This window comes from Bacillus sp. FSL R9-9834 (genome assembly GCF_038006905.1).
GTDB lineage: Bacteria > Bacillota > Bacilli > Bacillales > Bacillaceae_G > Bacillus_A > Bacillus_A pacificus.
Map to the genome: position 1 here is coordinate 2,708,330 of NZ_JBBOWD010000001.1, position 56,741 is coordinate 2,765,070.

Genomic DNA, 56,741 nt, shown 5'->3' on the forward strand with positions numbered 1-56,741 from the left:
GCATATTCATCTATTAATTTCGCTTTTAGTTTTGAATCTTCAACAAAACATTCACCGCTTACGATTCTTCCTTCATGAACCCCAATATGTAAACTACTACTATTGCATGCAGTACGTGCTAACTCCATTAATTTCTTACTTGCGTGAAATTCCTCTTGGAACGGGAATAAGTTTTTCATTTGAGTCTTACTTACATCATGATGGGTTACGTTAGTTGAAATGACTACATCTCCAACTTTTACATCTGGATGTAGCCCGCCAGCAACACCCGTATTAATGATAGCATCTACATCAAATTTATGAATTAACGTTTGCGTACATGCGGCTGCATTTACTTTCCCTACACCACATCTTGTAACAATCACTTCCATTCCCATGAATTCTCCAACGTAAAAAGGCATCCCCGCAATTGTCTGTTTCTCTTGTATAGCTAGTTTTTCTAAAAGTAAGTCTATTTCAATTTGCATTGCTCCGATAATGCCGATTCTGTTCATGTATGTTGTCCCCTTTTTTTCTTATAAATCTGCCAATATATTATGTAATACACCGTAATTTTCAGCTATCCAATTCATTTCATTCGCAAAACGTGAAGGTGGTACACTATGCTGTTCCATATTGGCATGAATCCACCAAGTACTCTCCATGTACCAAAGCATTTGAATTGCCCGAACAATATTCCCTACTGGAAAGTCTAATTCATTGCGGTACCCCGCTAAGAATGATGCAACAAGACTCTTACTTAAAACCTCATCATGTAAGGTACAAGATATAACCGCACGCCCAATGTCCAACTCTACATAATCATAATCCATACGATCAAAATCTAGAATTGCTGAGACTTTATCGTTATGGAATAAGAAATTATCTACCCATAGATCGCGTATCGTTCTTTATTATATTGCTTTCATACAAAGTTCCTACATTCGTTTCGAGTTTCCACTTCAAGTTTAACCAACCACGATGAATTGGAATTACTTTTTGTATTTGAAATTCAAATAAAGATTCGCACTCTACTTGCAGCTCTTGTAATATCATATTAGCTTTTTCATTAGATAACGACTCTATCATCTTTTTTCCTTTCTTAACTTGCTGTTCCTTTCATCCTCTCTACCATAACTGAAATTAAAAATTTTGGAAGTACAAGTTGTCTCTTAAATCTTTTCGGCTGTGAAAGTAACCTATATAGCCATTCAGTTCCAGTATCCCTCATAATTTTTGGTGCTCTTTTTACAGTACCAGATAATATATCGATCATACCACCAATACCAATAGATAGTGGAACGTTTAATGTTTGTATGTTTTCATAGATGAATTCTTCTTGTTTTGGTGAACCTAGTCCTACTAGCAATAAGTGCGGCTTGAATTTCTTTATTTTCATTTTTACTTTTTCTATTTCCTCACCATTTACAAATCCATGCTGTCCTTTAAACTGTGCTCCTGGGAACTGCTCATTTAATTTTTCTAATGCCTTTTTATTACTTTCTGGAGCAGCTCCAAAAAGAAAGACACGGTATCGATTATCGTTACAATATTTTATTAAATCGTGAGTGATATCAGCCCCAGTGACGCGTTCTTTCAGCGTTCCTTTTAATATTTTCGAGCCAATTATGACACCAATTCCATCCGCTGTTATTAAATCCGCAGATAGTAACATCTTTTTAAACTGTTTAGATTTAGCCGTGTTTTCCTTTGCAGACATCACAATCTCAGGATTTGCAGTTACTACAAACCTTGGTTTCTCTCGTTGTTCATGCACCCAATCTTTTAATAAACTTATAGCCTTTTCATATTCTAAAGTTGAAAAAGGTATTCCCTTTATAAGTTGGTGATCCACTATACTCTCTCCCTACATAAGCCTCAAATATTCATCAATATCTTTAGAAATTTGTCTAAAAGCTTTATCCCAAAATACATAGCTCGTTATATCTGTTTCAAAATGTTTTTTCATAAGTTCTTCCACTGGAGCTTTTCCTGTTTCTCGTAAAAACTCTTTATATTTCAAGTGAAAAGTACTTTTACTTTCTTGAGCTATTTCTAATAAACTAAAACTAACTAAATAGCCAAATGTGTATGGATAATTATAAAAAGGAACATCTGCTATATAAAATTGAATATATTTCACCCAAACAAACGGCTGATATTCTAATAATGCATTCCCGTATGCTTTTTCTTGCGCTGCTATAGATAATTTCTCGATTTCATCAGCACTTAAAGGACTTTCTTTACATTTCTCATAAAAGTTCTTCTCAAATTCGAACGATGCTCGAATTGCCATTACATAATTAAAACAGTTTCTTATTTTCCAGCTAAGCAATGACTTTTTCATATCTATGCTATCTGTTGTTTGAATTAAATAATTTATAAGCACGGTTTCAAAGAAAATAGATGCTGATTCAGCTGTACTCATTGGCAAATAATCATCTAAAAAAGAAGAGGATTGTTCAAAACTCATATTATAAAAATGCCAAGCATGTCCTAGTTCGTGGGCAAGTACTCTTACACTATCGATACTTCCGTCGTAACGCATAGAGATTCGTGATTCTTTCTCACTGAAAAAAGGTGCACAAAATCCACCTGGTGGTTTACTATCTCTCGGTTCTGCATCTACCCAACCACTTTCTATCGCATGACGTGCAAATTCTGCTAATTCTTCATCTATATTTTTTAAAGCATCGTATATGTTTTGTACTGCTACTGAAAAAGGAATAATAACCTCATCATTCGCCTTTACTGTCATAAGTTCATGCCATGTAATTGAAGCTCTGCCTTTCTTATACACATTTAAAGCACTAACTAATTTATCTAGATTTTCTTCTGTCGCATTCCACATTTGCAATAATACAGTTTCTGAAATGCCATTTGCATGTAAAGATTGAGTTAAAATATCTATGTCTTCTAATTCATTACTCTTTGTATTACGCAATCTTCCTATTTGATTTAATACAGTAGCAAAAATTTCTTTCTCCTTATGTAAAGCACATGTTAATGACTCGAATACTTCTAGCCTTTCCTTTTCATTATCACTATTCATTGCAACATGATTTCCTTGTCCAAATGATAATTGCTTATTATTGTGCTTTATTTCTATCCTATTCCTTAATTGTATGTACATATTTTCCCACGCATTTAGTTCATCTTTTATTAGCCTAGTATTATCGGTAATTTCCATCTCACTTTGCTGTATGACTTGCTGCACTTCACTTTTTACTTCCTTTACTTTCACAGTCAATCTAGTGTTATCCGATGCAACACTTTCTTCAGCCAATCGACAGTACAAATAGTATTCTGCTTTTTCAATAGCTTGTATAAGTTTTGAAAGAATATCTATATCTTTTGTTACAAAATATTGTTCTTTCAACTCCAATATTGGTACTAGAATATCCCCATTTGAATACAATCTATCTAAATCCCACGTAGCAATTTCATTCATTTTTATAGCCGCCTCCTATTTTTACAAATAGTTACAGATATTCTCCCTACACAATTATATATGAAATGAATAATTTTTAATATCTTGAAATATTTAGATTTTTATAAACAAAACACTTCAACATATAAAAAAGATGACTCTGTTCACAACAGAATCATCTTTTTATATCTTATATTTAACATTTTCATACTAATTTCATAAAAAAATAATTTATATATTTAGTAACTGCTTTTTCTTCACATTAAATTCATCTTCTGTAATAACGCCCATATCTAATAATTCCTTAAATTTTTTCAGCTCATCTGCTACAGAAATAGTAGCATTTGTTGCTGGTCTTTCCTCAACTTTTTCTTTTTTTAATGAATCTAAAACTTGATGAACATTATTATTAATAGCAGTTGCTGACTCTTTATCTAAAGAAATATTAAATTTTTCTTGAGGAGTATCAATTGTTAAGACCCCAAATAATAATCCTTTTTCAAATGTTATATCATTTATTTTTTCGTAAGCTACAGATTTGAATTTCTCACCAGTTAAAGATTTTTGTCCAAACATAATTCGTTTATTCGTAATAGCATATGCAAAATTACGATCATGTTTTGTTGCAGATTCATAATTATGTAAACCGATAAATGTCATTAAAACTTCTTCGTCTTGCATTAAGTTTGTTTCAAGTACTCCGAAATGCTTTAAGCCCCACTTTTCATTATGTCCAGAACCGAATTTATTTTCAACACTGTATTGATACATTCCTTCAGCAGTAGACATCGGATTTTTAGCAATTTTTTCTGCCCTTGCATTCATTATAGCTTTCTTCTCTTCAATCATTTCTTTAATTTCTTCAATTGTAATTTTATTTACAGGTATAACAGTCATACCACCCGCTTCTTTCAAGCAATCTGGACAAATCCAAGCATTTGATTTTTTTACTTTGTATCGATTCAAGCCAACCTTATTCTCACAAACACCACATGCTACTTTTAAACTAAAAAAACTCATAATTAACCTCCAAGTTTCTATATCATCATTCTATTATTTTCAATAATATTTAGTCCCCTATTTTATAATTCATACTAAAAGGTTATTTAATATGTATAGATTCCATTTATCCATAGAGAAACAAACATTTTAACACTAATCATTTCAAGAATCAACAGCACTTTATTATTTGGAAATAATTACATCACAAAAAAAGGATTGATCAAAAGATCAATCCTTTACTCGACTTCATTTAAGAAAAATAACGTTATAACACCCGGTCCTGTATGTGCTCCGATTGCTGCACCAATTGTATTTACGATAAATACTTCACAGCCAAATCTATCAGTAATTAATGCTTTTAATGCTTCAGCTGTTTCTAAATCGTCACCGTGAGTTATACCGATTGTTTGACCTTTAAGTTCTTTTCCACGCTCTTCCATTATATCGACAATTCGGCCAAGTACTTTCTTTTTCCCTCGGACTTTTTCAAGTGGTACAAGCTTTCCTTCTTCCACGTTTAAGATTGGCTTAATGTTTAGTAAACCACCGATAAATCCTGCGACTTTACTTAAACGTCCACCTCTCACTAAGTACTGTAAGTCAGCTACAGTGAAGATATGTTCCATATGGTTCATTAGAAAATCAACACGTTTTAAAATATCTTCTTTTGATGCACCGTCTTTCGCCATTTTAGCAGCTTCTAATACGACAAGCCCTTGACCAAGCGAAGCACATTTCGTATCAATAATTTCTAAATCCAAGTTAGCATATGTTTCTTTTACTTCCTCTTTAATGAGAACTGATGATTGATATGTACCAGACAGTTCAGATGAAAAAGCTAAATATATACAAGGATTACCTTCTTTTGCATAAGAAACAAATTTTTCCTGGAAAGTTTCAAGTGAAGGCAATGACGTTCTATAAACAGCGCCTTCTCTCATATTTTGCAATAATGTAACTGACTCTAATGTAACTCCATCTAAATACTCTGTTTCTGCTTCATCATAAACACGGAGTGGAATTAAATCAATATCATATGCTTGCAGCAATTCTACCGGTAAATCCGCTGCACTATCCGTAATGATTTTAACACCCATTTTTAAACCTCTATTCTGTTATAAATATAAAAAATATAAAATAAAAATAGTACTTTTAAATTATATACGTAAAACTTAAATGAAGAAAGGAAAACACTTTATATTGTATGCACTATTCTTCAAAACTTGAACTGATAATAAAAATCATGCCATTATAATCACTTTTTTCCTGATATTATATTCTATATAATAAGAAAATTACATTTTTTATAAAGGGGAGATATAAATGAGTATTCAAATGGCTACATCTAATGATTTAGAATGGATTAATAATCAATACGACTCAATAGGATTTGTACGCAGTGATTTAAAAAGAGATACAGTTGCAATCATTACATATAACAATGAGTATGCAGGTGTTGGCCGGTTAGTCCAAATAGATGAAGATACTTTAGAAATGGGTGGGATACTTATTCTTCCTAAATTTAGAGGTCTACAATTAGCTGGGGAACTTGTTTCATTTTTAGTAGAAACTGCGAAGAAATTACAAGTACAACATGTATATTGCCTTCCTTTTGAGGAATTAGAAAACTTTTATAAGAAATATGGCTATACTGAGGTCGATACTACGAAAGAATTTGTTCATCCCATTATTCTAGAAAAATATAATTGGTGTTTGGATCATTATGAAAAGCATGTTTTATTATTTAAGTTGTAAAGGTACCTAAAGTGAGTATATATATTAATTATACTTGCCCATAGATAATAACCCTACTTTATTTGGTCTACATCAGCTTCTACAAGATATACTATTACTACTTACGCTATCTTTTTCCTTAACCTTACTTTTGTATAAAAGATTAGTTTGTTTAAAATTACCTTAAATCGTATTTAAATAAACTAATCGAAACGCGAATTCCTATATAATACAATTAAGTAATTAAAAGGAGCGTTATTTATGATAGATGTAGTAAGACTCGTTATCTTTACTGTAGTTGCAATTGGTGCCATTATTAACATATACATAGAATTAAAAAAACCTAAAAAAAATATATTCTCAATCGTTTTTTTATCAGTACTCTTAATTGGATCCTCAGGGTTAATTAAAAATATTTTATCTCAACTTTTATAGTAGATTGATTAAAAATCAACCTCCCGTCAATAATGTAAGTAACATGATTGTATCTCTCCATTCCCCCTTTGGAGAGGAGCAGTTAGCTTTTGCTAACTGCTCTTTTATTTGAAAATACGATTTCATCTATTATCCACAAAATAAGTATCATACGCCTTATCAAAAACATATCCTAGTTTTTCAGCTAGTTTTGCAGATGTAGTATTCGCTGCATCCCAGTTTGGGTATATCTCTTTTTCTAAACAGTCCAAGATTAGTGCTGCACTAACTATAGTCGCTAACCCTTTTCTTCTATGATTGTAATTAGTCGCTACTTCAATTTCAATCCCGCTATCATAAATGCTATATGATGATGCACCGCATACAACTTCTCCTTTATACAAAACACAATATCTTATACCTCGGTTTATATAATCTTCAACTGATTGAAATTGACTTGTAAAATCTTCAGAGACTTTATGTAATGTAGAGTTATTTACAATATGTTCATCTATTTTTCTTAACTCGTATCCTTTTGGAAATATCGATAATTTCTTTTCGGCTCACAACCCACTTACACCCCATCCCTTCTCTATATGTTTTATCTCATACACATAATATGAGGGGGATATGAGATAAGCTTGGACAATATAACTTTAACGTAGGAATATAGCTACCTACTCATCTCATTAATAATGAAATTACGCCAATAATGAGTAATAACGCATAAATTTCCCTATAAATACATATAACGATTTCATCTTTCATAAAAAAAACGTTATAATGAAGTGTAGCCTCTACGATTACGTTATAAAGGAGATTAAAACAATGGCTAAAATTAAAGTATACCAAGCAAAAGAAGAAAATATGGAAGCAGTAAAAAACATCATTGATGTTGAAGAACAAAATCCAACTGCTGAAAACTTACAAAATCTATACGCATGTGTATTAGATACTGAAGATATGGCATTGCCTGAATCATACATTGAAGAAGATATCTTAATTGATTCTATTGAAGTTATGGTTAACGCTTCTCAAAGCAAAATAAGAGACCTAGGTGCTTACGATGTAATCGAAGTTCAAAACAAAGGTAAGAAAACACAAATTTTATTATTAGCAGACGAAGAATACGAAATCATCGAAGGCTAATCTAAAACCGTACATACGAAAAAGCTCCTTTCCAATTGGAAGGGAGCTTTTTCATTACGCTTTAGATGTTTCGCTCTTTTTATTCTTTTGTTGTTTCTTCATTACCATACGCTCATTTCCCATAAAGAAAATAAATATGAATGCTAAACCAGCTGGTACCAATGCCCACATAAATGTTTGGACAATTGAGCTAGAAAGAGCATCAATAATTTTATCTAATATTTGCGGCGGGATTTGAGATCTTGCCGCTTCTGATAGAATAGCTCTTGAATCTCCTAAAGCGTTTGTATTCATTCCTCCGCTCATACCCTTAAATGCTTCTTCTAATTGATCTTGGAAACCTGTTCTTTGGATCATTCCGAAGATTGTAATACCAAGCGTCATGCCTAATGAACGAATAAAGTTACTCGTTGAAGTCGCAGACCCTCGCTGTTCCATACCAAAGTTGTGGATAGCCGCCATACTTAGTACAGAGAATGAGAAACCAACCCCAAATCCGATAATAATCATATACACTGTTAATAATGCACGACTTGTTTCTGGCGTTAATGTACTTAATAAGAATAGTCCTATTAGCATAATAACAGCAGAAATAATCATAATGTTTCTGTAGCTAAGCTTCGTCGTTAAAAATCCACCTAATTGCGCTGTTACAACTGATCCTAACATCATCGGTAATAGTAGTAATCCTGAGTTTGTTGCGGTACCACCGTATACACCTTGAATGAATAACGGTATGTACACAGTTGCTGACATAAACGCAGCACCGTAACATAATGCAATAATTGTACTCATTCCGAATAAGCGCTGCTTAAACATCTCAAATGATATGATTGGCTCTTCTACTTTTCGTTCAATAAAAATAAATGCAACAATTAAAATAGCGAATGCACCAAATAAACTTAAAATAAAGCTAGAATCCCAGTCATACTTTTGTCCGCCAAGCTCTAAAGCAAACATTAAACAAACTACTGCACCAACTAAAGTAATTGCACCAAACCAGTCAATTTTTTGCTTTCTATGAACTCGTGACTCTTTATAAAAGAATGTAATAAAAATAAGTGCTAAAATGCCAAGCGGTAAGTTAATGTAAAATACCCAGTGCCAGCTAATATAATCTGTAATATACGCGCCAAGCAACGGTCCAAAAATACTCGATAAACCAAATACTGCTCCGAATAAACCGCCCATTTTCCCGCGCTTTTCAGGAGGGAAAATATCAAAAACGATAGTAAACGCGATCGGCACTAATGCCCCGCCGCCAATACCTTGAATGGCACGATAAATACCTAACTGTGTAATATTTTCAGCAGTACCACAAAGTGCCGAACCAATCATAAAAACGATTAAACCAAAAATAAAGAATCTCTTTCTACCATACATATCTGATAGTTTACCGAATATCGGCATGCCTGCCATTTCTGCGACCATATAGGCAGAAACGACCCATACAAAGTTTTCAAGACCTCCTAAGTCACCAACAATCGTTCCCATCGCTGTTACGACAATGGTATTATCCATTGATGCCATTAAAATACCTAGCAATAAGCCCGCCACAACAAAGCCGAGCTTATTATTCTTCTCAACCATAACCTTACTCTCCCTCGTACTACTTATATTTGTTTATGTTCTTTAACGACTGCATTACCCTTTTGATTAAAACTAGTATGATATTCTACAACACTAATTTCACACCCAGGGCCAATTGTAACGTTGTTTCCTCTCACTACTTCAGCAATCGTATGTTCTAAATAAATATCATCTCCTTCCACAATTGAAGTTTGGAGGTTTCCAACATGACTAATAAAAGGAAGAAATCTCGCTTTTTTACGAATCGTAATGTTTTTACCACCAATTTCTCTTACCTTACTTCCTTCATAACGAAGTGAGATTTGAATATTTTCAGCATTAAGTAATCCATCACTTTCAAGACCACCAGTTAATGATAAATCTTCTACTTCAATATTTCCCCTAACATTTAAAGCACCTTTTACATCGACAAAATCACCTGAAAACTTCCCCGCAATATCTATCATACCTCTAACTTTTGTTTTTTCAATATGTGCATCACCATGAATTTGTGTATTACCGTATACTTTTACATATTCTGCATCTACATTTCCTTGTACTTCACTATCTCCATACACAACATAATTTTTCACTTTCATATTACCCCGTACATCACTCGTGCCGTACGTTTTAAATTCATTACAGCTCATATCATTAGAAATCGTTCCTTCACCGCGAATCTTCACTTTATTATAATCTCCGCCTGCTGAATTGCCGGAACCATTTACTGTGAGACTATGCGGATGTTCCATATTGCTTTCTCCCTCCCATTAAACCTGCTTAATTTCTTTTACATTTGCGCTTTTATCAACAGTTAGAACACCTGTATATTCAATGAGTTCAATCTCACAGTTCGGTCCTACTGTAATATTGTTTCCTCTTACCGTTCTTATGTGAGCATAATCAATATCAATATTGTCACCTTCTAATAGTTCAGCTTCTAATTGCAAGCCAAATACTGTTTTAAATAGCCTACTTAATGTACCTGATCTATGTCTTACTTTAATCGTTTGACCACCAATTTCTTTCGCGCGACATGTACCGTGAATATTAATATTTATTTCATCAGCGCTTAATAATCCGCCAATTGTAAATTGTCCTTCTGAAGAAAAAGTATCCACTTCACAATTACCGTCAATTGTTGCTTGACCATTAACTTTAAATTCTTCACCTGTGACATTTCCGCCTATCGTACCTTTTCCTGCAATTTTCAAACTGTTTGCCTTTACATTTTGCGTAATTGTAGCTTTTCCATCAATTCGCATCGTTTCAGCATGAACTGTGCCATCGACTTTACCAGATCCGCTAATTCGTGCACTGTTACTTTTCAAATCGCCAGTAACTGCTCCGTAACCGTTACATTCAAATTGCTCACATTCGACATTTCCATTCACAGTTCCTTTTCCGTTTAATTGCACTTTATGAAACTCACCGCCATTCGATGAACCGTAACCATTTATAATCAAATTATCTGTACGCATACTTACTCCTCCATTACAACAATTTAGTTTTTAATGCTTCGGTATATTTCATAATCGCTTCGCGTAAAACGATTTTGGTGCCTTTTTCAAAAATTAAGTCGTCCACGTTTGAAACTAATAAACATGTAGAAATCCCTAACTTTCGGATAATGATTAAGTCACACGTTTTATGTTTCATTGCTTCATAATTTTCACGTAAAACTTGCAAGACCATTTTTCCTTCTTCTAAACTAATTTCTCCCGATTGTAGTAATTCTTCTAACATGTACACATAAAGAATATCTACAAATTGAAACTCCGCTGTTTTATTCGTTTGTTCTATGAAAAATTGTAAAACTGGTTCTGATGCAATCCCCTTACGTAAAATGTCTTCCTTCGTTAAAAGAATTTCCCCCACACTCGGCGAAAACATATTTGCTAGTTCATCAAGTGATAGATCCTCTTTCATCGTTTGAATTTTATCAATACGCTCTAATATCTTTTCTTTCGGAAAAAATGTTTCCTGACCCGTGAATGTAGACTTTCGTACAAACCAATCTTCCGGTATTAAATTTTTTCTTTTCCACCTATATAATTGTCCGTATGAAATACCAGTAAGTTCTAATAAATCTTTTTTTGAAATTAAATCTGTACTCAACTGTATAACACTCCTTCCTGATAACAATGTAACATAACACTGTTACACTGTAAATAGACTTTTATCACAAGTAGCGTAACAATGTGTAAAACAACCCTGTTTCACAAAAAAAACAGGGTTCTCACGCATCTTATAAAATGCGTAAAAACCCTTATATATCAACATGTAAACCATATTTCATAAAAATCAATCCACCCTTGTGAATTAATCATTATATTTTGTACTTTTTCATGAGAAGTTACTTGTTGTTTGTTACGGTATAAAGGAATTATATGAATGTGACGTAACAAAGTGTCTTCAATTTCGCGTAACAGTGTAACTCTTTTCTCTACTTGTTCTTGTTTAAAATAAGGGGACAATGATTTATGAAAATCTACGCTGCTTTGCCCATGAATAAAACTGTTTTTTGTAAGAAACATATATAGTAAACTATCTTCTATTCGTTCGCTAATTGTTGCGCTATCATGCATCATATCCGCCTTTTGTATCGTATTTATTTCTAACAGCTCTTCTATTTTAAGAAAATTATTTTCTACACGAACCCCGTACTTCGCACACTCTTTTTGTATCCATTGTGCATCTTCAACGTGATCTCGTCCTGTAAATGTATAAAGTTGTAGCACTTCATTATGATACGTACTTCTCTTAATTAAACTTTCGATATCTTCCTCAATTTCTACTATGCTTTCATTTGCTAATATTAGTTTCTTTGCCACTTCTCCACGTTCTCCGCCGAGTTCTTGAACGATTTTATCGCCATGAATAATTTTATATAGCGCTTTCCGAAACAGTTCATCTTGCATTGGCCCTTCTTTTATAAGATTACATGTTACATATGTCACGTTCGATTCAAGCCGTGAAAGTTCTTTATTGAGATTTTCTTTATCTTTATACTGCGCCTTTACTAACACGTCATAAGTATTTACATTTTGCTCCACATTCAATAGTTCAATTCGGTCAAGAAAAGGTCTTTCACGATAATATAAATCATGTACTTCTAATGCAAATAAATGTGTATTCTTCTCTCGTAATATAAAAGGACCTGTACCTATGAAGTTTCCTGCTTCATCTTCAATTACGATAGAACACTGTTCTGCGCTTAGCATATGTAAAAACATCCTATTTACCGTATGTAATTGAATTTCAACAACAAATTCATCCACTGCACGGAAACTTTCAACATGTTGTAACATCCATGCGTGTGGGTTGTTTTCAGCTTTCATAAATCGATTCAATGAATGTATAACATGATGTGCAGTGAGTCGTTTTCCATTATGAAGACGAACGCCTTTTCGTAAATAAAAAGTCCATACCTTTTCAGCATCATTATATTCCCATTGAAAAGCAAGCCTTGGTTCTATAGAATTTGTTTCTTCATTTACATATACGAGTGTATCAAAAAGATGTTTAACCATATGACATTCTGAGCGCATCGTAGCGTAAACCGGATCTAAAGCGATGTCCAGGTTCATTTGTACTTGCAAACGAAGTACATCTTTTCTTCCTTCAGATGTCCGTTCTATTTGATGACCAAATATAGAATCTACCCAAGCTTCATACTCTTTCTTTATTGATGGAAATTGTGAGCTGTAGCGTTCTACAAATGAGATTCCACTTTTCACATCTCCTTTTTTCGTTAATTCTTTTCCTCTTTCTAAAATTAGTGGAATTGGTTGCTTTTGAAATATTAATTTAGAACGATTCCCTCTCCCGCGACCTGGAAACCAAGTGATCCAATGTAACTCTTCTAATTTTTTTATAATTAATTTACTATTACGCTCTGTACAAAATAATGTTTCTGCTATCATTTGTACGGTTACTTCTAATCGTTCTCCTTCTCGTCTCCCTTTACCGTAGACACACCATAGTTCAATATATTGATCTAAAATAAACATCATACTCCCCCTAAAAGGTGAAAAATAACCCCTTTTATTTCTACCCTTTTTCTCTTTCTCCTTTCATCTTATCATTTCAATATAGAAAGGAGGAATTAATATTGACCAATCTCTTACTACGTTATAACAAACCAATTATTATAAGAATGTGCGGCGAATTATTAACCCGAACAACAGAATCCATGTTAGCTCTCATTATGATTATTTACGTTAATAAGATGCTAAACGGCAATATTATGATGACTATGCTGATTTTCGGACTACAACCGCTTTCGGACATTGTATTTACACTTATCGCTGGAGGAGTTACTGATAAATATGGACGAAAAAAAATTATGTTACTCGGCTTATTACTACAAGGTATTGCAATTGGCAGCTTCGTCTTTGCTCAATCTGTTTTTATATTTGCATTATTATACGTCATAAATGGGGTTGGCCGCTCCTTATATATTCCCGCTCAACGGGCACAAATTGCTGATTTAACAAAACAGGGACAGCAAGCGGAAATTTTTGCCCTCCTGCAAACGATGGGAGCAATTGGTACCATGATTGGTCCTTTAATTGGCGCGATCTTTTATAACACTCATCCTGAATATTTATTTATGATGCAAAGCACTACACTTATGATATATGCAATAGTTGTTTGGACGCAGCTTCCGGAAACTGCACCGGTAATTACAATGCCAAAGCCAAAACTTGAAGTATCATCTCCAAAACAGTTTGGACGCAATCATTCCTCCGTAATTGGACTTATGGTTTCTACACTGCCTATTAGCTTTTTTTATGCACAAACTGAGACAAATTATCGTATTTTCGCAGAAGATGTATTTCCAAATTTCATTTTCATACTCGCTTTTATTTCAACATGCCGGGCTATTATGGAAATCATTCTACAAATTTTCCTCGTAAAGTGGTCTGAACGATTTTCCATGGCAAAAATTATTCTTATTTCTTACACGTGCTATACTATAGCTGCAATTGGCTACGGACTTTCAACAACAATCTCGTCACTATTTTTCACATTACTCTTTTTAGTTATTGGTGAAAGTATTGCTTTAAACCATTTACTTCGATTCGTTTCAGAAATCGCTCCTATAGATAAACGCGGATTATATTTTTCGATTTACGGCTTACACTGGGATATATCCCGAACGTGCGGTCCTGTAATTGGTGCGGTTTTATTAAGTAAACTAAACGGTAGCATGCTATTTTATATTTGTGCTTGTTTCTTAATAATTGGGGGCATTATTCAAGCTCTTTTTGTTCAAAATTTAGAGCGTAAGAAAAGAAGAAAAGATATTCAAAAAGATGTTTTAGAGCATCCCCATCATATTTTATAAAAGGAAGTTTCTTATTTACACCAAAAAAAGATGTCACATGGTCATCGATTTCGACTTTTGTGACATCCTTTTTTATTATCCTACCCTGCCATTTTATTAATACTATCCTCAGGTGAAAATACCGAAATATGATTTACCTTACCAGTCGATTTTGGAATAATGAATTTTAACTCAAACTGATTGTTTACTTTATATACATATATTTTATCTTCACCATTTCCTTTAACTGAAGTTGGTTTTCCTAATGCTTTTTCTATTTCTTGTAATGTAATTGATTTTAGTTCTGCATGATAGGAGCGTACATCAAAAACTTGTGATCCTTTATTAAAACCGAAGGAAACATTTTTATTTGTAAAGGTAGCGTACATTCCATTTCCTGCTTGTTCCGTTTTATCTGCTTTCCCCCACGCTTTTTCTATTTCTTCAATATCTCCTGTATGCGCTGCAAACGGAACGTTAGGTACTTTTCCTTCTTTCGCTAATTCAAACAATTCTTTAACGTGGTTAATTGATTTTTGATTGATTACTGTATCTTTCGTACTTGGATCTGGCTTTGGTATTGTTGATCCTTCATTATTTGATTTTTCATCAGGCTCTTTCTTTTCTTCAGAAGTATTATTCTGTTCATTTTTACTATTTTCCGTTGTTGGATCTGTTTCCTTTTTTTCGTCCGTTCCTTTACATGCTACTAATGCAAAAATGCATGTAAAAGCGAGAAATAACATACCTATCTTCACATACACTCTCATACATTTCAGCCCCCTATCATAATCTGATTCATTTCGATAACCAATCCATTACAGATCTTTTCAAATTGTGTTTGTTCCAAAAAGTAAATACTTCACTCTCGCCCAATGCTTGTGCAACATATTCTACAAAAGCTGTTCCTATAAAATAACCGAGTCGGTTGTACCCAAAATATTGTCCGCGAGATAACCGAAACCACTCTTTCTCTTTTTCAAACGTCCATCCTTCTATATAATCTTCCAAAAAACGTTTCTTTATTTGTTCTTCATTTTCTATACAATATTGTAACCAACGTTCACCATCATCGTCATATGAGTAATACACTGATTCATTTAAACCTTTCACAATTTGCTTTGATACATATGTTGCAACACCTTCACGATACAAATTAACTGCCGCATCGGTCCACTCAGCTTTCTCCCAATCCATTCCATTATTTTGTAACATAACATTATGATATATATGCCCTATTTCGTGAGCAACAATAACACGAAGATGATTCAAATCTGGAGATAATTTTTCTACCGCAAAAAATATATCTCCCATGATCTCCCTCTCTACGAATGCATTAGATCCAAAAGCTCCAACAAATATGTGGAATTTCATATTTACATCAAAGATATATTTATTACGATATTTATTCGTTATCTCTTGAATAATAGTCGGTAATGTTTCTGCAATGATACGAATATCTTCTATTTTTGCGGGATATAGGTTAATGGCATTAGAAAGACGTTCTTTCGTTTTAGGACAATGATACTTAAAGTATTCTTCAAATATCTCTGGATGCGAAGTGAAGTATTGATTGAGGACCGCTAATTCTACGTCGGTGCTTTCCCATAATTTTAAAAAACTTGGAATTGTATTGTTTATCATTTTTCCATCTCCTTATATATCCCTTCTCGCCATTTACACTGCAATCCTTCCTTAAATAGAAAAAAGCTGCCCCAAAAGGACAGCTTTACATATGTATTTTTACACTTCGATTGACTTTCCATCTTCAACAATATGATAAAGTAAGTGAGCTAAATGATGAATTGGACCATACTCTTCCTCTTCTTCATCTGTTTCACCTTGGAATTCAAGATCGTTTAAGTATAATGCTAAAAATTGATAGTATAGTTTTAAATCAAATCCGTAGCACGCAGTTGGTTCTTCATGATCTCCTTCATATTGTAGCATTAAGTATTGATCATTTCCTTCTGCATCTTCTGCGTCAAAGAATACGAAGAATCCAACGTTTGTATCTAAATCAAATAGATGACGAGTACCTTTTTCTGTTGCTTTGTTGAAGTCCTCTTCACTTAATTTATGTACTGTTGTCGCTTTTGCATTATCTTCTTGATGGAAATTTACTGTAAATGTTTTCAATGCTGACACCTCCTGATTGTATAATACTAGCATAACATATAAAAAGGACTGCTTACAAATGTAAACAGTCCTTACATTCATTTTCGCATTGCTCGCAATAAGAAGCTTACGATGAAGATTAAAATAATCGCACCGATTAAAGCTGGAATAATTGCATATCCGCCGATTACTGGGCCGAAACTACCAAGTAATTTCCCACCAATCCAAGAACCAATAATACCAGCAATAATATTACCAATTACACCACCAGGTACATCCCTGCCAGTAATTAAACTAGCTAACCATCCTAATATACCACCAACGATTAAAGACCAAATCATATGATAACCTCCTTTATATTTCACCAATCAAAATATAATTAGAAACAATTGCTTACCATTAGTTATGCTACATTTTTCATAAGTTATTCATACAGCTCAACTATTAGATTATTTCAAAATAATGAACAACTAGTTTTTGGATTAGTGGTGGAAACCCTTCATATTTCTCATATTATGGGCAATCAGGCTTCAATATTGTACGCATAAACTCTTCTTTAAATGCAGGATAGTTAAAACCAACCGCAATTCTTTGTATTGGCCGATCATCAAACCTTGTTGGCTCAGCTATTTTTCTAAAGTCAGCCACACTTTGTCCTCTTGTTACATCATTTGTCGTACTAATCCAAACTGCAGATTTTTTATATTCAAAAATATCATCATTTATAAATGAAATGAACGGAAGCAAATCGTGAATCGGACTTCCAGCAATACCAGGGTATTCTTTTTTATAAAAATTCTCATAATAAAAATCAATCATTGGTTTAATAAGCTTTGCCTGTCCTGTTCCTTCTTTATTAATAATATCCACCATTTCAGGCGTAATTAGGGCCTGTTGCGTTACATTTAATGGATAAATAGTCGCATTCTTTGCGTACTTCATTACAATATTTGCAGCAATTGGATCTCCATAAAAATTTGCTTCCGATACAGGAGTAACGTTACCAGGAAATAAAAACGCACCGCCCATAATATAATACGAACATATTTTATCCATTACATTTGGATATAATAAAAATAATGTTGCCAATGTTGTTAATCGTCCTGTCGCTACGATAATAATATCTTCTGGACAAGGCTCAATTAATTTAATTAATTCACAAAAATTTTCCCGTTTACAAATCCTCATTTCAGGTGGAATAATGGGGCCTAGGCCGTGCTCTCCATGAATTTCAGGAAAAAACAAAGGTTCTTCAGCTGTCATCGGTCTTGCTGCACCCTCAATGATCTTTACTTCTGTAGCATAGTATCTTTCTAAAAAATACACATTTTCCGTTACGATTTCTCGCGATACATTTCCATATTCAGCAACAATACCTACAATATCTAATTTACATGTTTTATTTGCATAAATTAACGCCACAGCATCGTCAATACCAAAGTCTCCAAAAAAGATGATTTTCTTATTAACTATCCTCACCCCTCTTCAGCATAATCTACTATTATTATTATGTAAAAAAGACAAGGCTGTGAAACAGTGCAAACTAAAAAAGCCGCCTATTTATTGGCGACTTCGATCTTTTTATAAGATAAATATGCTAATACATTCTTACTTGAATCGTATTTTGGATTATTTCCTTTTCTCGGTTCTCTCATATGTGTTTTTTCAAATCCAGGAATATCTGGCATTTTCTCCATAAATTCAAGCATTTCTTCTTCAGTTCCTTCAATACGTACGCGAATCATTATTACTTTTCCTCAATTCTCATTTTCTCAGTACTAAGTATATCGTACTTTGAAAAGACTTCAAGAAATTTATCTTTTTAATGTCGCATTTTTTTTACATATAAACAATGCCATTTCAGTATAAAACGATATAATTTTATTATTTTCATATTGAATGTTAAAGAATTCTTGCATTTCAAGTGATGTTTTCATCATACATTCTGTTAATTTCACGCGTTTCTGCAAAGGTACATTCATCATATCGCACCACCAGTCAAATTCAAATTTCTTATCAAAAGTAAGACATGACTGCATTTGCAAATTATTTTTTTCTAACAAGGTAATCCATTCTGTTTTTTTCAACGCTCGTTCATGACTCGGATCCCGCTTTTTTTCTATAAAATTATAAAATGTATCGTATTCATTATTTTCCGGTGAAACATTATCTATTAAAATAAACAATCCATTATCTTCTAACGTCCGATTTACTTCATAAACAAACTGATCTGGATTCGTAAAATGATGTGCTGCAATTCGGCATGTTATCACATCAAATGAACGATCCGAAAACGGCAAACTTTCAGCATTTCCAGCGACAAAAGATACATTTTCATGTCCATTACTTATAATAAAGTTTTTCGCATTCTCTAACATTTTTTCTGTTAAATCTAAGGCAACTACTTCTTGAAACAATGGAGCTAATACATTCGCAACATGTCCTCCGCCAGTAGCAATATCAAGAAGACGATTATTATGACGAGACTCAACTTGTTGAACTACATATTGTAAATCCGGTCCTTTAGCATGAATTTTACTTTTTACATACTTCTCTGCATTATTACTAAACTGTTGTTTCACAAGCTCTTCTTTACTCATTTTATCATCTTCTTTCTATTGTTATTGACATATAGAATTCATATAATAATTAAAGTTCTCTTTATGTATTTTCAAATCCTCTTTTCAGCTCACTTCTTATCATACTGTCCTACATCATATCTATTTTCCGTTTCAATATTAAACAAAAAAGGTTACGGAAACTAGTCCCCTAACCTCACTAAATATCAATTACATTTTTACTTTTTCATCTATATAATATAATCCTCATTCAACTTCATAATAATGTCTATTTCGTTATAAGTAGCCTCACGAGCATGTAAACCAAATTGATCCATGCCAATCCATATCCATCCAGGTGTATGATATAGAACATCTATGTTAAAATAATCTAATTTAGCAAGCTCCGATTTAATAAATTTATCTTTATTAGCGATTTGTTTATTTATTAAACCATATTCTTTTCCATTTTCCAATAGCGATATAATCTCCCCTACAATCGGATGTTCACGAACAATAAAGTGATATTCCTTTTCCTCCACATTCGCCACAATCAAACGAGAATCAGATAAATCAGTTCCTAAATTTGACATCTTTATTTATTCACCTCCTTTATGCGTTCCACAAACATAATAACAAATGAATATTCAAATAATGTTAATATAATGTAAAAACTAAAAAGGCTGACTTCTCTTTAGAAATCAACCTTTTTAGTTTGATCATCTGTATACTTTTACAAACTATTATAATGTTTCTTTTTCCTCATCATTTCCGGAAACTAAATGCCCAATAGCATCTACTGTTACTTCCACCACAAATTCACAAATACCTGCTACCACTTCTCCAATCACTTCATCCATCTTTTTACCCCCTTATTTTATGTAACTTATTTGTAGTATAGAAAAGATTGGTTATTTTTAACTATCGGAAAACGTGACAACAACATTACAATTTTGTAAGCTTTTTTATTTTGTTTCGCTTCAATCCTTTGAAACTTCAAGTATGATTCACATACTTATAGGTCATCATAATATTAAGTAAATACTAATTTCGCTAGAGGAGGCGTGTAAAATTTACTACGTAAAATTAATCAAAGGTCAATCCTTCTATGCTTTTGATCATCGTTTCTTAATGTCTGAAGAAGAAGAGGTATCCGAGAAAGTTTATAATTACTTACGTCGTAATGAATTTTTCGAAGTACGTAAAGAAGAATATTCGGCCTAATGACAAAAAAGCATCAGGATCTTATCACAATAAGGTGATAAGATCCTGATGCTTTTTTGTAAGTTACCCTTTTCATCAATTATTGTCGACTCTATTAAAATATTCCATTATTTGTCCAAGCCATTCGATTGCTACTTTCATATTTTAGTATATGAGGAGGTGACGAATATGACTCATATCATTGATTACCAAGCTACGCAACCTATAAGTAAAACGGGTGAAACCACTTTTGCAATCCCAGCTTCTCCAAATAAAGCAATTCTAGCAAATTTGAAAGTAAGAATTTCAAGTAGAGATTCACGTAATAATCGAGTAGAATTAATCGCTACAATTGGTGTAGAAGGTATATCTGGGACTTCACAAGTTTTATTCCGAATTTTCCGTGATAACTTCGAAATTTTCAATGCACAAGCAGGTATTGAATCTACAGATTCTGAGCAATTCTACACTCAAACATTTCAAGCTATAGATCAAAATGTTAGCAGTGGCACACACGAATATTCATTAACTGTAGAAAACCTTACTAGTGGTGCAAGCGCAGAAGTTGTTGGTCCTCTATCTTTTAGCGCTTTAGCTATTGGACAAGAGCGTAAATGCTGCTAAGTGAATCTAATGTTTAATTTTGCAATTGAGAAAAGCGAGACATAGTTATATGTTCTTGCTTTTTATTTTTTTGATAAATCAAAAAGATTGAAATCCGCTGATGAAACACGTAATATAGACTCTGACTCTAAAAAGTTCGTTACTAATAATACATAAAATAAGGAGGTTTTATATACGAGTTTTTCATTTTAAAAGACGGAGAGGTTTTATATTATGTGGCGTAATAAAAATGTTTGGATTGTTTTAATCGGGGAGTTTATTGCTGGTCTAGGGTTATGGCTTGGTATTCTTGGTAACCTTGAGTTTATGCAAAAATATGTCCCTTCTGATTTCATGAAATCAGTTATATTATTTATCGGACTATTAGCTGGTGTTCTAGTTGGTCCTATGGCAGGTCGCATAATTGATCAATATGAAAAGAAAAAAGTTCTTCTTTACGCCGGATTTGGTCGTGTTATAAGTGTTATTTTTATGTTTTTCGCTATCCAATTTGAAAGTATTGCCTTTATGATTGCATTTATGGTTGCTCTTCAAATTTCAGCAGCATTTTATTTCCCTGCATTACAATCTGTAATCCCGCTCATCGTACGTGAGCATGAATTATTACAAATGAACGGTGTACATATGAATGTAGGTACAATCGCTCGTATTGCAGGTACTTCACTAGGTGGAATTCTTTTAGTTGTAATGAGTTTACAGTATATGTATGCCTTCTCAATGGCAGCGTACGCTTTATTATTCCTCTCAACTTTCTTCCTACAATTCGAAGATAAGAAATCAACAACACCAAGTAAACAAGCGGCAAAAGATAATAGCTTTATGGAAGTATTTCGTATTTTAAAAGGAATTCCGATTGCTTTTACAGCACTTATATTAAGTATTATCCCTCTATTATTTATAGCAGGATTTAATTTAATGGTAATTAATATTAGCGAAATGCAACATGATCCAACGATTAAAGGATTTATATATACAATTGAAGGTATCGCATTTATGTTGGGTGCCTTCGTTATTAAACGTTTATCGGACCATTTCAAACCTGAAAAGTTACTATATTTCTTCGCAGTTTGTACCGCTTTTGCACATCTATCATTGTTCTTTAGCGATATAAAATGGATGTCTCTTACATCATTTGGTTTATTTGGTTTTAGTGTCGGTTGCTTCTTCCCTATTATGTCGACAATTTTCCAAACGAAAGTGGAAAAAAGCTATCACGGCCGTCTATTCTCATTCCGTAATATGTTTGAGAGAGTTATGTTCCAAATTGTCTTACTTGGCACAGGCTTCTTCTTAGATACGATTGGATTGCAATATATGGTTCTAATCTTCGGAGTTATTTCATTATTAATTATTTTCCTATCGCTATCTAAACAGAAACAGTATGAAAAACAACCTTCGCAATCTGCGAATTTATAACATAAACAAAAAGCATGGATTTATTAGTATTAGATTAATTCATGCTTTTTGTTATGTATAATTTTATTTAATATGCTTATTGAAATTATTTAAAGGCGTACCCATTTTACTTTCGAATATAATATATAAATAAGGTATATAGGAGGCGCAAAATGTCTGATGGCATCCAGTTATTTATTATCCTTTTTGTTGTATTCATTATATTTAGCATCATAAACTTTTTAGCAATTTCCCTATCTCAACATAGCTTTAAAAGAAGGGTTTTGGCAGGCTTCATATTTTTACTACTAATGCCTATTATTTTTTTGACAATTACGGCACTCACTTCTATATTGGATAACGCTGGTTTGGGAGCAATTAACCTAACCTCTTTTATTGTAAATGTATACATTTTAAACGGCATTGTCATTCTTCTTTCCGCTTCATTTATCCTCAAAAAACAAAATATAAGATAGCACATTAGGTATGAATCTGGATTACATTTGATTCATGCCTTTTTATTTTAAAAACTCTACCTTCCCCAATTTTTATCCCACTTTAATGGACAGTAAGACCCCCACCTCAAAATTCAGCGAAAGCAAAGAAGTTGTGTGGGGATCGGGCTGCCCATTAAATTCCGATTGGTTCAACTAATATCCAGTGGGAGATGAAGAAAACCCCTACTGATTAAAGTTTCACTTTATATGAAATTAACTAATTCTTTATAAAAATTTAAACTTTATTTATTACAATATTCGTATCGCATTCGCACGTTTATCGAAAATGAAAAGAAAGGAGTACAAAATGAAAAAGGTTCTATTCATTATTCCCTTATTCATTATACTACTCAGTGGATGTAGCAATAATGACATATACGGTACTTGGGAAGTCATTGATAACAAAAACGGTCTTTGTCCTGTATCGTATAAATTTGAAACAGTTGTAAAAGAAGAAAAGAAAGAAAAAATCATTCAATATTTAGTAGAGATGCAAACAACGAAGAAAAAAGATGATTTATACAAAGGTTCATTTGTTAAGGATTCTAATGTATATCACATTGATTATGGTAACTCATTTACATCAGATCAAACTTTAAAAGTTGTCGATGGCAAATTAAACGTATACTTTTATGCAGTGGAAAAATTATGTACATATAAAAAGAAATGATTACTCTTCATTTAAAACGCAGAAAATGTTTTCTGCGTTATTTTTATCCTCCCTCTAAATTTGTCAATCGTTTTAATTTTCATAAAAAAATGATAAAATGTACTCATGTGTTTTCAGAATAATTAAAAACGCAGAAAGAAAACACTGTTTTTAGGAGGGGTTTTGATGACTTACACGTTAGCAACTAGAATGAAAGCATTCCAATCTTCTATATTTAGTGAATTAGGGGCCTATAAAAAAGAAAAGATTGCAGCAGGCCACAAAATGATTGATTTAAGTATCGGGAATCCTGATATGCCACCTGCTGATTTCGTAAGAGAAGAAATGGTACATACAGCAAATCAAAAAGAAAGCTATGGATACACATTAAGTGGTATTCAAGAATTTCACGAAGCTGTAACTGAATATTACAACAACACTCATAATGTTATATTAAATGCCGATAAAGAAGTTTTATTATTAATGGGGTCACAGGACGGACTCGTTCATTTACCCATGGTTTATGCGAATCCGGGAGATATTATATTAGTTCCTGATCCAGGATATACAGCTTATGAAACAGGAATTCAAATGGCTGGAGCAACATCTTACTACATGCCTTTAAAGAAAAATAATGGTTTCTTACCTAACTTAGAGCTAATTCCTGAAGAAATTGCAGATAAAGCGAAGATGATGATTTTAAACTTCCCAGGGAATCCGGTTCCAGCAATGGCTCATGCAGATTTCTTTAAAGAGGTAATTGTATTCGCGAAAAAGCATAATATTATTGTTGTCCATGATTTTGCTTATGCTGAATTTTATTTTGATGGTAATAAACCAATTAGCTTCCTCTCTGTACCTGGCGCTAAAGAAGTTGGCGTAGAAATCAACTCTTTGTCAAAAAGTTATAGTTTAGCAGGTAGTCGTATTGGATATATGATTGGAAATGAAGAAATTGTTCGTGCGCTTACCCAGTTTAAATCCAATACAGATTACGGAGTGTTTTTACCAATTCAAAAAGCGGCATGTGCTGCACTAAAAAATGGCGCTGCTTTTTGTGAGAAAAACCGCGGTATTTATCAAGAACGTAGAGATACTTTAATCGATGGGTTCAAAACATTTGGCTGGAATGTCGATAAACCAGCTGGTAGTATGTTCGTTTGGGCTGAAATTCCGAACGGCTGGACTTCTATAGATTTCGCATACGCATTAATGGATCGTGCGAATGTCGTTGTTACGCCAGGTCATGCATTTGGACCTCACGGAGAAGGCTTTGTACGTATTGCACTCGTTCAAGATAAAGAAGTGTTACAACAAGTTGTTGAAAACATTAGGAATAGCGGTATTTTTGCTCTTGAAAAAATTAATGAATTAGTTAAAAATTAATGAATAACTCCCCTGCTTAACTGTAGCAGGGGTATTATTTATTGGAGGTACTTTCATATGCATATTAAGGACACTCTTCCTCATCGTTATCCATTTTTAATGATTGATAAAGTAACAAATGTAAAACAACGCGAATCCGTTACAGGATATAAACTCATTACAAATAATGAGTGGTTTATAAATGATAGTCAAAAACATATGCCTCATATGTTAATTGTAGAAGCACTTGCTCAGCTTAGTGCATTTGTACATACGAGTGACTCTGAAGGACTAGGCTTTCTCTCCTCTTTAGATGGAGTTGTATTCCACGGAAAAGCATATCCTGGTGATAAACTTGATTTACATTATGAGCTAACTCGCAATCGCCGAGGTTTTATTCTAGGTAAAGGCACCGCAACTGTTAATAATCAGCCAATTGTAACGATAGAAAAGCTATTAATATATCAAGCTGATTAGAGTGTTCCTTACATTAGTTGAGAGTATGATTTAACACGAAAGCATATTACGTAGTTAGGAGCAGGTAAATGGAAAGTACGATCGGTATCGATGCTGGAGGAACATTAACGAAAATTGCTTATTTGAACGAAAAAATGCAATTAGCTTTTGAAAAGTTTTATTCAAATGAACAAAATAAAATAATAGATTGGCTTAAGCAAAACACTGGTAAAAAACAAATATGTATTACAGGTGGTAAAGCAAAACAATTACAGCAACTACTTTCAAACTCATATAAAATAGTAGAACTAAATGAATTTGAAGCTACTCTTATAGGCGTCCGATACATTTTAAAAGAAGAGAAGTATGATATAAACAACTTTATTTTAACAAATATCGGTACAGGTACTTCTATTCATTACGTTTATAATGACCAATATATTCGAGCTGGCGGAACTGGTGTTGGCGGTGGTACTATTATGGGACTTTCAAAATTGTTAACAAATCTAGAGCATTTTGAAGATGTGATCCCTTTAACAAAAGTAGGTTCTAGAAAAGAATTAGATATTACAGTTGGTGATATTTATGGCGGTATTCTCTCCCCTATTGATAATAGTTTAACTGCAAGCAATTTTGGTAAAGCCGCTACTATAGAATCAAATTATAATAGCTCAGATATACTTGCTACTGTACAAGGACTCGTCGGTGAAGTCGTTACTGCATTAAGCCTTCAATTTGCCGAAACAAAAAACATTGACCATATTATTTATATTGGTTCGACTCTATGTAATAACATACATCTTCAAAATATTATTAGTAGCTACACAAAATATCAAAATAAAATACCTATTTTTTTACAAGATGGTGGTAATAGCGGTGCGATTGGTACTTTACTTCATGTTGCGAATAAAAAAAGCTGACTTTTGTCAGCTTTTTTGCAACGGTACTTCAAATTCAATAATTGATTCCCCGTTCTCTCCAATTCGCTCTACACTAATTCTATCAATTACACATTGTAACTTTTGAGGGAAACTATGAATTTCCTTAGCTACTTCAGCTGCTAACTCCGCACTTCCTTTTCTCCCGACTGTTACATGCGGTATGTATGGAATATCTTCTTTTAAAAATTGGATTAAAGGTCCTGTATACAGCAAGTCATGTAGTTCTTCTATTTGTTCTTTCCCTCCCTCAACTTCTAAAAACAAATAGTTTCCTACACTAGTGATACGATTTGCAAACTCAATTTCAATTTTGCCTACCCCTTTTGATAAATTCAAAATATGAGATTTTAATTCATCATTTGAAATATTACTCTTAAATGGAAATACGATTGTTATATGCGGTGGAATTAATCTAAATAAAGGATCATGTTTTTCTCTCGTACTTTCTATTTCATCAATAGACATATTATGTAAAAACAATAGAATTGTACGCATTTATTTCTCCTCCCTTAGGATAATTTTATTTCAGTTTATTTAAATCATAAAACAAGGGGATTTCCTCTTCAATAACCACAGGTTAAAGTTACCAAAATTTATTTCATAAAATTCCTTAAAACAACTCCATATGTTTGTTATACTGTACATCGGACAAAATCTTATTATTTTTTAGGAGGACCCCAATTGAGTAAAAAAGAAAAAAAACTAGTGAGGAAATGCTGGCAAAACAAGCTATAGCTAAACTATATACTACCTCCCCCATTATCGTAACTTGTAAAGAAGGTTATGCAGCTATTGATAAAGAGCATATTCAACTGTTCAAATTCATATCAAAAACGAAAGAAGTCTCAAGTATAGCCACATATGACTTGAAAGAATTCGATACAGTTACAATTGACCATTACTTAATTAAAGCTGTTATGATTTTTAAAGGGATACATAAAACATTTGATTTTATTCCAACCGAACAAACGAAAGACATCGAAAAACTTCTACAAGTAAATACTTCTCTTCACATAGAAAAAATCGAGCGTAAATGGTTTAATAAAGTACTTGGATACCGTAGTCAAACAAAATGGAAAATGATTTTTGCAAGCGCAATTTATTTATTTTTTATATTTACTGCAATTAGTGGATTTTTACAGAAGAAAAGACAAAAGAAACTGCTACTGTAACACAAACTAAAACAGCCTCTGAACAAAAAAAGACGAATACTACTACAGAGCAACAAAAAGAAAATGTAGTAAAAATGGACTATGGTAGAAATGCTAATATGCTTATTTATGAAAAGTATGGTGTGAAATATCAATCTTACGAACCTACTGATATAGCATCCTCAAAAGATAAAGCTGTTCTTGAACACTTTGAAAAAATGGCTCAAAAACATAATATGTCAGTCCCTGAATACATCGAAAAAGAGGATGAAATAGTAGCCGCGAATATTCAAAAAGAGAAAGAAAAAGAAGCAGAACATACTAACGAACAAGTTAAAGAAGACATTACTATCGATTCTTCTCAGTCTAAACAATATATACAAAAAATACTTAATCAATTAAATAATGACATTACTACATGGAAGGCAATGAGTGGTGGTAACTTAACTCAAACTGATGTAACAGTTATTAAAAACGATTTAAAGCTTGTACTTGAACATGTTCAAGACTTGCAAGATGAGATGGGATCGACTCCTCAGACAGAACAATTTAAACGTGCAGTAAATGCTCATATGAGAGCATTTGAAATTGGTTCTGTTACAGATGTTTCGAAACTTATATTACAAGCAAATAACCTATAAAAATAAAAACTTCTCAAATGAGAAGTTTTTATTTTTATGTCGCACGCCAAACTTTCCTAAACTTTATATAACAAGCAATTCTCCACGGAATAATATACGATACTGCAACGACGTAAAATAATAAACCTATCGTTTGTTGATCTAAATCAGCAATATATTGCCTTGAACCATACCTTAAAACGACAAGTGCAATAAAAGTGATTAAAAAAGCAGCACTTTTTTTCGTATAAATATTCCCATCATCTCTTCGTTCATAATTTGTTAATACTATAAGCGGCACAGCGAAAAGTCCCCCAATGAATACCGCTATAACTACTTGTAATATAGCTGGATGTACGGGACCAAAAAACCATACAACACCTGGTGTTAAAAATAATAATGGCCATAAAATACGTTTTCCTGATCCCTTTATTGGCTTATGCATGGAGCGATAACGACGCCAAAATATTAGTAGTGCAATGCATAAAAAAACGGTTATTAATGAAGAAGTATCCCCCATTTCCTCTTCCTTCTTCCCTAAAAATAATTGTATTTAAATTGTATCTTCAAACGAAACCTTACGAATAAATAGAGCGCTAATTACAATATATATAAAAATAAGAACAATCGAAACTGATATGAAATTAGGTATTTCTAGCAACATTTTACTATTAATAAACACCAATTCTTTTATTCCTATTCCTGCATACATTGTACTCGCCAATCCGAATAAAAATACTATACTAAAAGCAAACCCGAACCAATTAAACCTATTCTGAACAATGATAGTTGATTGGAATAAACAAGCTAATGTACTATAAAATATGAACTGTACAAAGAATTGTTCAATTGCATATGACCCCCAATTTACATATTCATTTTTATAAAATGTATCCTGTAAAAATAAAGCTTGAAGACATGAAAACAATGCTGATTGCAATAAATTATAACATATTGAACCAATCAAGAATTGAAACCTAGTGACCCCAAACAATACGACCGTAGGAAAAATATCAATTTGAATAAAAAACACGCTTATCACAATAAACATTACAATTGCAATTGATGAATTATTGAATATATCATGTAAAAATGCCACATTTATTCCCTTTAAATCGGTTGCAGTCATGGTCCCTTTTATAAGTAATGCTACAGTCCAAAAGATAAGAATGGCTTTATAATGATACTTTATATGTAACTTCAACTGCTTCATTAACATCGTCATTTCACTTCACCACCAGTTATATGAATAAATAGTTTTTGTAATGTAATTCTATCAATTGCTAAATCTTCTTTTTCAAGAGAGTAATAATCTTCATTAGAAAGTTCTTCCCATATAACAGTAATTCCCTTATTTCCATAGATTTCTCGATTTATTACTCTTTTATTAATTGTGAACTCATCCACTTTATCTTTTTTCCCTGAAATAATATAAGCTTGTTGTAATAACTCTTCCACTGATGATTGAACAACTATCCTTCCTTCTTTTATAATAATTACATCTTCAATCACATGAGTTACTTCTTCTACTAAATGTGTGGATAATATAATAGTTCGTGGATACTCACCGTAATCTTCTAGAAGTAGACTATAAAATAATTCACGATGTGCTGCGTCTAAACCTGTAGTTGGTTCATCAAAAATAGTAATTGGTGCCCTGCTTGCTAATCCTTGAATAATTCCAACAACTGTTTGCATACCGTGTGATAGCTTATGATATTTCACTTTCATATTAAGCTGAAATTTATTAGCGAGTTCTTCAGCATACTTTCCATCCCAGTTTTTATAAAACATGCTACACATCTTAAAAATATCTTTTACTTTATAACTGAAATGTGCTTCTTCTTTCACTCTAACAAAACAAATATTTTGCATCGCTTTACTATTCTCAAAAACATGTTCACCAAATATTGATACACTTCCACTACTTGAAGTAATTTGGCCTGCAAGTAAATTTAATAGTGTCGTTTTTCCCGCTCCGTTTCTACCGAGCAAACCATATATTTTATGCTCTTCCAATGAAATCGTTACTTCATTTACTGCTACTTTCTTTTTATATTTTTTCGTTATATCTTTCGTTTCAAGTGCAATCATCCCTCTTTCCCCTCCTTCGTAATTTTTTGAATCATATCCATCAATTCATCTTTTGATATTTCTAATACTTTTGCTTCTTCCCACACTTTCGGTAAATATTCGGTCATAAAAGTATTTTGTCTTTTTTTAAGTACGACTTCTTTTGCTCCTTTTGCAACAAACATCCCGATCCCTCTCTTTTTATATAGAATCCCTTCGTCAACTAATACATTTACCCCTTTAGCTGCAGTAGCTGGATTTATTTGTAACATCTTCGCAAATTGATTTGTTGATGGAACTTGTTCTTCTTCAAGCAATATATCTTTTAAAATATCAGATTCAATCGTTTCTGCAATTTGTAAGTATATTAATTTATTTTGCTCCAGAGTAGGTTTCACAATTTCACCACCTTAGTTCGGTTCATAGGTTCATTACTTATGTAATTAACCATATCACATAAACATATTCATTTCCATAAATTTCTTTTACAAAAAAGAGAGTCATTCGTTTAAGAATGGCTCTCTTTCTAAAATTTCGAAGTTTCAACTCTTGTTCTCAAATTCTTTTCATTTATACCATTTTGACAAAAGTTAAATTGTTGTCCTTTTATTGACTTTGTACGATCTACTATTTGCCCTAAATGATAACTTGTGTGCTCCACTAAATGTAATAAACTATGAAGTTCAATATGTCTTTTTTCTTCCCATGCTTGTATATATGCTTTTCCCCATTCATCAAATACCTTTTCAACGTACTGTAGCAAAACTTCAGTATGTTGTCGTTTTGTTGGAAAATACTCCTCGATTCCCTTTTCAAAAACTATATTTGGATTTTTATAACGACTAGTATTTCTCTGCATATGTTCACAAATATGCAGTACGATTCCACCAATTGAATTAACAGACTCCCCTTGTTTCCATAAATTCTCTTCACTAACGAACTGAATTGCCTGTACTAACTTAGGTAAATAATGAGCCTGCATTCTATGATAAGTAATTTTGTATACTAACTCCATCTTTGTCCCTCCAATTATTCCACTGGATATTTAATAAATAAAGATTTTCGGAAATCTTTATCATTCACAAGCTTATTCATTTTTTCTTTATTATCATTAAGGAACTTTACTACTTTCTTTTTATCCCATATATTATCTTCTTTTGGAAAATCATTAAAATTTTCATACAAGATTGGTAGTATTTCTTCTCTTTTTATCGTAAACTTTTTATTTTCTACTTGGAAATCAAAAGCTTTTGCATTTGGTACTAAAATCGCTAGATAAATAGCATTAAAGAGAAAATTCTTCTTTATTGTATCCTTACCATCAAACCAATACGTCTCAACCATGTCTTCTGTAAGGGGGCCATTCCCTTTTGCACCATAGTTCACCTTTATACTTTCATTCTCTAAACTTACACTTTGAAATGTTTCACCACCAGGTAAATGATTAACAATTGCAACTACATCTGAGTTATTCCCAACGTATGTCCCTGCATATTTATTAAAATCACCAGGTTCAACATCGGATATTTCTTTTATTCTTTCTCCTCTAGAACAAGAAGTAATACATAAAAAAATTGTTAGCATAACAACTACATTACGATGCATATATTTCATTTAGCATCCCCCATTTTTATCGATATTTCGTTAATTACAATACACCTTCTCAAAACCCTTTAAAATATACGCATTTTAATCAAAATTAAAAATTTTCATTTTTTATGTTTACAATTATCCATTAATTGTATATACTTACTAACGTAAGAAAAATATTCTAAAAGGAGGTCGAAGGAAATGATGAAATTACAATTACATGCTTTAACTTTAGCGTTAACTGCACCTGTGTTTTCTGGACAATTCAATATGAATTCGACCACCCTAATGGAGAATTGAAAATCGTACATTATTTCGATTAATTCATAAATTCGCCACAGGAGGTCGTATACTTTCCTGTGGCTTTTTCACGCCTAGCCATAGGAGAACTATATCTTCCTGTGGCTTTTTTGTGCGATTTTTTAGTCTCTTACATTATTTTTTAAAGAAAGGAGCAACATTCGATGACTATTAGCGTATTGTTTTTAAGTATTACGATTCAAAGAAATAAAATTTCTAAAGATAAAATGTTTCATAATGAGCAAATAGAAAAAGCTATGAATGATGTTAAGGAGCGCCAAGCACTTTATTGTGATCACATGTAATTCCTTTTCGAAAGGAGGAATTCATTTATGACTTTTCATATTTTCTTTTTTACGACTGTACTTCAGAAAAACACTTTAACTGAAGCTGAGATCCATCGTAAACAACAAATAAAACAACTGACTGATAAAATGACTGACATTAAAAGTTCATATTATACGCATATGTATTAAAAATATATTTTTAAGGAGAACTACCTTCATGAAATTTAAAGCATTCTTTTTAACTATCACCATTCAAAAACGTAAACTTTCTCACAACGAAATTTTACGCGAGCAACACATTCAATCCATTATGGACGAAGTAAAAGAGCGTCAAGCTTCTTATTACAGCCGTCTTTTCTAATAAACTTATAAAGGGGTTTTATCTAATGAAATTTAAAGCATTCTTTTTAACTATCACCATTCAAAAACGTAAACTTTCACAGAAAGAGATTTTGCGTGAGCAACACATTCAAACTATTATGGACGAAGTAAAAGAACGTCAAGCTTCTTATTACAGCCGTCTTTTCTAATAAACTTATAAAGGGGTTTTATCTAATGAAATTTAAAGTATTCTTTTTAACTATCACAATTCAAAAAACTAAGTTCTCGGACAGTGAGATATTGCATGACCATCAAATTAATAAAGCTATGGAAGATGTAAAAGAACGTCAAAGTCACTACTGTAGCCATCTATAATTCCTTTCGAAAGGAGGAATGTATCATGAAGTTTCATCTTTTCTTCTTAACAATTACAATCCAAAAAGAAATCTTTTCTGAAGATGAATTAAAACAAGAGCAACAATACAAAAAGATTATGGACGAAATTCGAGATCGTAGAAGCAAATACTATACTCACATATAATCCTTTAAAATATAAAACTTGAAAGGAGTCGATTATGATGTTGATAGCACGTTGTAAGGAAATGATTTGGATAGTTCAGAGGGATTCCACATAGTTATAGGCTGTTTTAATTTTATTTTTCATCGTATTTAATGTGTAAAAACATCACAACAAAAATGCCTATTATCCAATATTAGAATAGGCATTTTTGTATCTTATCTTTCCAATATCGCCAAGCTACTAAGTACTCTTCTAAATCTTGTGGGTGCACTTTTGCACAAACTCCAATACGAGTGTACAGTTGTACTATAACTTCCATTACTATTCTTGAATTCTCAATGTCTACATTATTTAAATGCGAAAAAGCTTCAAATAATGTCTCTGTTTCTAAATCATCAGGTGATGAACAAAAAGCATATGTAAAGTCATATAATACTGGGCCAACTATTGGCGATGGATCAATAACACCTCTTAATATCTCGTTTCGAAAGACAAAGTTATGTATACCTGTATCACCGTGCAGAAAATGTTTTTCTTCTTCCTTCTCCCCTTTTGATAGTTCATTTACAATTTGCATAACATTCATATAATCATCTTTTAATAAAATACCGTTTAAGTTTTTATAAGCTCCTTTAACACTGTATGTATTAAATTCATGCCAAGACTTTCTTGGTAAACCTAATCTTCCCCACTCTTCTTCCTCACTACATTTCTTATAATTATTAATGAAATCTCTTGCTAAACACGTCATCCATTGAATTTTACTCCCTCTTTTAAAATGCGTCTCACCTTCAATAAATGTATATAAAATAAATTTTTTGTTTGAATCTGTAAATATAATTTTAGGAAGTAAATAAATCTCTTCATACATATGAAGAAATCTTTCTGTATACGAAATATTTTCAGGTTTATCGATCTTTAATACATATTTCTTATTAGACTCTCCATATAAAATATACACTTGTCCTTCAGTCGTTCCCTTTTTTCTATCAATGTTTTCTTTTGTCAAATGAATAATACCTTTATGTTGTAATTCATTTATAATCATTTCCGTATCTATAATTTCTGCCATGTGGCTAAACTCCTTTTGATATAAATATTTATTTATTGAATATATACGATACAAAGACACATATTCCTGCCATATTATTAAATAAAAAGGTATAGAACTCAATAACAGTTCTATACCTCTTAATTCATTACTTTACTTTCGATTACTTCTCTTCGTCTTAAACAATCTCACTAAGTTCGATACAACTGTTTTCGTTACTGCATACACTGGCACCGCCAAGATCATTCCGATAATTCCCGCAAAGTTACCTACCCCTAAAATTAAAATAATAATTGTTAACGGATGGATATTTAATTTTGAACTCATAATACGCGGTGAAATGATGTTACTTTCAAATTGTTGTACAATTGTTACGATAATAATTACGTACAACGCTTGCATCGGAGATACGAACAAACCTACAATAACAGCTGGTGCTGCACCGATAAATGGACCTAAGTTAGGAATGATATTTGTAAATGCAGCTATAATTCCTAAAACAAAAGCGTACGGTAAATCGATAATTAAATAACCGATAAAAGTAAAAGCACCTACAAATATACAAACGAGCGCTTGCCCTTGAATATATGCAGATAATGTTTCGTTCGTTTCCTTAATGATACGAAGCCCTTCTTCACGGTATGACTCTGGTAATAAACTTACTGCTTTTCCTGGAAACGCATGTCCATCTTTAAACATATAAAATAAAATGAACGGTACTGTAAAAATAACTAATGCGACGTTCGTTATGATACCAAATAAAGCCGTTGCACTCGACGTAATTGTGTTTGGTATATCCTTTAAGTATTCAATTGCATTTTTTTCAATTGTTTCAATGGAAACATAGTTTTGCGTAGATAACCATTCAAACAATCTATGATGGGATAAATCTTGTATGTATAGTTTTCCCTCTTTTATATAGCCTGGCATATTTTTCACTAAATCCATTAGCTGTTGTGAGATCGTTGGAACAACTACCCCAACTCCAACCGCAGTTAATGTTATGATAAAAAGATATAACAGTAAAATCGCTAAATTTCTAGGTACTTTTTTCTCCTCTAAAAAGACTAACACCGGATTAAATATGAAGTATAAAAATAACGCGATTAAGATTGGGAAAAACAGCGTTGATATGAAGATACCAATCGGTTGAAATAGAAACGATATTTTTGTGCAAATAAATATGATCGCTACAACCATTAGCACTTCTAATGTCCAAAAGTGCACTTTCGATTTCAAAAAAACGTCCTCCTTTAAACTAGCACTTCACTTCATTGTACCAAAATAAGTAACAATTTCACATAATATTTTCCTTTACAATATTCCAAAATACCAATAAATACACTACAATGAGATTACATACAAATTTGCAGGTAAAGGTGATAAAAATGACACAATGCATCATTTGCAGAAAAGATACGAAAGAACTTAGTGAACAATATGTCATCCCAGAAATATTATGTGGATATTATTTCACAAACTCAATTTGTGATACTTGTTATGAACAAATGACAACAAATATTGATCGCCCCTTAATCCGGCATAAATTAAGTCAGTTTAAGATTGAACACATGAAAAAACAGATTGACTCCCCGCTCTATACGAATGAGCATGGTGAGGAACTTGCAGCGGCTGAGACGGATGTTGTTGAAGTAAGTGACGAAATACTTTATTCCAATGCATTAATTATGAAACTATGTAAAAAGCACGATATTTCACTACATAATGAAATTTGGAAAGAAGAACGTGTAACGAAAGTAGCTAGCTCTATTCAACGTGAATTACTTTTAGATAACCGTAAGTATAAAATGAGTGTATTAAAAATGGCTTATACTTTCGCTGTACAAGCAGTCGATGGCTATTTTGAAGATCCAGATGCGATTGATATTTCTAGCATCCTATCAAATGCCGACTTCATGGAATTAAAAGAAAAGAGCATTGTTCGTGATTTAAGCAAAAGTTCTTTATGGAATACATTAAATACAAATAGCGAAAACCACTACTTTATTTTATTAAGTGATAAAGATGGCCTGTTCTGTTTCATTCGTCTATTTGATATTTTTGATGTTGTCGTTCATTTATCAGAAAAGAGATATGAACTTCCTTCACCAATTGTCGGCGTTAATGATGTAAATAAGCAAGAATTTTACGTTCAAACTTTAAAACAGTATATGGACGGGCTCTTTAAAGAAAAATCACCTTCTATTTAATTAGAAACAGAACATACGGTCTCCTTTCTTGATGAAAAGACACTGTGTTATAATAAGTATGAAAAGAACAATACAATCACATAAACCAATTATAAATTGTATATAAATAAAAAAGACTAGTGTGCGGCTACACACTAGTCCACGTAACTTAGCAGATTGGATTGTTCATTTATCCTATTTGTTTCTTACAAACAAAACAACCCACATTCTATTGGCATAGGTGGGTTGTTATTTTTTGAGCTTGTCTATTAAAACGACGACGAATGTTAACAATGCAACGAGAAACAGTCCACCTTGCAGTAACAACGCTATTTCACTCACTTATTATCACCCCCCTCCTACTTAGAGAAGTGATAATTGAACAACCAACCGTACCTTAAGTTACTATTTAATTTTATCATATTTTCTAATAGTTTACGATGAAAACTCGCAAGTGATTTACTTGCGAGTTTTTTCCCCCGTATTAACAGACAGTAAACAAAATGAAGCAAAACATAGGTGAAACTGCCTCTAAATACCCAATTGGTGAAGGCTAATAATCCTTTGGGACAATTCAACCAAAGGATTAAAGCTTCACTTTATTTCTCACTATTTTTTTAATGCATATGCATCAGCTACCATTTCACCAACAATTTTATTTTCTTGTTTCTTTTCTTCTTTCAATAAAGGAAATAAAAGTTCTGCCACTTCATATGCCTCTTCTAAATGTGGATATCCTGATAAAACAAATGTATCAATTCCTAACGCTTCATATTCTTTTATTCTATTTGCTACTGTATGCGGATCTCCAACAAGCGCAGTACCTGCACCACCTCTTACAAGCCCGATGCCAGCCCATAAATTAGGACTTATCTCTAACGACTCTCGTGTACCTTTATTTAAATGGGTCATTCGTTTTTGACCAACTGAATCATATCTTGCAAATGTCTTTTGAGCAAGCTCAATTGTCTCATTATCTACATATTGAATTAAACGTTCTGCCTCTTCCCACGCTTCTTCTTCTGTTTCTCTTACAATTACGTGTAACCTGATGCCAAATCGTACTGAACGCCCCTTCTCTTCTGCCAGTTTTCTTACTTCCTCTATTTTCTCCTTCACTTGCTCTGGCGGCTCTCCCCACGTTAAATATACATCACTATGTTCTGCTGCAACTTCCTTTCCAGCAGCGGATGATCCTCCAAAATATATAGGAGGATATGGCGTTTGAACTGGTGGGAACACAACTTTACTATCCGTAACTTTAATATGTTTTCCTTCTAATGAAATGGTCTCACCTTGCAAAGTCGATTTCCAAACTTTTAAGAATTCATCAGCTGCTTCATACCTTTCATCATGTTCAAGATATAATCCATCTCCTTGTAATTCAACTGGATCTCCTCCAGCTACTACATTAATAAGTAACCTCCCGTCTGAAATTCTATCAAATGTAGAAGCCATCCTCGCTGCAACTGTCGGTGACATTAGTCCTGGTCGAACTGCTACTAAAAACTTTAATTTCTCTGTCTCAGCTGCAAGTGCCGATGCAAGTACCCATGGATCTTCACAACCTTGACCAGTTGGAAGTAACACACCTGTATATCCTAAATAATCGGCTGCCTGTGCAACTTGTTTATAATAACCATACTCAGCTGCTCTTCCTCGTTTTGTCGTGCCTAAATATCGACCATCTCCATACGCCGGAATAAACCATAATAATTCCATACCTTTACACACCCCTTATTTATGTTGAAACATACACTAAAATACTCTATATAAATTACCCCTAATAATTTATATGTTAATTTCCTACCTCTCCTTTAAAATTATCTCTCCATCTTAAAAACTTCACTTCTAGTAAACGAACAAGTGAATCAGAAAACTTCCCAACGAATGCAAAGATAATGATACCGACAAATACAATATCTGTATTTGAAAATTGCCTTGCATCCATTATCATATAGCCAATACCTTCTGTAGATCCCATAAGTTCTGCTACTACTAAACTCACCCATGCAACTCCTAATGATAATCTTGCTCCTAGTAAAAGGTTAGGTAATGCAGCAGGTAAAATTAATTTTGTAATTAATTTTCTTTTACTAAACTCTAACACTCTCGCAACATCGAATAACTTTGAATCTACACCTCGTATTCCTAGAAACGCGTTTACGTATAAAGGAAAAAATGCACCATCTGCAATTAATAACACTTTCGATGTTTCACCAAAACCGAACCATAATACGAAAAGCGGTGCAACAGCTAAGTGAGGCACAGTTCTTAACATTTGTACTGACGGATCTAAATATTGCTCGCTTCTCGTTGAAAACCCAACAATCGTTCCTAATATAATTCCTAGACTCCCACCAATAAAGAAACCAGCCGCAGCCCTGAATACACTGATACTTAGATGACCGTATAACTCTCCTGTTTTTATAAGTTCTTGAAAAGCTAGAAATATATGTAATGGCGTTGGTAATACTGTTTTAGAGACTAAATCGAATACGCCAGCTAACTGCCAAATAATTAATACGACAATTGGTATCGTAATCGCTCTTACTAACACTTTTACATTTGTCTTTCGCAATTTTTTTACATTGCTTTTGCCAATCGTTATACTCGCCCTTTTCACAGCAGCCTTCGTATTTTCCAATTTACAAAACCTCTTTTCATTTCGCCTTTATTGCTTTTTCTACGAAAGAATTATCTACAACTTTATCTGTTTTGATTTCTTTCTTTATAGAACCGAGCTTATATTGAAAATCTGCTGTCTGTTGCTGTTCTGCAACTATTTCTTTCGCTACCGGAACTAAGATGGGTTTGTCGTGATTAAACACTTCTTTTACAATATCTGCATCTATTTTCTTTGCAGAAGTGTATATTTTTATTGCTTCATCCAAGTTTTCATCTTGCCATACACGTGCTTTTTCATATACTTTAAGGAATTTCTCCACTAATTCTGGATGCTCTTTCGCAAATTTTGTTCTCGCAATTAAAAACTCTGGGGAAGATACGTTTAATTGTTCACCATCTGTAATCACCTTTGCTCCTTTATTTACCGTATGTAACGATATGAAAGGATCCCAAATTGCCCATGCATCTACTGATCCTGATTCAAATGCTGGCTGCGCTTCATCTGGTTGTAACTGAATGACATTTACATCTTTTGCATTGATACCTTCTTTATCAAGCGCTCGATACAATAAATTAAATGCGCTACTTCCTTTTGCTACTGCGATTTTTTTACCTTTTAAATCTTTTACACTCGTAATCTTGCTATCTTTTTGTACAAGAATGCCTGTTCCTTTTCTCGCATAACTCGTATTAGCAATTTCAGTAAATTCAATACCTGCTGCTTGCGCGGAAATAACTGGAGAGTTGCCAACTTCACCAAAGTCTAATCGATTTGATGCAATTGCTTCAAAATAAGGAGGACCGCTTTGAAACTCTGTCCACTTCACCTTAACTCCTTCTTTTTTAAACTCCTCTTCAAACCATCCTTTTTTCTGTGCGAGTAATAGTGGACTTAATCCTTGTTGAATACCAATTTGTACTGTTACATCTTCCTTCTTACTACTTGCTGTGCTTTTTTCACATCCGAATAAAAATAAAGAAATAGCTAATGCAAAAGAAAGAATTTTGATTTTTTTATACATATACTCACCCTTTCCCTATATACTTGTTTGAATTAGTCCCCCGCGTTCAAACTGCTGTAATACTTTCTTTCGAATTTCTTGGAATGACTCCGAAGTTTTACTACGCGGATAAGGTAAATTATTTTCAATCACTTTATGTATTTTTCCAGGCTTTGCACTCATGATGACAATTCTGTTTGAAAGATATATTGCTTCGTCTATATCATGTGTAACAAATATCATTGTCGTCTTTTTTTGTTCCCAAATGTTGAGCAGTACTTCTTGCAAATGACTTCGGGTAAATGCATCCAGTGCTCCAAATGGCTCATCAAGTAACAATACATTTGGATCTCTTAGCAACGCTCTTGCAATCGCAACACGTTGTGACATCCCGCCTGATATTTCTTTCGGATATGATTTTTCAAAACCATCTAGTCGAACAATTTCAACCCATTCCTTTACCTTATCCTTCACATACTTATCTTTTAATGACAAATCCGCCGCAATATTTTCTTCCACTGTAAGCCACGGAAACAATCGATGCTCTTGAAATATAAATCCTTGCTTCTTACTCGGTTTTGTTATACGCTCCCCGTCAATAATGATTTCTCCTTCAAACTCGCCGTCTAAGCCTGCAATAATTTTTAATAGTGTACTTTTTCCGCAACCACTCGGACCAATTACTGTAACAAAATCCCCTTTCTCTAATTGAAAATTAATATTCTCTAATACTTGAACAGTACGAGTTTGTTTCGAAAAATATTTTGATACTCCATCAATTGAAACAGTCACTTCTTCACCTCCTTGAAATGATTCATCTAAATGAACAGATTCAGTATTTATGCAATAAAAAAACCAAAGGCATTTTATCAATAGATAAAATGCCTTTGGTTTCTCCAATCAGCAATACGTAATAGAATTAAGTACATATTATACAAATATTTCCGATAAGTCAACTAGGTTTTGTTAAAAAATACATATGGTTCGTTTGAACATCATTATTGTTATTTATTTTTTACGGTTCTTAATCCACTGTAACCAATAAGAAAACTCACATGCCAAATGCATTTGGTGCGATTTAATAAGGCTATTAGGACAAAGTGCTGGAAACTCTACAACTAGACTTACTTCTATACCAGTATCTGTATCTTTGAATTGATGTCGAACTCCACCAATAGTAGTACCGTCTTTCATACGTGCAACACCTGTTGATTGGTATTGATAAGACTTATCCCTAGGTGTCTTCAATCCCGTTTCGTCACCAAAAACAATAAAAAATTGAACTGGAAATGGAGAATTACCAGTAGTTTCGATAACTTCTAATTCATTTTCCCCAAACGGTCTTAGTACATAGTGATCAGGACAACCTGACAAGTTCACCTGATTATTTTCACGTGATTGTTCAAGCATAAAACTGTCAATCCCATTTATCGCTTCTTCTGCTGTAATCCCATCTAAATAAATACTTGTTTTTGAAAATTTCCGTCTATTACCAGATAAAACTGTAGCGATACGCATACCCATTTCACTTAATTTAAGTTTAGACTTCAACTTATCATACATTTCATCGTATGAATAATTTAATTTTAGTTCCGTTAGTTTTTTTATCATAACGTCTGTATCATTTAATTCTTGCTCTTTATGTCCTAATGTATTTAAAACTTTTTTAATACGTTCTCTTTTCCATTTTGTAAGTTGTTCATTCGAAATATTGTTTCCATCGATCATAATCTTCATATACATTCTCCTTCTCTTTGATCATATCGTAGTGTATTTAATACTAAATTAACCATTTCTTGCTTCGTATCTAAATTCAAATTCACCTCTGAATGAGCAACACTGCTAAGACCGTATAAAATAAAACCTGAAGCTAGTAATGAGTTATCAGTATTAAAAATCCCCGTTTTCATCCCTTCTTCAATCACTTGTCGAATTAATGGCTGAATTCGCGTGAATAATTTCTGTTCCAGTTGAAAATGTTGTTCTGTCTGAAAAGAACTCACATTTTTATAAGGCGCTAATTTTTCAATAAATGTCCAAAATATATTTAGAGAATCTTCCATCTTTTGCATGACAGACCGTTCATTTGAAATTAGTACTTCTTCGATTAACTCCATATTTTTCACAATAAAATCATTTAACACTTCATCAACAAAGTTATCTTTAGACTTGAAGTAATAATAAAATAAGCCTGTTGCTACACCTGCATGATTCACAACATCTTTTATGCCAAATCCTTTCATACCATTTTTCATATATAGTTCAAAGCCAATATCCATTAACTCTTGTCGTCTTATATCTGGTTCTTTTGATATTCTTTTCATAGGTCATCTCCTACTAAGTTTGTCCTCGACTGAATCTGATTCAATCATAAACGACTGAACTATATTCAGTCAATATTAATTTCCACAAAAAAGAGTAATCCCAAGAAATATACATCTAACCTTAGACTTATCAAAAAAGTTAGATTATATAACTTGATACTACTCAATTTCATTAAACACGTATTCTATTTTCAAATCGATTACAATTTAGTTTAACCTCACTCTTTCTGTTTCTACAATCATTTGAGGAAGGGTCTTTTGAATTATTTCCTCTAATACATTAAGAGCTTCATTCACATAACCATCCTCAAACTCCTCTAAAGACTCAGGCAACTCATCCTCATCTAAAATAAAATATTCTCCACTTGGAAGTACCAAAATATCAATAATTAAGTCTTCAAATGACACTAGTTCATCTGTTATTTGCGTATTTTTTACAACATTAAAATAAGAGCCTACATACATTCCATCCTTATCTCTCCATATGTATAAATTGTACGGACGATCCTCCCAGTAGTATGCAATGGTGTAACTGCCTTTCGGGATTGTTAAACTTGAATCACGTGTATTCATCGTAAATGAATACTGAACCTCATGAAATAACACGATACTTCGCAACTGCTTTTCAAGTAATAAACAAGTGTGTTCTACTGTTGTCGAGTCATATCGTATTTTTCTTTCTATAATTTCACTTTTGGATGTTAGTAATTTATTCATTCTTTGTTTCCCCTTATGCTATTTCTAGCTTTATTATATCGGTTTATATAGTCATAAAGAAGTATTTGGTCTCCAAGTACACAATAAAACTCCTTCTTATTTTAGAAGGAGTTTTTCACTGTCCATGCTTCATATTTTTTCACTTCTAATGGAAGCTCATTTGTTTTCAGCCATTCTACTGCACTACATACAAGTGGAGATGAATTGTCTTCTGTAATGCTTTCTATAGAAACCCATCTCGCTCCTAAAGAATCTTGACCTTCAAATTGTTTTGGTACTATGATTTTCCCTGCACTCTTTTCAACATCATACAAAACTGCAATATGGTGTACATGTGTATAATCTTTAAACTTTGAAGGGTATTGAAAATCAACCGTACCTACTTGCTTTATAACCTTTACTTCTAATCCAGTTTCTTCTTTACATTCCCTATGGAGTGCCGATAACAACGACTCCTCTTCATTTAAGCTCCCTCCAGGTAGATCATATCTGTTCTTATATGGACCTTTAATTTTATCTATTACTAATATGTTATTGTTTTCGATACAAATGCCATACACACCAAACGTACGATGAAAATTAGTAGCATTATTCATGGTTCAATTTCTCCGTCATCACATCATAAAAATTCCGTTCCTCATCAACATTTAAGTGAACACGACTTACTGTTTTAGAAAACCCATATAACAATTGTACTTTCGCCGGCTCTTTAAGTATAATTTCAAATGTTGGAGGTTCCTTTATAAATTCCATCACCGTTGCGTCAAGAACCTCTTTCTCTTTCTTTAAAAGTTCTCCTTTATAGAACGTAATCTTATCAATTTGTGTAAAAGGTATAATAATTTTCTTTCCTAATCCGATTTGAATGATTATTTTTTTTCCGTAACAATAATTGGATTTTTACGCATTGCTTGTATTTCAGCTAAAAAATAAAACATTGCATATACGTTTAAAATAAGTAACACCCATGCTACAACTGGATTCCATTGATGAAACAAATAATGAAAGCCGATACTTTCTATTAAGGTCGCATGGATGATCATAATATATACACCTATTGCGCCAGTCTTTTTGTGATATGAGTATACGTATTCACCTTCTGGTAGTTTTTCACGCCACGATAAAAATGCATAATAGATTAACTTACACTCTGTTACAATAATATCTACTAATTTATTTCTTTTCATAGCAGCGTCAAACGCAGCATCAATTGCATAAGAAAATGAAGAATACTCACTTTTATATTCTTTATATTTTTTTATTATGTTAGGAAGCTTTCTAACAATTTTATATAGAAGGAATAACTCTACACATACAAAAGCAATTTCTCCTGCAACTATAATATAAGAAACGTATGAAAAAGCTTGTAAATAGTCGCTTGGAATAATAAATCTTGCAAATATATAACCAGCTATTACGACAGGGAATATATACGTTAACGAGTATCTTTTTCGAATAATAAAGAAATACGTAATGACCGGAATTACAAACATACAATCTAATAATGACCCAAGAACAACTTCTTTCGGAGTAGCTGGTACAATCGGAAGAGCATACAATAAATAGTTTGATAATAAGATTAAAGATACGAGTCCAATCCATATACCTTTTCGCCTTCGCGAAAGTGTGACACTCATACTTTCACTCCTCTATTTAAAAACCTCGTTTAAATGGTCTTTATAAAATGAAATAGCCCGTTCAAACTCTTTAACTTCTTCTACTTTTACGACTGTTTCAAGTAATAATTTCATCGCGGATTCATGATCGTTTACGTTATATTTCGCTAATGACAAAAATACTTTCATCACATCATTATCTGGAAACTGCTGCAAACCTGTTTCTAAAACAGTAATTGCTTTATCATACTCGCCTATACAACGATATGTACTACCAAGACCGATATATGCGCCGCAAAGTGACTCCCCTTCAAGACCGTTTGCAATTGCCTGTTCATAATACGGCATAGCTTCTGTTTCAAGACCCATTACATCATGTATCCAGGCACATTGATAAAGTACTTCTGCATCCCTCGTAAAGTTTGTTAATCCGATGAGTATCTCTTTAGACTGCGCATATTTCTTTTCTTTCCGGAGTTTAATAGCTTGCTTTAATAAATGTTCCATAGAATTCACTCCTCACCAATTATTCTATGTATCCATATTGGATGGTTAACGTTTGTGCAAAAGTAAAATTCCCATAAATTAAAGTTTCGCTTACCAATATATACTATGCGGACTCACTCTTATCCAAATACTTAAAATTATGAAGCAGTAACGCGATTACATAGTACTTCTAACCTTTTGACAATTTCTTTCGCTGTTTCATCTTTTCCATTACATAACTGCCCTTTACTGTCTTGTCCAATTACGTAGTGCATTGCTCCGCGCGAATATAAAGAATGTGGTGAATTTGCAATCATTACACTCGCCTTCGCTTCTTCCATTCTATTTTTCGCTCTTTCAAACAGTTCTTCTTTATTTACGTCACTTTCAAGTTTAAAGCCAACGAGTACAGTTTCTGGATCCCACTCTTTTATTTGTTTTAATACTTTCGGTGCCTTTTGAAAATGTATAATTGGCGCTATATCACTTGAGATTTTTCCATTCATATCAAGAACATTGCCCTCTTGATCACAAATCTTGTCCACAATCCAATCAGATCCAGCCGCTGCCATAATGACTGCATCGACCTTTTCGTGCGTAATGATACTCTTCATTTTATCTTGTAAATCAACAATTCCTTCAAATGGGTGTAATTCTAATTGATTGTTTATATCATTCGGTTTCTCCGCAAAATAACCATGTAAATATATAACATAGGCCCCTTTACTTATAAGTTCTTCGGCGATTATTCTTCCAATTGTTCCTTTTGCCATATTCGTATGACCACGAACTTGATCCCATTTTTCTAAACAACCACCGCTTGTAATTAATACCTTTTTCCCCTTCATTGTAACCATCCCTTACTAATTTTTCTTACGAAACCATTCTGTTCCAAAATCAACTATATCACGTTGTTTCATAAGACGGCACTTTGCGTTTCCTATTTTCCCTATTTTCACAGTTCCCTTTTGCTCAAATTCCACACCAATTTCTACAAATTTGTCAGAATCGTAATCCATATCAACAAATTTTTTCCACACTCTTTCACCATTTTCTATAATGGGTGCCCCTACTTTTATTAACTCACACGCACCAGAACGTACTTCTGATAAATGTACAGAAGTATTGGAATCATATCCAACACCAATTAATAATATGTATCCGTCTAAATCGTATATTTTTCTTAATGGAGATTCTTCTCCTAAACTCATTGATAGTGACTGATTCATCGTTATTTCTTCTGCATGTCTTCCCCATGCAGCAAAACTTCCTAATGGATGGTTACTACGTACTACATTCGGATATGTACGAAAACATTCAACTACTTTTCCCATTGCCCTTGTTGGCGTTATATGTGGCTCAAATGCTGGGACGTTATCCCGAATAATTTGCCACCATTCTTCAGGTACAGGTGGTCTTGACCAATGTTTCGGATCAGATAAATCCGAAGATTGAGTTGGCATAATGATCGTTCCCTCTTCTGTAATAACATTCATTAACGCCTCTACTACTGCAACTGCGCCTCCAGATACCCAGCCTATGGAACTTAACGAAGAATGTACAATAACTGTCATTCCTTTTTCTAATCCTAATTTTCTTAAATCATTTGTAATTGTTTTAATTGTATTTGGCAATGGCGTACTTGCCACTATTTCATTCATTTTCACGATTGTTCCCCCATTTTGTTTTAAACTACTACATACATATATTATCATATTTTTCTTAATTTTTAACTTAATCATTTTTATCTACACAAAAAATGGTAATAAATTAGTTTTATATAACAAAAGAAGCAACCTGAAGTCGTTACATCACAGCAATAAAAACAATATATTTAAACGAAAGAGCCCATCAAAAATGATGAGCTCTTTGTTCCATTTATCCTTCAATTGTAACTCCAGTAAACATCGATAAGTTTCCCGTTATTTTCTCACCTACACGTAAAAATAAACCAGCAGCTCTCCCGCTAATACAGTGTGAACCAATTAATAGTTTACCAGTATACGGACCGTCCCATGTGTCAATTGTATAGTCAGGCATTTCTATGTATTGCTGATATATTTTCCGCTGTTCAAAGTAATACTCTGTTTTATCTTCAGCTAATAGTTCATTATTTTCGTATATAGATACTCCTCCGCCTTCACGGCCGTATAAAGGTTTAGATACATATGATTCATTTCGTTCTATAAACGGTTTATTTGTAAAATATGTCGGTAAAAAGTAGTTCTGAATGATTCCTCGCTCCTCTTCCTCAAAGAAAACTTCCTCTTCGTAAAGTTGCCATATTAATGCGAGTACACTTTTATTTTGCATAAGAAAAGCAGCTGGTGGATTAATGATTTTCACTCTACCTTGCGCAATATGATCTAAAAACTGGAGTCCAATTCTTTTCCCGTTTTTATCAGCATCTGAAACTAAATATTCAATTGGATATAGTCTATATAAATAATGAATTCGTTCACCATTTTGCGTATATATACCATCATCTGCAACGACAATATCTTGTATACCTATATAATCCGTTGATTGATCTAAACAATAACTTCTTAAAAATTGAACCGTTTGATGGTCTTCATCATGCCAATCATAACTCGTAAAATAAATCGTTTCTCTAGGATCTATACTATAGTCATGTTTAATTTGTTCCCACGCCTGCACAATATGCTCTTCTATATGATTTGGGTGATTTACATCGTGATAACGGCACAACACTTCATTTGCAACAGATGGCTCTAAATAACCTGTTGGTGTATCACAATTTACTTCTATTAACTTTATATCTTCACCATTTACGATAAAGTCAAATCTCGTAAAATATGAAAACAAACCAGTGTGTTTCATTCTCGCAATTTCCCATGTTTCAGCAGGAAATCCTAGTGTTTGAAAATCTTCTGCCGTATTGAGAATATATTGATACGTTCTATATAACACGTACATAATTTCTTCTGTTGCTTTCGAAATAGCAGTATATGTGTTTACAGGCATACGATACATACCTGTTGCCATATATTGATTCCATTCTTCATTTTCTAGTAGACTCGGCCAAGTAAATCCATTCCGACCAGCCTCTTCCGCTAGTGAAAACCATACTTTCATATACTCTTTCTGCTCTTGTTCTGTATACATGATTCTATTATCCTTTCGTGTTATGATCCGGCTGGCGCTTTTGCGTTCCCAATTCCACTTGAACCTGAATTCACTTTTGGCGTTTGTGTCGTAGATGATTTTGGCGTATTTGTATCTGGCGTCGCTTTATTTGAGGAATTTGGCTGTTGTTTATTTAAATCCACTTTATTAGAAGAATTATTGTTGTTGCTGTTAGTTCCACCGTAGTATCCTCCTCCACCGCTGCCACCAGTTCTACTTTGGTCTTTCTCACGATATGGAATAATATTATTTGCATACGGTTTCTTCATTATATTTGGTTTTGCTGTATAATTCATATTTGAAGTTCTGCTTGCTAATAAATATCCTGCTACGAATGGAAGTATCGGTAAATGTGAATTTTCATGATACGATGAAAATGATGGATTCATTTCCTTACATAACTCATCATTTTCTACATTTTCATTAGTAGGCGTTTTATCATCGCAATTTAATGTTTCTTGTTCATTTCCCTGTTTTGCACCATCTGTTTTAACAGCAGTACTTTCTTGTTGAGCAGTATCTTCTTCATAATCACCACATCCAGTTAATAAAAAAGATGATACCCCTATTGAAGTAGCAATTTTTATAAATTTACTTTTATCCATTCTCATGTGTTATACACCTAATTTCCATTATCTATATTTTTCCAGATACCTTTATTATATAATGTAAATGTTACTTTTTTCAAACTAAACACAATATATATTTGCATATTTTCGTACTATTTTTCCAAATAACAATGAAACCTTTCAATCCCCGGATATTTTTCTCCTAAACTTTGAATCTGAAAACCCATTTTCTTATAAAATTTTACTGCCTCAGCGTCTGTCTCTGCCTCTAGATACGTCAATTGATACATTCTTACTATTTCCTTTATCATTTGCACCGCTATTCCTTTATGACGATATTGCGGTACCACTGCTATGTGGCATATTCTCGCTTTATTTGCTCCGGTTATTTCAATACCTATGCAAGCCTTTTCTTCATATCTATGCAAAGTCCCTTTATTGCTTTCATAAAATAAAACTGCTTTCTTTTTGCTAGATTCACTTGGGCCGACTGCATACAGTAGTACATTTAATATGGGATCTTTCTCAATTTGTTTAACACATTGCAAATTCATATCATCATTCCTTTCTATGAAAAAAGATTAGCTCTTTATATAAAGAGCTAATCTCATCACGCAGTTATTTTTTCTTCTTTCTTCACAACGACCGCTACATAACTATGTAGTATCATTCCGATAATAACGAGGCTCATACCAATCCAAGATAAAGATGACGGAATTGGTGCAGATAACAAGATAAGTTCTCCTACTAGCGCAAATAAAACCTCACCGGACTGAGTCGCTTCCACTGTTGCTAGTTTTTGTGGATCATCTTTTACAAGATCTGTCGCAAAGAAGAATAATACCGTTGCGATTAAGCCAGAACTAACTGCTACAATAAAACATTGAAAAACTTGACTACTTGACGGTAGTCCGCCTGTTGATACTTCATAACCAGATAGTAAAAACCAAAATGGTAAACTGGCTAAAGTCATACCGAGAACTCGCTGGAATACATCTAACTCCCCTTTACAAACTTGCATCATTTTTCGATTTCCAAGAGGATACGCAAACGCTGCAATAAGTACAGGAACGACACATAAAACAGTTTCACGAATTCCTAATGAAGAAGCATGTTCTACTTGCATGAGTACAACACCGCATAAAATAATACCCGACATAACTAATTCCTTCATTGGGAGTTTTTTATGTAATGGATCTACCGCAAAAAATGGTGTTAATAAAATCCCTGCGACGATTGTAATTTGCCATGTTGATGCAACGAGCCAACCAGGTCCAAAAGCTCCGGCAAAACTAAGTGGTGCATAGAAGAGACCAAATCCAACGATACTCCAAACTAACCATTCTTTCGGATTGTTTTTCATATATTGAAAGAGTTGCTTTAAGTTTCCTCTATACATGACAATAAGTAAAAGCATCGGAACCATAAAGTAGTACCGTAATGATGCACTCCAAATCCAGCTTCCACCTTCTAAGTCCATCGCCCGGTTTAAAACGAAGGTAAAGGCAAAGAAAAATGATGCCAATATCCCTACTGCTATAGCTTTCATTATAAAACCCCTTGTTCAGTTTCTTCTTACTACTATACAACAATTTAAATATAATTAAAATTCGAATTTTTCATCTCGCGTGTATCTAGCTCTATATAGTTTTCTTAACTGACTAATATGAGCTTGATGGTACCGATTATGATTAGCTATGTGCCATATCCCCCACCTTATAGTCGCATTTTCTCCCTTTTCATAAAGAACTTCTCGTATTAAATCATTTTCTGTTAGTTTCATACATTCCTCATAAAACATATGTTGCACAACTTCATAATTTTGCATTAATTGTTGCAACGTCTGTTTTCTTAAACTTGGCAGCTCTCCTGCTTCATTTAACATAGGTCCATATATATTTTCAAGTACGAGCGGAATTGCTTCTCCTTTTAATCGGTACACCCAATGTAAATCGACAACTGCTAAATGTTGAAGTAGTTGTCCAATACTATTTTCATTATTTTCTGTCCCTTTAAATGACAGTTCTTTCTCATCAGTACCTTCTACTAACTTTTGCAGTCGTTTAAATGTATCCGTAACCGTCGCATACAAAATCGCAACTTGCGGGTTCATATTTCTTTGCAAAAGTAGATCTTTCATATGAAACTCCCCCCTTACAAGAACAACACCATATGTTCATCATCACTATACACACCATTCATCTTTATAGCTCTCTTTTCAATCCCATACGTTTTAAAGCCCATAGATTCATACAACTTTTTTGCTGGCTCATTTGTGGAAACAACACCTAATGTCAATTGTTCCAAGTCCATTTCTCTTGCTCTTTCAATTGCCTTACGTATTAACTCACGTGCAAGGCCACTTCTTCGATTGCTTGCATCTACATACATCGCAACGATATGCCCTTTATGTTTATACGCCTCTTTCTCTTCTGTTAGTAAAGTGACAACTCCAACTAATTGATTCTCTTCATTAAAAGCACCAAATGTACAACTAGTAGCAGCTGATAAATTACTTTCCACTCGCTTAATAGGATTTTCCTGACGAATCGCCTCTTCATAAGTTGTTACAAATGCCTCAGGGTTTACTTGTAATGCTTGTAAACGTAAGTCCCAATATTTTTTTGCATCTTCTTTCGTAAGTAATCGAATCATATTTCTCTATCCCCTTTTAATTAACATAATATTTTTATAAACTACTAATTAAAGATTGATATTCTTCTCTTAACATACTATAACGATAGCGATGAATGAACTGACCTCTACGTAATCGATCATTTCTCATTAATCCTTCGCATACAAAACCAGCCTTTTCATAGCTCTTTCTAGCTTGAAAATTATCTTCATCTACACGTAGCCATACTTTTTCTAATTCAAATTCAAAGAATGCTACATGTAACATACTATATAAGGCTGCTATTCCATACCCTTTACCCCAGTATTCTTTATTACCAATCGCGATTCCCAGTTCTGCATTTTCATTTGTTTTATCAAAGTTTTTAAGATCTACCCATCCAATATGTATGCCGTTCTCTGTAGTGATTGCTCTTTGTTCATAACCATTTTTTCGATTTATACATGCTTCAATCCATTTTTTTGTATCTTCACGAGTGAACGGTGGATATTGATCTGGTACAACTAAATGTTTTGTTACTTTTGTATCTAATGACCATTGATATCGGTCTTCTACATCATCTAGTGTCAGTTCTCTTAATTGAACGAATGGTATATTCATTGTATGATCCCCCTTTTACTTTCCTATAGAAAACCCTTCGAACATTCTTCCTCCATACTGTTCTAACGTTTTTTCTACAAAAGTAATTAATTTTCTTTTCTCTCCTGTTTTATAAAAATGATCGAATGCTGTTACAAATTGATCTGCGTATTGTTCATCATATCTTCTAAGTACCCTTATAAACCATTTTGAACTTCCAAGCCATTTACCATTTACTCTTAATACATATTCATGTAATAAATCAGCTAATAAATTCGCGATAAACAACTCTTCTTCTCTTTTTGATGCACCAATAAAATCATCCAAAGTATCTGTAATAAAATAACGCTTCTGCTCCATCATTTCTTCCGTCCATTTAGCTGGCCCTTTATTTAGTAACTCATTCGCTTCGCTTTTTAATTTCTCAACAATTTCATTTTCCCCTTTTAATACAATACCTTCTGCAACTAATTGTGGTAACGAAGGTCTTCCGCGGTCACAATCTATTTTAAAGAAGGTTTTTAACGTTTCAAAATTATGTACAAATACCTCAACTGGCCACCCATTACTATAGAAAGATTCTCGATAACAAGACGTTAAACTTTGATCAACTATTACAATGTCCAAATCAGATGTTTTTGTCGCTTCTCCTCTTGCAACACTTCCTCCAAGTAAAGCTACATCACAATTCGGAAATTGTGATGTAATGATGCTTTTTGCCGCTTCCATTGCTTTCATAACCGTTCCCCTTTTCTTATTTCACTTTCTTTTTTTCAGCTCTTTCTCTCGCTTTTTTTATATACGGCTCTGCGTCTGGTGTTTTGCATGACGTTGCCCCGTGATCAACGTGTACTTTTCCAATTTCACGTGCAATTTCAATCGCTGCTTGCTCTAAGTCTTCATTACGAATTCCTATCGCGATTAAAGCACGATTCATCGCTTCTTTTTTTCTATTTTTTTCATTATGTATATTTACTTTAATTTCTTCTAAATACGGAGAGAAGAAATCGTCTTGTAACGTTTTATTTTTCATCGCTATATTTGCTAATAAAGACCAGCCTGCTCTTCCAATCCATTCATCATCACACTTTGTCCATTCTTCCATTCTTTCTATCGCGATCGGCGACGTACAAATAGCCGTCATTAAAACATCCATTAAACAATAATAATCAACTTCCTGTACCCATTTATTTAGCAGTTCTGTCGTAACTTTCTTTGGATCTAAAATCATTGTTGCTAATGTCATTGCATCCATATTTTTTGTTTCCCATAATAAAATTGCTAAATCATGATCTTTTTTTATTTTCTTTTTTAACAATTTTAAATTAGCAAAACTAACTCCGAATAGTGGCTCTTTCGCTCCGTGGTTTTTATACGTTTTACGATTCTGTTCTGTTCCGTATTCCTCTAGTTGCTGCATTACTTCTTCAAGTAACATATGCCCACCTCTTTATCTTTTCTGTTGACTTCATATATGTATGTACGATATATTCTACATTACTTTTTGGTTTTCCTATATTTATTTTTCAAAATACGGTATGTGAAATTTTGTAGATGCGTTTTAATGCAACAGGCACACTCTTCGTCAGCATTCTCTGTATAACTCACTCATTGGGTTTATTATATATAGCAACAAACTACATGCATTTTCATTCCATCCTTGTTTCATTTTAGTAAACCAGCAAAATATTGAAATCTTGCATACTTTTGGACAAACTTTTTTGCTCTTGTAAAAAAGTTTTTTTGCAATTACCTCCCTATAATTGCTAATATAGTAGAGTAGAACTTTTATAGAGAGAAGGAAAATTATGCACAATGGAATTCGAATGACAACTTTAGTGAAAAGGGCTATGTTGATTTGCGCGGGGGTATTATTTACATACGAAGCGGCCTTAGGATCAGCACATACTGCTCTAGCGAGTACAGAGGATGAAGCAAAATCTGTTCAACTTGTAAGTGAAATTCAATCATCTCTTGCACCGAAAGAAGCTCCAAAACAATATAATGGGCAAGTTAGAAAAGTAGCTTACTTAACATTTGATGATGGTCCTGGAAAATACACAGCTGAGCTTTTAGATATGTTAAAGAGAGAAAATGCAAAAGCAACATTCTTCCTTATTGGTTCAAATGTAAAAGCTTTCCCTGATCTTGTAAAACGTGAAGATGCTGAAGGCCACTACGTTGGGATGCACAGTATGACTCATAACTACAAGAAACTTTACACAGAAGGTCATTATGTAGATGAGATGAAGGAAGATCAAGGCTTAATCGCTGGCGTTTTAGGCAAATCACCAGTATTAACTCGTCCGTCTTACGGATCAATGCCAGGATTAAATGAGGCTCTTCGCAACAAAGTTGTTGAGAATGGCTTAAAAGTTTGGGATTGGACAATCGATTCTTTAGACTGGAAGTATAACAAAATGCAGGTTGATGCTGCATCAGCTAAAATTGTAGAAAACGTTCTAAATGGCGCTAACAAGCCAACAGAAGTTATCCTTATGCACGATATTCACCCACAATCCGTAAAAGCAGTACCTGGTATTATTAAAGGACTGAAAGAAAAAGGATATGAATTAGAAGCCTATAGTGAGAACGAACACTTCCCATTAAACTTCTGGCATGATAATCGTATGTAATGAAAAAGACTTGATTTCCTTTAGGATATCAAGTCTTTTTTATCGTTTTGGAAATTTTATATGTTGTTCTTCAATGAAACGAATAATATTTTTTCTATCTTCTTGCGTAATAGTAATACAAAATTCGTACTCTTCTTCTTTACACCATGAAGGATTTAGTTCTATAGATAAACGAACTATAATTTGAAATGTCTCTTCTTTTTCTCCTATAAATTCAAACGACAGATTAGGTTCTATGAAGTCTAGTCGGGTATATGTAGGATTCGGTAATGTTTGAAACCATTCTTTCATGTGTTGTAATTCGCTAGTTTGTAAAAAAGGATCCATCGTTTCAAAAACTTTATTTCCCTCTGAAAGTTTCACTTTTATTATTAGCCAATTACGATCAAATGTATCAAATGCATTGTTAAACTCGTATTTTACAGCTTCAAAATGTAATGATACAATTTCATTTTGAAAAATCATAAATTACCTCCTTATTATTCAAGTAGCTTTATCTTCAAGTATAGAGACTATCCAATTAATATTTAATAATGCTTTTTAAATTATTTTATCATAATTTTTAAATGCATTAATGAAATAATAAAAAAGACTTGCATTCATTACAAGAATCCAAGTCTTTTTCATCTTATCTATTAAAAAATATATCCTACTAACTTCACAATTTCACTAATTAAAATACCTACAACTGCAAAATCAGAATCACCAAATGTTGTATTCTCAAATCCTAATCCGCCTAATATCGGTAATAATATTGCTGGTAGGAATGAAATTAGTAATCCATTTACAAAAGCTCCTAGTATTGCGCCTCGTCTTCCTCCTGTTGCATTACCGAATACGGCTGCTGTTGCTCCTGTGAAGAAGTGAGGAATTAACCCTGGCACTATTACACTCAAACCAATAAATGAAAGTATAAACATGGATAGTAATCCGGCAATAAAACTTGTTAAGAAGCCAATAATAACTGCATTTGGTGCAAACGGGAAGATTGTTGGGCAATCTAACGCTGGTTTTGCATTTGGTACAAGTTTATCTGCAATCCCTTTAAATGCAGGTATTATTTCTGCAATTAACATGCGGACACCCGCTAAAATAATATATACTCCTGCTGCAAATGTAATTGCTTGCATGAAAGAATACACAAGGTAATTTTGTCCGTTACTTAATTCCGTTTCGATAAACTCCTTACCCGCAAATGGTGCAACAATAAAGAATAATACAGCCATCGTTAATGACATAGAAACTGATGTATCACGTAAAAAACCTAGTGACTTAGGCACTTTAATTTGTTCTGTTGATTTATCCTTATTTCCAAATTTACTCCCAACAAACCCTGCCGCTAAGTATCCAACTGATCCAAAATGGCCGATTGCGATATCATCCATTCCTGTAATTTTTCTAACGTATGGTTGTAATAATGCTGGAAAAATCACCATGAGTGCCCCTAAAATGATTGATCCAACAATCACTAATGTAGCACCTTTCATCCCGGTAGTTGAAAATACCGCTGAAATTAAACATGCCATGAATAAGGTATGATGACCAGTTAAAAACACATATTTAAATTTTGTAAAACGTGCAATTAGTAAATTCGCAATCATACCAAATACCATAATTAACGCTGTTTCTTTTCCTAATGTTTGCTGTGCTATTGCAACTACAGCTTCATTATTTGGTATAATCCCTTTAATATGGAATGCTTTATCAAATATTTTACCAAAAACATCTAAAGCTCCAATTAATATAGTGGCTCCACCTCCTAAAACGACGAAGCCCATAATTGTTTTTAAGGTTCCTGAAACCGTATCTGCAAAATTTTTCTTTTGCAGTAGTAAACCACACATAGCAAATAATCCGACTAATATTGCGGGTTGTCCTAAAATATC

71 protein-coding genes and 4 pseudogenes (2 of these 75 running past the window's edge) are annotated in these 56,741 nt (G+C 33.1%); 22 read left to right on the top strand and 53 right to left on the bottom strand.

Annotated elements, in window-relative coordinates; all coding sequences use genetic code 11:
* From MKY00_RS14045 to MKY00_RS14070, 6 genes and pseudogenes are all read right to left on the bottom strand, one after another.
* Window positions 1–494: the 5' portion of a 5'-methylthioadenosine/adenosylhomocysteine nucleosidase gene (locus tag MKY00_RS14045; RefSeq protein WP_029141135.1), read on the bottom strand. The gene continues 898 nt to the left of window position 1, outside the view; the window shows 494 of its 1,392 coding nt (coding positions 1–494); the start codon lies at window positions 492–494; its stop codon lies beyond the left edge, outside the window.
* Between the two features lie 21 nt (window positions 495–515).
* A pseudogene (locus MKY00_RS14050) lies at window positions 516–1,068 on the bottom strand (phosphotransferase).
* 13 nt (window positions 1,069–1,081) lie between these two features.
* On the bottom strand, window positions 1,082–1,834 hold the full coding sequence (locus MKY00_RS14055; protein WP_016717736.1) for a WecB/TagA/CpsF family glycosyltransferase: 753 nt from the start codon (window positions 1,832–1,834) through the stop codon (window positions 1,082–1,084).
* Window positions 1,835–1,846: 12 nt separating this feature from the next.
* Window positions 1,847–3,430 (bottom strand): M3 family metallopeptidase, encoded by a 1,584-nt coding sequence (locus MKY00_RS14060; RefSeq protein WP_016717737.1) that lies wholly within the window; start codon window positions 3,428–3,430, stop codon window positions 1,847–1,849.
* Window positions 3,431–3,640: 210 nt separating this feature from the next.
* The gene (locus MKY00_RS14065) at window positions 3,641–4,429 is read right to left on the bottom strand and encodes a PH domain-containing protein (protein ID WP_016717738.1); all 789 of its coding nucleotides are present in this window, start codon (window positions 4,427–4,429) and stop codon (window positions 3,641–3,643) included.
* Between the two features lie 218 nt (window positions 4,430–4,647).
* A complete protein-coding gene (locus MKY00_RS14070; protein WP_016717739.1) occupies window positions 4,648–5,508 on the bottom strand; it encodes a DegV family protein in 861 nt (286 codons plus the stop codon).
* A gap of 226 nt (window positions 5,509–5,734) precedes the next feature.
* On the opposite strand from MKY00_RS14070, the gene MKY00_RS14075 reads away from it, so the two are divergent.
* On the top strand, window positions 5,735–6,166 hold the full coding sequence (locus MKY00_RS14075; RefSeq protein WP_016717740.1) for a GNAT family N-acetyltransferase: 432 nt from the start codon (window positions 5,735–5,737) through the stop codon (window positions 6,164–6,166).
* Window positions 6,167–6,406: 240 nt separating this feature from the next.
* Window positions 6,407–6,580, top strand: a complete 174-nt coding sequence (locus MKY00_RS14080) for a hypothetical protein (RefSeq protein WP_016717741.1) — start codon at window positions 6,407–6,409, stop codon at window positions 6,578–6,580.
* A gap of 122 nt (window positions 6,581–6,702) precedes the next feature.
* Here the strand turns inward: MKY00_RS14080 and MKY00_RS14085 are convergent.
* A pseudogene (locus tag MKY00_RS14085) lies at window positions 6,703–7,110 on the bottom strand (GNAT family N-acetyltransferase); the annotation flags it as partial.
* A 277-nt stretch (window positions 7,111–7,387) separates the two neighbouring features.
* Here MKY00_RS14085 and MKY00_RS14090 point away from each other — a divergent pair.
* Complete coding sequence (locus MKY00_RS14090) at window positions 7,388–7,708, top strand: hypothetical protein (protein ID WP_001062732.1); 321 nt, start codon at window positions 7,388–7,390, stop codon at window positions 7,706–7,708.
* 54 nt (window positions 7,709–7,762) lie between these two features.
* On the opposite strand, the gene MKY00_RS14095 is transcribed toward MKY00_RS14090, so the two are convergent.
* The 5 genes from MKY00_RS14095 to MKY00_RS14115 form a co-directional block, all read right to left on the bottom strand.
* The gene (locus tag MKY00_RS14095) at window positions 7,763–9,298 is read right to left on the bottom strand and encodes an MDR family MFS transporter (RefSeq protein WP_016717743.1); all 1,536 of its coding nucleotides are present in this window, start codon (window positions 9,296–9,298) and stop codon (window positions 7,763–7,765) included.
* A gap of 23 nt (window positions 9,299–9,321) precedes the next feature.
* A complete protein-coding gene (locus MKY00_RS14100; RefSeq protein WP_000400896.1) occupies window positions 9,322–10,029 on the bottom strand; it encodes a hypothetical protein in 708 nt (235 codons plus the stop codon).
* An 18-nt stretch (window positions 10,030–10,047) separates the two neighbouring features.
* Window positions 10,048–10,758, bottom strand: a complete 711-nt coding sequence (locus tag MKY00_RS14105) for a bactofilin family protein (protein ID WP_001258377.1) — start codon at window positions 10,756–10,758, stop codon at window positions 10,048–10,050.
* A gap of 13 nt (window positions 10,759–10,771) precedes the next feature.
* On the bottom strand, window positions 10,772–11,395 hold the full coding sequence (locus tag MKY00_RS14110; RefSeq protein WP_016717744.1) for a YhbD family protein: 624 nt from the start codon (window positions 11,393–11,395) through the stop codon (window positions 10,772–10,774).
* A gap of 158 nt (window positions 11,396–11,553) precedes the next feature.
* On the bottom strand, window positions 11,554–13,290 hold the full coding sequence (locus MKY00_RS14115; RefSeq protein WP_016717745.1) for an ABC transporter substrate-binding protein: 1,737 nt from the start codon (window positions 13,288–13,290) through the stop codon (window positions 11,554–11,556).
* A gap of 101 nt (window positions 13,291–13,391) precedes the next feature.
* Here MKY00_RS14115 and MKY00_RS14120 point away from each other — a divergent pair, with 101 nt between their 5' ends.
* Window positions 13,392–14,630 (top strand): MDR family MFS transporter, encoded by a 1,239-nt coding sequence (locus MKY00_RS14120; protein ID WP_016717746.1) that lies wholly within the window; start codon window positions 13,392–13,394, stop codon window positions 14,628–14,630.
* A gap of 80 nt (window positions 14,631–14,710) precedes the next feature.
* Here the strand turns inward: MKY00_RS14120 and MKY00_RS14125 are convergent, their stop codons facing one another.
* The 8 genes and pseudogenes from MKY00_RS14125 to MKY00_RS14160 all read right to left on the bottom strand — a co-directional run bounded on the left by MKY00_RS14125 (window position 14,711) and on the right by MKY00_RS14160 (window position 19,878).
* Window positions 14,711–15,379, bottom strand: a complete 669-nt coding sequence (locus MKY00_RS14125) for a YjgB family protein (RefSeq protein ID WP_001267134.1) — start codon at window positions 15,377–15,379, stop codon at window positions 14,711–14,713.
* A 28-nt stretch (window positions 15,380–15,407) separates the two neighbouring features.
* The gene (locus tag MKY00_RS14130; RefSeq protein WP_016717747.1) at window positions 15,408–16,253 is read right to left on the bottom strand and encodes a DUF5700 domain-containing putative Zn-dependent protease; all 846 of its coding nucleotides are present in this window, start codon (window positions 16,251–16,253) and stop codon (window positions 15,408–15,410) included.
* 99 nt (window positions 16,254–16,352) lie between these two features.
* Complete coding sequence (locus tag MKY00_RS14135; protein WP_000847587.1) at window positions 16,353–16,748, bottom strand: hypothetical protein; 396 nt, start codon at window positions 16,746–16,748, stop codon at window positions 16,353–16,355.
* A 77-nt stretch (window positions 16,749–16,825) separates the two neighbouring features.
* Window positions 16,826–17,068, bottom strand: a complete 243-nt coding sequence (locus tag MKY00_RS14140) for a GlsB/YeaQ/YmgE family stress response membrane protein (protein WP_000638307.1) — start codon at window positions 17,066–17,068, stop codon at window positions 16,826–16,828.
* A gap of 172 nt (window positions 17,069–17,240) precedes the next feature.
* Window positions 17,241–18,206 (bottom strand): nucleoside hydrolase, encoded by a 966-nt coding sequence (locus tag MKY00_RS14145; RefSeq protein WP_016717748.1) that lies wholly within the window; start codon window positions 18,204–18,206, stop codon window positions 17,241–17,243.
* 77 nt (window positions 18,207–18,283) lie between these two features.
* Window positions 18,284–18,472, bottom strand: coding sequence for a DUF3970 family protein (locus tag MKY00_RS14150; RefSeq protein WP_000621879.1), 189 nt, complete (start codon window positions 18,470–18,472; stop codon window positions 18,284–18,286).
* A gap of 69 nt (window positions 18,473–18,541) precedes the next feature.
* Entirely contained in the window at window positions 18,542–19,327 is a 786-nt protein-coding gene (locus MKY00_RS14155) for a class I SAM-dependent methyltransferase (RefSeq protein ID WP_016717749.1), read from the bottom strand.
* A 189-nt stretch (window positions 19,328–19,516) separates the two neighbouring features.
* Window positions 19,517–19,878, bottom strand: a pseudogene (locus tag MKY00_RS14160) (hypothetical protein).
* Window positions 19,879–20,356: 478 nt separating this feature from the next.
* Between MKY00_RS14160 and MKY00_RS14165 the strand changes: the two are divergent.
* The 8 genes from MKY00_RS14165 (at window position 20,357) to coaW (ending at window position 26,394) form a co-directional block, all read left to right on the top strand.
* Window positions 20,357–20,509: a YqbF domain-containing protein gene (locus MKY00_RS14165; protein ID WP_071680000.1), complete on the top strand. Its 153-nt coding sequence runs from the start codon at window positions 20,357–20,359 to the stop codon at window positions 20,507–20,509.
* A 168-nt stretch (window positions 20,510–20,677) separates the two neighbouring features.
* Window positions 20,678–21,112 (top strand): exosporium protein ExsC, encoded by a 435-nt coding sequence (gene exsC, locus MKY00_RS14170; protein ID WP_016717751.1) that lies wholly within the window; start codon window positions 20,678–20,680, stop codon window positions 21,110–21,112.
* A 213-nt stretch (window positions 21,113–21,325) separates the two neighbouring features.
* Window positions 21,326–22,528: an MFS transporter gene (locus MKY00_RS14175; protein WP_016717752.1), complete on the top strand. Its 1,203-nt coding sequence runs from the start codon at window positions 21,326–21,328 to the stop codon at window positions 22,526–22,528.
* Between the two features lie 152 nt (window positions 22,529–22,680).
* Entirely contained in the window at window positions 22,681–22,983 is a 303-nt protein-coding gene (locus tag MKY00_RS14180) for a hypothetical protein (RefSeq protein ID WP_016717753.1), read from the top strand.
* A gap of 328 nt (window positions 22,984–23,311) precedes the next feature.
* The gene (locus MKY00_RS14185; protein ID WP_000756368.1) at window positions 23,312–23,674 is read left to right on the top strand and encodes a hypothetical protein; all 363 of its coding nucleotides are present in this window, start codon (window positions 23,312–23,314) and stop codon (window positions 23,672–23,674) included.
* A 165-nt stretch (window positions 23,675–23,839) separates the two neighbouring features.
* Complete coding sequence (locus MKY00_RS14190) at window positions 23,840–25,039, top strand: LL-diaminopimelate aminotransferase (protein WP_016717754.1); 1,200 nt, start codon at window positions 23,840–23,842, stop codon at window positions 25,037–25,039.
* A gap of 57 nt (window positions 25,040–25,096) precedes the next feature.
* Window positions 25,097–25,495 (top strand): 3-hydroxyacyl-ACP dehydratase FabZ family protein, encoded by a 399-nt coding sequence (locus tag MKY00_RS14195; RefSeq protein ID WP_000547666.1) that lies wholly within the window; start codon window positions 25,097–25,099, stop codon window positions 25,493–25,495.
* A 68-nt stretch (window positions 25,496–25,563) separates the two neighbouring features.
* Complete coding sequence (gene coaW, locus MKY00_RS14200) at window positions 25,564–26,394, top strand: type II pantothenate kinase (protein WP_016717755.1); 831 nt, start codon at window positions 25,564–25,566, stop codon at window positions 26,392–26,394.
* A gap of 6 nt (window positions 26,395–26,400) precedes the next feature.
* Here the strand turns inward: coaW and MKY00_RS14205 are convergent, their stop codons facing one another.
* Window positions 26,401–26,910 carry a 2'-5' RNA ligase family protein gene (locus MKY00_RS14205; RefSeq protein ID WP_016717756.1) on the bottom strand — a complete coding sequence of 170 codons (510 nt, stop codon included), beginning with the start codon at window positions 26,908–26,910 and terminating at the stop codon, window positions 26,401–26,403.
* 218 nt (window positions 26,911–27,128) lie between these two features.
* Between MKY00_RS14205 and MKY00_RS14210 the strand changes: the two genes are divergently transcribed.
* Together MKY00_RS14210 and MKY00_RS14215 are read left to right on the top strand one after the other, a co-directional pair.
* Complete coding sequence (locus MKY00_RS14210; RefSeq protein ID WP_016717757.1) at window positions 27,129–27,587, top strand: hypothetical protein; 459 nt, start codon at window positions 27,129–27,131, stop codon at window positions 27,585–27,587.
* A 98-nt stretch (window positions 27,588–27,685) separates the two neighbouring features.
* A complete protein-coding gene (locus MKY00_RS14215) occupies window positions 27,686–28,207 on the top strand; it encodes a hypothetical protein (protein WP_341035087.1) in 522 nt (173 codons plus the stop codon).
* A gap of 34 nt (window positions 28,208–28,241) precedes the next feature.
* Here MKY00_RS14215 and MKY00_RS14220 read toward each other — a convergent pair whose 3' ends face one another.
* The 6 genes from MKY00_RS14220 to MKY00_RS14245 all read right to left on the bottom strand — a co-directional run bounded on the left by MKY00_RS14220 (window position 28,242) and on the right by MKY00_RS14245 (window position 31,873).
* The gene (locus MKY00_RS14220; RefSeq protein WP_016717759.1) at window positions 28,242–28,706 is read right to left on the bottom strand and encodes a CcdC family protein; all 465 of its coding nucleotides are present in this window, start codon (window positions 28,704–28,706) and stop codon (window positions 28,242–28,244) included.
* A gap of 33 nt (window positions 28,707–28,739) precedes the next feature.
* The gene (locus MKY00_RS14225) at window positions 28,740–29,411 is read right to left on the bottom strand and encodes a DUF4052 family protein (RefSeq protein ID WP_016717760.1); all 672 of its coding nucleotides are present in this window, start codon (window positions 29,409–29,411) and stop codon (window positions 28,740–28,742) included.
* Window positions 29,408–30,280 (bottom strand): ABC transporter ATP-binding protein, encoded by an 873-nt coding sequence (locus MKY00_RS14230; RefSeq protein ID WP_016717761.1) that lies wholly within the window; start codon window positions 30,278–30,280, stop codon window positions 29,408–29,410. Before MKY00_RS14230 ends, MKY00_RS14225 begins: the two co-directional genes overlap by 4 nt.
* Complete coding sequence (locus MKY00_RS14235; RefSeq protein ID WP_000805194.1) at window positions 30,277–30,657, bottom strand: GntR family transcriptional regulator; 381 nt, start codon at window positions 30,655–30,657, stop codon at window positions 30,277–30,279. The genes MKY00_RS14230 and MKY00_RS14235 overlap by 4 nt, the downstream gene beginning before the upstream one ends.
* A gap of 128 nt (window positions 30,658–30,785) precedes the next feature.
* Window positions 30,786–31,274 carry a DinB family protein gene (locus MKY00_RS14240; protein WP_016717762.1) on the bottom strand — a complete coding sequence of 163 codons (489 nt, stop codon included), beginning with the start codon at window positions 31,272–31,274 and terminating at the stop codon, window positions 30,786–30,788.
* Between the two features lie 14 nt (window positions 31,275–31,288).
* Window positions 31,289–31,873 (bottom strand): DUF4825 domain-containing protein, encoded by a 585-nt coding sequence (locus MKY00_RS14245; RefSeq protein WP_016717763.1) that lies wholly within the window; start codon window positions 31,871–31,873, stop codon window positions 31,289–31,291.
* Window positions 31,874–32,313: 440 nt separating this feature from the next.
* Here MKY00_RS14245 and MKY00_RS14250 point away from each other — a divergent pair, with 440 nt between their 5' ends.
* Genes MKY00_RS14250 through MKY00_RS14275 form a run of 6 tightly spaced genes read left to right on the top strand, consistent with a single transcriptional unit; the run spans window position 32,314 to window position 33,298 of the window.
* The gene (locus MKY00_RS14250) at window positions 32,314–32,454 is read left to right on the top strand and encodes a YrzI family small protein (RefSeq protein ID WP_000156180.1); all 141 of its coding nucleotides are present in this window, start codon (window positions 32,314–32,316) and stop codon (window positions 32,452–32,454) included.
* A gap of 27 nt (window positions 32,455–32,481) precedes the next feature.
* Window positions 32,482–32,625, top strand: a complete 144-nt coding sequence (locus MKY00_RS14255; RefSeq protein ID WP_000142732.1) for a YrzI family small protein — start codon at window positions 32,482–32,484, stop codon at window positions 32,623–32,625.
* A gap of 28 nt (window positions 32,626–32,653) precedes the next feature.
* Entirely contained in the window at window positions 32,654–32,797 is a 144-nt protein-coding gene (locus MKY00_RS14260) for a YrzI family small protein (protein WP_000668957.1), read from the top strand.
* Between the two features lie 25 nt (window positions 32,798–32,822).
* On the top strand, window positions 32,823–32,966 hold the full coding sequence (locus tag MKY00_RS14265; RefSeq protein WP_000668966.1) for a YrzI family small protein: 144 nt from the start codon (window positions 32,823–32,825) through the stop codon (window positions 32,964–32,966).
* Window positions 32,967–32,991: 25 nt separating this feature from the next.
* Window positions 32,992–33,132: a YrzI family small protein gene (locus MKY00_RS14270; protein WP_000669812.1), complete on the top strand. Its 141-nt coding sequence runs from the start codon at window positions 32,992–32,994 to the stop codon at window positions 33,130–33,132.
* Window positions 33,133–33,157: 25 nt separating this feature from the next.
* The gene (locus tag MKY00_RS14275; RefSeq protein ID WP_016717764.1) at window positions 33,158–33,298 is read left to right on the top strand and encodes a YrzI family small protein; all 141 of its coding nucleotides are present in this window, start codon (window positions 33,158–33,160) and stop codon (window positions 33,296–33,298) included.
* Window positions 33,299–33,470: 172 nt separating this feature from the next.
* On the opposite strand, the gene MKY00_RS14280 is transcribed toward MKY00_RS14275, so the two are convergent.
* Window positions 33,471–34,349 carry a phosphotransferase gene (locus MKY00_RS14280; protein ID WP_016717765.1) on the bottom strand — a complete coding sequence of 293 codons (879 nt, stop codon included), beginning with the start codon at window positions 34,347–34,349 and terminating at the stop codon, window positions 33,471–33,473.
* A 132-nt stretch (window positions 34,350–34,481) separates the two neighbouring features.
* Complete coding sequence (locus tag MKY00_RS14285; protein ID WP_000837888.1) at window positions 34,482–35,567, bottom strand: AI-2E family transporter; 1,086 nt, start codon at window positions 35,565–35,567, stop codon at window positions 34,482–34,484.
* Window positions 35,568–35,716: 149 nt separating this feature from the next.
* On the opposite strand from MKY00_RS14285, the gene MKY00_RS14290 reads away from it, so the two are divergent.
* The gene (locus MKY00_RS14290; RefSeq protein ID WP_016717766.1) at window positions 35,717–36,538 is read left to right on the top strand and encodes an HNH endonuclease; all 822 of its coding nucleotides are present in this window, start codon (window positions 35,717–35,719) and stop codon (window positions 36,536–36,538) included.
* 228 nt (window positions 36,539–36,766) lie between these two features.
* Here the strand turns inward: MKY00_RS14290 and MKY00_RS14295 are convergent, their stop codons facing one another.
* From MKY00_RS14295 to MKY00_RS14400, 22 genes and pseudogenes are all read right to left on the bottom strand, one after another.
* Window positions 36,767–36,859 (bottom strand): putative holin-like toxin, encoded by a 93-nt coding sequence (locus MKY00_RS14295; protein WP_001289320.1) that lies wholly within the window; start codon window positions 36,857–36,859, stop codon window positions 36,767–36,769.
* A gap of 267 nt (window positions 36,860–37,126) precedes the next feature.
* A complete protein-coding gene (ssuD, locus tag MKY00_RS14300) occupies window positions 37,127–38,239 on the bottom strand; it encodes an FMNH2-dependent alkanesulfonate monooxygenase (RefSeq protein ID WP_016717767.1) in 1,113 nt (370 codons plus the stop codon).
* Between the two features lie 76 nt (window positions 38,240–38,315).
* Window positions 38,316–39,164 carry an ABC transporter permease gene (locus tag MKY00_RS14305; protein ID WP_016717768.1) on the bottom strand — a complete coding sequence of 283 codons (849 nt, stop codon included), beginning with the start codon at window positions 39,162–39,164 and terminating at the stop codon, window positions 38,316–38,318.
* Between the two features lie 16 nt (window positions 39,165–39,180).
* On the bottom strand, window positions 39,181–40,167 hold the full coding sequence (locus MKY00_RS14310; RefSeq protein WP_016717769.1) for an aliphatic sulfonate ABC transporter substrate-binding protein: 987 nt from the start codon (window positions 40,165–40,167) through the stop codon (window positions 39,181–39,183).
* Between the two features lie 15 nt (window positions 40,168–40,182).
* Window positions 40,183–40,938, bottom strand: coding sequence for an ABC transporter ATP-binding protein (locus MKY00_RS14315; RefSeq protein ID WP_000218592.1), 756 nt, complete (start codon window positions 40,936–40,938; stop codon window positions 40,183–40,185).
* A 216-nt stretch (window positions 40,939–41,154) separates the two neighbouring features.
* Window positions 41,155–41,883: a hypothetical protein gene (locus MKY00_RS14320; RefSeq protein WP_016717770.1), complete on the bottom strand. Its 729-nt coding sequence runs from the start codon at window positions 41,881–41,883 to the stop codon at window positions 41,155–41,157.
* The gene (locus MKY00_RS14325; RefSeq protein ID WP_000822614.1) at window positions 41,880–42,470 is read right to left on the bottom strand and encodes a TetR/AcrR family transcriptional regulator; all 591 of its coding nucleotides are present in this window, start codon (window positions 42,468–42,470) and stop codon (window positions 41,880–41,882) included. Before MKY00_RS14325 ends, MKY00_RS14320 begins: the two co-directional genes overlap by 4 nt.
* Before the next feature lie 207 nt (window positions 42,471–42,677).
* Complete coding sequence (locus tag MKY00_RS14330) at window positions 42,678–43,187, bottom strand: DUF402 domain-containing protein (protein WP_016717771.1); 510 nt, start codon at window positions 43,185–43,187, stop codon at window positions 42,678–42,680.
* Window positions 43,188–43,288: 101 nt separating this feature from the next.
* The gene (locus MKY00_RS14335) at window positions 43,289–43,783 is read right to left on the bottom strand and encodes an NUDIX hydrolase (protein WP_001057916.1); all 495 of its coding nucleotides are present in this window, start codon (window positions 43,781–43,783) and stop codon (window positions 43,289–43,291) included.
* Window positions 43,776–44,824 (bottom strand): annotated as a pseudogene (locus MKY00_RS14340) (hypothetical protein). Before MKY00_RS14340 ends, MKY00_RS14335 begins: the two are co-directional and overlap by 8 nt.
* 12 nt (window positions 44,825–44,836) lie before the next feature.
* A complete protein-coding gene (locus tag MKY00_RS14345; protein WP_000400626.1) occupies window positions 44,837–45,310 on the bottom strand; it encodes a tetratricopeptide repeat protein in 474 nt (157 codons plus the stop codon).
* Window positions 45,311–45,447: 137 nt separating this feature from the next.
* Entirely contained in the window at window positions 45,448–46,137 is a 690-nt protein-coding gene (locus tag MKY00_RS14350; protein ID WP_016717772.1) for a phosphopantothenoylcysteine decarboxylase domain-containing protein, read from the bottom strand.
* Between the two features lie 15 nt (window positions 46,138–46,152).
* A complete protein-coding gene (aacC, locus tag MKY00_RS14355) occupies window positions 46,153–46,950 on the bottom strand; it encodes a BA2930 family N-acetyltransferase (protein ID WP_141114875.1) in 798 nt (265 codons plus the stop codon).
* A gap of 217 nt (window positions 46,951–47,167) precedes the next feature.
* A complete protein-coding gene (locus tag MKY00_RS14360) occupies window positions 47,168–48,415 on the bottom strand; it encodes a glutathionylspermidine synthase family protein (RefSeq protein ID WP_000287878.1) in 1,248 nt (415 codons plus the stop codon).
* Window positions 48,416–48,435: 20 nt separating this feature from the next.
* Window positions 48,436–49,047, bottom strand: a complete 612-nt coding sequence (locus MKY00_RS14365) for a hypothetical protein (RefSeq protein ID WP_001242159.1) — start codon at window positions 49,045–49,047, stop codon at window positions 48,436–48,438.
* Between the two features lie 110 nt (window positions 49,048–49,157).
* Window positions 49,158–49,559 carry a GNAT family N-acetyltransferase gene (locus MKY00_RS14370; RefSeq protein WP_016717774.1) on the bottom strand — a complete coding sequence of 134 codons (402 nt, stop codon included), beginning with the start codon at window positions 49,557–49,559 and terminating at the stop codon, window positions 49,158–49,160.
* Window positions 49,560–49,615: 56 nt separating this feature from the next.
* Window positions 49,616–50,554 (bottom strand): DMT family transporter, encoded by a 939-nt coding sequence (locus MKY00_RS14375; RefSeq protein WP_000643664.1) that lies wholly within the window; start codon window positions 50,552–50,554, stop codon window positions 49,616–49,618.
* 54 nt (window positions 50,555–50,608) lie between these two features.
* Window positions 50,609–51,145: a DinB family protein gene (locus tag MKY00_RS14380; protein ID WP_016717775.1), complete on the bottom strand. Its 537-nt coding sequence runs from the start codon at window positions 51,143–51,145 to the stop codon at window positions 50,609–50,611.
* Between the two features lie 14 nt (window positions 51,146–51,159).
* A complete protein-coding gene (locus MKY00_RS14385) occupies window positions 51,160–51,660 on the bottom strand; it encodes a GNAT family N-acetyltransferase (RefSeq protein ID WP_000620338.1) in 501 nt (166 codons plus the stop codon).
* 34 nt (window positions 51,661–51,694) lie between these two features.
* On the bottom strand, window positions 51,695–52,240 hold the full coding sequence (locus MKY00_RS14390) for a GNAT family N-acetyltransferase (RefSeq protein WP_016717776.1): 546 nt from the start codon (window positions 52,238–52,240) through the stop codon (window positions 51,695–51,697).
* Between the two features lie 15 nt (window positions 52,241–52,255).
* Window positions 52,256–52,957 carry a nucleotidyltransferase domain-containing protein gene (locus MKY00_RS14395; protein WP_016717777.1) on the bottom strand — a complete coding sequence of 234 codons (702 nt, stop codon included), beginning with the start codon at window positions 52,955–52,957 and terminating at the stop codon, window positions 52,256–52,258.
* 16 nt (window positions 52,958–52,973) lie between these two features.
* On the bottom strand, window positions 52,974–53,657 hold the full coding sequence (locus tag MKY00_RS14400; RefSeq protein ID WP_074585595.1) for a DNA alkylation repair protein: 684 nt from the start codon (window positions 53,655–53,657) through the stop codon (window positions 52,974–52,976).
* A 370-nt stretch (window positions 53,658–54,027) separates the two neighbouring features.
* Here MKY00_RS14400 and MKY00_RS14405 point away from each other — a divergent pair, with 370 nt between their 5' ends.
* Window positions 54,028–54,855: a peptidoglycan-N-acetylglucosamine deacetylase gene (locus tag MKY00_RS14405; RefSeq protein WP_000551433.1), complete on the top strand. Its 828-nt coding sequence runs from the start codon at window positions 54,028–54,030 to the stop codon at window positions 54,853–54,855.
* Between the two features lie 39 nt (window positions 54,856–54,894).
* Here the strand turns inward: MKY00_RS14405 and MKY00_RS14410 are convergent, their stop codons facing one another.
* Window positions 54,895–55,320: a WapI family immunity protein gene (locus MKY00_RS14410; RefSeq protein WP_016717778.1), complete on the bottom strand. Its 426-nt coding sequence runs from the start codon at window positions 55,318–55,320 to the stop codon at window positions 54,895–54,897.
* Between the two features lie 170 nt (window positions 55,321–55,490).
* A protein-coding gene (locus tag MKY00_RS14415) for a PTS ascorbate transporter subunit IIC (RefSeq protein WP_000459662.1) crosses the window boundary here: on the bottom strand, window positions 55,491–56,741 show its 3' portion. 21 nt of this gene lie beyond the right edge of the window; the window shows 1,251 of its 1,272 coding nt (coding positions 22–1,272); its start codon lies beyond the right edge, outside the window — the gene reads right to left on this strand; it ends in the stop codon at window positions 55,491–55,493.

Coding starts and splice junctions, on each gene's coding strand:
- MKY00_RS14310 (WP_016717769.1), bottom strand. CDS start 40,167: ATGTATAAAAAAATCAAAATTCTTTCTTTTGCATTAGCTATTTCTTTA.
- MKY00_RS14400 (WP_074585595.1), bottom strand. CDS start 53,657: ATGTTACTTGAAGAAGTAATGCAGCAACTAGAGGAATACGGAACAGAA.
- MKY00_RS14380 (WP_016717775.1), bottom strand. CDS start 51,145: ATGAAAGATCTACTTTTGCAAAGAAATATGAACCCGCAAGTTGCGATT.
- MKY00_RS14240 (WP_016717762.1), bottom strand. CDS start 31,274: ATGGAGTTAGTATACAAAATTACTTATCATAGAATGCAGGCTCATTAT.
- aacC (WP_141114875.1), bottom strand. CDS start 46,950: ATGAATGAAATAGTGGCAAGTACGCCATTGCCAAATACAATTAAAACA.
- MKY00_RS14275 (WP_016717764.1), top strand. CDS start 33,158: ATGAAGTTTCATCTTTTCTTCTTAACAATTACAATCCAAAAAGAAATC.
- MKY00_RS14215 (WP_341035087.1), top strand. CDS start 27,686: ATGCTTATTTATGAAAAGTATGGTGTGAAATATCAATCTTACGAACCT.
- MKY00_RS14220 (WP_016717759.1), bottom strand. CDS start 28,706: ATGGGGGATACTTCTTCATTAATAACCGTTTTTTTATGCATTGCACTA.
- MKY00_RS14365 (WP_001242159.1), bottom strand. CDS start 49,047: ATGAGAATGGATAAAAGTAAATTTATAAAAATTGCTACTTCAATAGGG.
- MKY00_RS14185 (WP_000756368.1), top strand. CDS start 23,312: ATGAAAAAGGTTCTATTCATTATTCCCTTATTCATTATACTACTCAGT.
- MKY00_RS14125 (WP_001267134.1), bottom strand. CDS start 15,379: ATGAGAGTGTATGTGAAGATAGGTATGTTATTTCTCGCTTTTACATGC.
- MKY00_RS14345 (WP_000400626.1), bottom strand. CDS start 45,310: ATGGAACATTTATTAAAGCAAGCTATTAAACTCCGGAAAGAAAAGAAA.
- MKY00_RS14155 (WP_016717749.1), bottom strand. CDS start 19,327: ATGAGTAAAGAAGAGCTTGTGAAACAACAGTTTAGTAATAATGCAGAG.
- MKY00_RS14255 (WP_000142732.1), top strand. CDS start 32,482: ATGACTTTTCATATTTTCTTTTTTACGACTGTACTTCAGAAAAACACT.
- MKY00_RS14190 (WP_016717754.1), top strand. CDS start 23,840: ATGACTTACACGTTAGCAACTAGAATGAAAGCATTCCAATCTTCTATA.
- MKY00_RS14350 (WP_016717772.1), bottom strand. CDS start 46,137: ATGAAGGGGAAAAAGGTATTAATTACAAGCGGTGGTTGTTTAGAAAAA.
- MKY00_RS14410 (WP_016717778.1), bottom strand. CDS start 55,320: ATGATTTTTCAAAATGAAATTGTATCATTACATTTTGAAGCTGTAAAA.
- MKY00_RS14290 (WP_016717766.1), top strand. CDS start 35,717: ATGACACAATGCATCATTTGCAGAAAAGATACGAAAGAACTTAGTGAA.
- MKY00_RS14060 (WP_016717737.1), bottom strand. CDS start 3,430: ATGAATGAAATTGCTACGTGGGATTTAGATAGATTGTATTCAAATGGG.
- MKY00_RS14230 (WP_016717761.1), bottom strand. CDS start 30,280: ATGATTGCACTTGAAACGAAAGATATAACGAAAAAATATAAAAAGAAA.
- MKY00_RS14270 (WP_000669812.1), top strand. CDS start 32,992: ATGAAATTTAAAGTATTCTTTTTAACTATCACAATTCAAAAAACTAAG.
- MKY00_RS14080 (WP_016717741.1), top strand. CDS start 6,407: ATGATAGATGTAGTAAGACTCGTTATCTTTACTGTAGTTGCAATTGGT.
- MKY00_RS14260 (WP_000668957.1), top strand. CDS start 32,654: ATGAAATTTAAAGCATTCTTTTTAACTATCACCATTCAAAAACGTAAA.
- MKY00_RS14385 (WP_000620338.1), bottom strand. CDS start 51,660: ATGATTCGATTACTTACGAAAGAAGATGCAAAAAAATATTGGGACTTA.
- MKY00_RS14210 (WP_016717757.1), top strand. CDS start 27,129: ATGCTGGCAAAACAAGCTATAGCTAAACTATATACTACCTCCCCCATT.
- exsC (WP_016717751.1), top strand. CDS start 20,678: ATGACTCATATCATTGATTACCAAGCTACGCAACCTATAAGTAAAACG.
- MKY00_RS14100 (WP_000400896.1), bottom strand. CDS start 10,029: ATGGAACATCCGCATAGTCTCACAGTAAATGGTTCCGGCAATTCAGCA.
- MKY00_RS14205 (WP_016717756.1), bottom strand. CDS start 26,910: ATGCGTACAATTCTATTGTTTTTACATAATATGTCTATTGATGAAATA.
- coaW (WP_016717755.1), top strand. CDS start 25,564: ATGGAAAGTACGATCGGTATCGATGCTGGAGGAACATTAACGAAAATT.
- MKY00_RS14335 (WP_001057916.1), bottom strand. CDS start 43,783: ATGAATAATGCTACTAATTTTCATCGTACGTTTGGTGTGTATGGCATT.
- MKY00_RS14390 (WP_016717776.1), bottom strand. CDS start 52,240: ATGAATATACCATTCGTTCAATTAAGAGAACTGACACTAGATGATGTA.
- MKY00_RS14070 (WP_016717739.1), bottom strand. CDS start 5,508: ATGGGTGTTAAAATCATTACGGATAGTGCAGCGGATTTACCGGTAGAA.
- MKY00_RS14250 (WP_000156180.1), top strand. CDS start 32,314: ATGACTATTAGCGTATTGTTTTTAAGTATTACGATTCAAAGAAATAAA.
- MKY00_RS14405 (WP_000551433.1), top strand. CDS start 54,028: ATGCACAATGGAATTCGAATGACAACTTTAGTGAAAAGGGCTATGTTG.
- MKY00_RS14065 (WP_016717738.1), bottom strand. CDS start 4,429: ATGAGTTTTTTTAGTTTAAAAGTAGCATGTGGTGTTTGTGAGAATAAG.
- MKY00_RS14395 (WP_016717777.1), bottom strand. CDS start 52,957: ATGAAAGCAATGGAAGCGGCAAAAAGCATCATTACATCACAATTTCCG.
- MKY00_RS14245 (WP_016717763.1), bottom strand. CDS start 31,873: ATGAAATATATGCATCGTAATGTAGTTGTTATGCTAACAATTTTTTTA.
- MKY00_RS14105 (WP_001258377.1), bottom strand. CDS start 10,758: ATGCGTACAGATAATTTGATTATAAATGGTTACGGTTCATCGAATGGC.
- MKY00_RS14075 (WP_016717740.1), top strand. CDS start 5,735: ATGAGTATTCAAATGGCTACATCTAATGATTTAGAATGGATTAATAAT.
- MKY00_RS14095 (WP_016717743.1), bottom strand. CDS start 9,298: ATGGTTGAGAAGAATAATAAGCTCGGCTTTGTTGTGGCGGGCTTATTG.
- ssuD (WP_016717767.1), bottom strand. CDS start 38,239: ATGGAATTATTATGGTTTATTCCGGCGTATGGAGATGGTCGATATTTA.
- MKY00_RS14150 (WP_000621879.1), bottom strand. CDS start 18,472: ATGATTCGCGTACGTATTGAAGGAACTGAAGAAGAAATGCTTGAATTT.
- MKY00_RS14115 (WP_016717745.1), bottom strand. CDS start 13,290: ATGTTTATTTTAGATCAATATATTGAACTATGGTGTGTCTACGGTAAA.
- MKY00_RS14090 (WP_001062732.1), top strand. CDS start 7,388: ATGGCTAAAATTAAAGTATACCAAGCAAAAGAAGAAAATATGGAAGCA.
- MKY00_RS14140 (WP_000638307.1), bottom strand. CDS start 17,068: ATGATTTGGTCTTTAATCGTTGGTGGTATATTAGGATGGTTAGCTAGT.
- MKY00_RS14360 (WP_000287878.1), bottom strand. CDS start 48,415: ATGTATACAGAACAAGAGCAGAAAGAGTATATGAAAGTATGGTTTTCA.
- MKY00_RS14265 (WP_000668966.1), top strand. CDS start 32,823: ATGAAATTTAAAGCATTCTTTTTAACTATCACCATTCAAAAACGTAAA.
- MKY00_RS14280 (WP_016717765.1), bottom strand. CDS start 34,349: ATGGCAGAAATTATAGATACGGAAATGATTATAAATGAATTACAACAT.
- MKY00_RS14175 (WP_016717752.1), top strand. CDS start 21,326: ATGTGGCGTAATAAAAATGTTTGGATTGTTTTAATCGGGGAGTTTATT.
- MKY00_RS14370 (WP_016717774.1), bottom strand. CDS start 49,559: ATGAATTTGCAATGTGTTAAACAAATTGAGAAAGATCCCATATTAAAT.
- MKY00_RS14180 (WP_016717753.1), top strand. CDS start 22,681: ATGTCTGATGGCATCCAGTTATTTATTATCCTTTTTGTTGTATTCATT.
- MKY00_RS14225 (WP_016717760.1), bottom strand. CDS start 29,411: ATGACGATGTTAATGAAGCAGTTGAAGTTACATATAAAGTATCATTAT.
- MKY00_RS14330 (WP_016717771.1), bottom strand. CDS start 43,187: ATGAATAAATTACTAACATCCAAAAGTGAAATTATAGAAAGAAAAATA.
- MKY00_RS14375 (WP_000643664.1), bottom strand. CDS start 50,554: ATGAAAGCTATAGCAGTAGGGATATTGGCATCATTTTTCTTTGCCTTT.
- MKY00_RS14195 (WP_000547666.1), top strand. CDS start 25,097: ATGCATATTAAGGACACTCTTCCTCATCGTTATCCATTTTTAATGATT.
- MKY00_RS14320 (WP_016717770.1), bottom strand. CDS start 41,883: ATGAAGATTATGATCGATGGAAACAATATTTCGAATGAACAACTTACA.
- MKY00_RS14325 (WP_000822614.1), bottom strand. CDS start 42,470: ATGAAAAGAATATCAAAAGAACCAGATATAAGACGACAAGAGTTAATG.
- MKY00_RS14130 (WP_016717747.1), bottom strand. CDS start 16,253: ATGATAAACAATACAATTCCAAGTTTTTTAAAATTATGGGAAAGCACC.